Source organism: Micromonospora sp. NPDC048839 (genome assembly GCF_040649915.1).
In the GTDB taxonomy this organism is placed as follows: Bacteria; Actinomycetota; Actinomycetes; order Mycobacteriales; family Micromonosporaceae; genus Micromonospora.
On sequence record NZ_JBEZGL010000004.1, the window covers coordinates 518,219 to 571,881 of the forward strand.

The 53,663-nt window shown below is 71.8% G+C and carries 58 protein-coding genes and 1 pseudogene (1 of these 59 cut by a window edge); 32 read left to right on the forward strand and 27 right to left on the reverse strand.

What is annotated here, in order from left to right:
- Window positions 1-8, forward strand: the 3' end of a protein-coding gene (locus tag AB0C25_RS10955; RefSeq protein ID WP_357371862.1) for a hypothetical protein. Its footprint begins 1,030 nt before the window's first position; 8 of the gene's 1,038 nt are visible here — the last part of the coding sequence; its start codon lies off the left edge, out of view; it ends in the stop codon at window positions 6-8.
- Window positions 9-179: 171 nt separating this feature from the next.
- Here AB0C25_RS10955 and AB0C25_RS10960 read toward each other — a convergent pair whose 3' ends face one another.
- Complete coding sequence (locus tag AB0C25_RS10960; RefSeq protein WP_357371864.1) at window positions 180-533, reverse strand: TraR/DksA C4-type zinc finger protein; 354 nt, start codon at window positions 531-533, stop codon at window positions 180-182.
- Between the two features lie 110 nt (window positions 534-643).
- Here AB0C25_RS10960 and AB0C25_RS10965 point away from each other — a divergent pair, with 110 nt between their 5' ends.
- The gene (locus tag AB0C25_RS10965; RefSeq protein WP_357371866.1) at window positions 644-1,234 is read left to right on the forward strand and encodes a TetR/AcrR family transcriptional regulator; all 591 of its coding nucleotides are present in this window, start codon (window positions 644-646) and stop codon (window positions 1,232-1,234) included.
- Between the two features lie 125 nt (window positions 1,235-1,359).
- A complete protein-coding gene (locus tag AB0C25_RS10970; protein ID WP_357371868.1) occupies window positions 1,360-1,710 on the forward strand; it encodes a DUF1330 domain-containing protein in 351 nt (116 codons plus the stop codon).
- A 64-nt stretch (window positions 1,711-1,774) separates the two neighbouring features.
- Here AB0C25_RS10970 and AB0C25_RS10975 read toward each other — a convergent pair whose 3' ends face one another.
- From AB0C25_RS10975 to AB0C25_RS10995, 5 genes are all read right to left on the reverse strand, one after another.
- Window positions 1,775-2,992 carry a ferritin-like domain-containing protein gene (locus AB0C25_RS10975; protein ID WP_357371870.1) on the reverse strand — a complete coding sequence of 406 codons (1,218 nt, stop codon included), beginning with the start codon at window positions 2,990-2,992 and terminating at the stop codon, window positions 1,775-1,777.
- Entirely contained in the window at window positions 2,989-3,834 is an 846-nt protein-coding gene (locus AB0C25_RS10980; protein WP_357371872.1) for a PhnD/SsuA/transferrin family substrate-binding protein, read from the reverse strand. Before AB0C25_RS10980 ends, AB0C25_RS10975 begins: the two co-directional genes overlap by 4 nt.
- Window positions 3,834-5,003 (reverse strand): acyl-CoA dehydrogenase family protein, encoded by a 1,170-nt coding sequence (locus tag AB0C25_RS10985; protein WP_357371874.1) that lies wholly within the window; start codon window positions 5,001-5,003, stop codon window positions 3,834-3,836. The genes AB0C25_RS10980 and AB0C25_RS10985 overlap by 1 nt, the downstream gene beginning before the upstream one ends.
- 77 nt (window positions 5,004-5,080) lie before the next feature.
- A complete protein-coding gene (locus AB0C25_RS10990) occupies window positions 5,081-6,028 on the reverse strand; it encodes an ion transporter (protein ID WP_357371876.1) in 948 nt (315 codons plus the stop codon).
- A gap of 49 nt (window positions 6,029-6,077) precedes the next feature.
- Window positions 6,078-6,914: an alpha/beta hydrolase gene (locus tag AB0C25_RS10995; RefSeq protein ID WP_357371878.1), complete on the reverse strand. Its 837-nt coding sequence runs from the start codon at window positions 6,912-6,914 to the stop codon at window positions 6,078-6,080.
- A 62-nt stretch (window positions 6,915-6,976) separates the two neighbouring features.
- Here AB0C25_RS10995 and AB0C25_RS11000 point away from each other — a divergent pair, with 62 nt between their 5' ends.
- Together AB0C25_RS11000 and AB0C25_RS11005 are read left to right on the forward strand one after the other, a co-directional pair.
- Window positions 6,977-7,675, forward strand: a complete 699-nt coding sequence (locus tag AB0C25_RS11000; RefSeq protein ID WP_357371880.1) for a helix-turn-helix domain-containing protein — start codon at window positions 6,977-6,979, stop codon at window positions 7,673-7,675.
- 107 nt (window positions 7,676-7,782) lie between these two features.
- Complete coding sequence (locus tag AB0C25_RS11005) at window positions 7,783-8,142, forward strand: hypothetical protein (RefSeq protein WP_357371882.1); 360 nt, start codon at window positions 7,783-7,785, stop codon at window positions 8,140-8,142.
- A gap of 25 nt (window positions 8,143-8,167) precedes the next feature.
- Here the strand turns inward: AB0C25_RS11005 and AB0C25_RS11010 are convergent, their stop codons facing one another.
- Together AB0C25_RS11010 and AB0C25_RS11015 are read right to left on the reverse strand one after the other, a co-directional pair.
- Entirely contained in the window at window positions 8,168-8,827 is a 660-nt protein-coding gene (locus AB0C25_RS11010) for a DUF6624 domain-containing protein (protein WP_357371884.1), read from the reverse strand.
- Window positions 8,828-8,878: 51 nt separating this feature from the next.
- Complete coding sequence (locus AB0C25_RS11015) at window positions 8,879-9,841, reverse strand: AraC family transcriptional regulator (protein ID WP_357371886.1); 963 nt, start codon at window positions 9,839-9,841, stop codon at window positions 8,879-8,881.
- 429 nt (window positions 9,842-10,270) lie between these two features.
- Between AB0C25_RS11015 and AB0C25_RS11020 the strand changes: the two genes are divergently transcribed.
- The 3 genes from AB0C25_RS11020 (at window position 10,271) to AB0C25_RS11030 (ending at window position 14,755) form a co-directional block, all read left to right on the forward strand.
- Complete coding sequence (locus tag AB0C25_RS11020; protein ID WP_357371888.1) at window positions 10,271-10,933, forward strand: hypothetical protein; 663 nt, start codon at window positions 10,271-10,273, stop codon at window positions 10,931-10,933.
- 99 nt (window positions 10,934-11,032) lie between these two features.
- Entirely contained in the window at window positions 11,033-13,066 is a 2,034-nt protein-coding gene (locus tag AB0C25_RS11025; RefSeq protein WP_357371890.1) for a Xaa-Pro dipeptidyl-peptidase, read from the forward strand.
- Between the two features lie 180 nt (window positions 13,067-13,246).
- Entirely contained in the window at window positions 13,247-14,755 is a 1,509-nt protein-coding gene (locus tag AB0C25_RS11030) for a phosphoesterase (RefSeq protein ID WP_357371891.1), read from the forward strand.
- 107 nt (window positions 14,756-14,862) lie between these two features.
- Here the strand turns inward: AB0C25_RS11030 and AB0C25_RS11035 are convergent, their stop codons facing one another.
- Complete coding sequence (locus AB0C25_RS11035) at window positions 14,863-15,441, reverse strand: MarR family winged helix-turn-helix transcriptional regulator (RefSeq protein WP_357371893.1); 579 nt, start codon at window positions 15,439-15,441, stop codon at window positions 14,863-14,865.
- A gap of 113 nt (window positions 15,442-15,554) precedes the next feature.
- Here AB0C25_RS11035 and AB0C25_RS11040 point away from each other — a divergent pair, with 113 nt between their 5' ends.
- The 3 genes from AB0C25_RS11040 to AB0C25_RS11050 all read left to right on the forward strand — a co-directional run bounded on the left by AB0C25_RS11040 (window position 15,555) and on the right by AB0C25_RS11050 (window position 19,284).
- Entirely contained in the window at window positions 15,555-17,216 is a 1,662-nt protein-coding gene (locus AB0C25_RS11040) for an LLM class flavin-dependent oxidoreductase (protein ID WP_357371896.1), read from the forward strand.
- Between the two features lie 125 nt (window positions 17,217-17,341).
- Window positions 17,342-17,959, forward strand: coding sequence for a helix-turn-helix domain-containing protein (locus AB0C25_RS11045; RefSeq protein ID WP_357371898.1), 618 nt, complete (start codon window positions 17,342-17,344; stop codon window positions 17,957-17,959).
- Window positions 17,956-19,284, forward strand: a complete 1,329-nt coding sequence (locus AB0C25_RS11050; RefSeq protein ID WP_357371900.1) for an MFS transporter — start codon at window positions 17,956-17,958, stop codon at window positions 19,282-19,284. Before AB0C25_RS11045 ends, AB0C25_RS11050 begins: the two co-directional genes overlap by 4 nt.
- A gap of 69 nt (window positions 19,285-19,353) precedes the next feature.
- Here AB0C25_RS11050 and AB0C25_RS11055 read toward each other — a convergent pair whose 3' ends face one another.
- The 4 genes from AB0C25_RS11055 to AB0C25_RS11070 all read right to left on the reverse strand — a co-directional run bounded on the left by AB0C25_RS11055 (window position 19,354) and on the right by AB0C25_RS11070 (window position 21,704).
- On the reverse strand, window positions 19,354-20,049 hold the full coding sequence (locus tag AB0C25_RS11055; RefSeq protein WP_357371902.1) for an alpha/beta hydrolase: 696 nt from the start codon (window positions 20,047-20,049) through the stop codon (window positions 19,354-19,356).
- Between the two features lie 37 nt (window positions 20,050-20,086).
- A complete protein-coding gene (locus AB0C25_RS11060; RefSeq protein ID WP_357371904.1) occupies window positions 20,087-20,467 on the reverse strand; it encodes a VOC family protein in 381 nt (126 codons plus the stop codon).
- Window positions 20,468-20,545: 78 nt separating this feature from the next.
- The gene (locus AB0C25_RS11065; RefSeq protein ID WP_357371905.1) at window positions 20,546-21,145 is read right to left on the reverse strand and encodes a DUF4291 domain-containing protein; all 600 of its coding nucleotides are present in this window, start codon (window positions 21,143-21,145) and stop codon (window positions 20,546-20,548) included.
- A 136-nt stretch (window positions 21,146-21,281) separates the two neighbouring features.
- Complete coding sequence (locus AB0C25_RS11070; protein WP_357371907.1) at window positions 21,282-21,704, reverse strand: MmcQ/YjbR family DNA-binding protein; 423 nt, start codon at window positions 21,702-21,704, stop codon at window positions 21,282-21,284.
- A gap of 154 nt (window positions 21,705-21,858) precedes the next feature.
- Here AB0C25_RS11070 and AB0C25_RS11075 point away from each other — a divergent pair, with 154 nt between their 5' ends.
- Entirely contained in the window at window positions 21,859-23,661 is a 1,803-nt protein-coding gene (locus AB0C25_RS11075) for an acyl-CoA dehydrogenase (RefSeq protein ID WP_357371909.1), read from the forward strand.
- A 12-nt stretch (window positions 23,662-23,673) separates the two neighbouring features.
- Here the strand turns inward: AB0C25_RS11075 and AB0C25_RS11080 are convergent, their stop codons facing one another.
- Complete coding sequence (locus tag AB0C25_RS11080; RefSeq protein ID WP_238644885.1) at window positions 23,674-23,850, reverse strand: hypothetical protein; 177 nt, start codon at window positions 23,848-23,850, stop codon at window positions 23,674-23,676.
- A gap of 105 nt (window positions 23,851-23,955) precedes the next feature.
- Window positions 23,956-24,675 carry a spermidine synthase gene (locus AB0C25_RS11085; RefSeq protein ID WP_357371911.1) on the reverse strand — a complete coding sequence of 240 codons (720 nt, stop codon included), beginning with the start codon at window positions 24,673-24,675 and terminating at the stop codon, window positions 23,956-23,958.
- A gap of 126 nt (window positions 24,676-24,801) precedes the next feature.
- Between AB0C25_RS11085 and eccB the strand changes: the two genes are divergently transcribed.
- Window positions 24,802-26,178 carry a type VII secretion protein EccB gene (gene eccB, locus AB0C25_RS11090; RefSeq protein WP_357371913.1) on the forward strand — a complete coding sequence of 459 codons (1,377 nt, stop codon included), beginning with the start codon at window positions 24,802-24,804 and terminating at the stop codon, window positions 26,176-26,178.
- A gap of 31 nt (window positions 26,179-26,209) precedes the next feature.
- Here the strand turns inward: eccB and AB0C25_RS11095 are convergent, their stop codons facing one another.
- The 4 genes from AB0C25_RS11095 to AB0C25_RS11110 are packed head-to-tail and all read right to left on the reverse strand — an operon-like array spanning window position 26,210 to window position 30,086.
- Window positions 26,210-26,815 (reverse strand): class I SAM-dependent methyltransferase, encoded by a 606-nt coding sequence (locus tag AB0C25_RS11095; protein WP_357239555.1) that lies wholly within the window; start codon window positions 26,813-26,815, stop codon window positions 26,210-26,212.
- A gap of 54 nt (window positions 26,816-26,869) precedes the next feature.
- Window positions 26,870-27,736, reverse strand: coding sequence for a carbohydrate ABC transporter permease (locus AB0C25_RS11100; RefSeq protein ID WP_357371915.1), 867 nt, complete (start codon window positions 27,734-27,736; stop codon window positions 26,870-26,872).
- Complete coding sequence (locus tag AB0C25_RS11105; RefSeq protein WP_357371917.1) at window positions 27,736-28,695, reverse strand: sugar ABC transporter permease; 960 nt, start codon at window positions 28,693-28,695, stop codon at window positions 27,736-27,738. The genes AB0C25_RS11100 and AB0C25_RS11105 overlap by 1 nt, the downstream gene beginning before the upstream one ends.
- The gene (locus AB0C25_RS11110) at window positions 28,692-30,086 is read right to left on the reverse strand and encodes an extracellular solute-binding protein (RefSeq protein ID WP_357371920.1); all 1,395 of its coding nucleotides are present in this window, start codon (window positions 30,084-30,086) and stop codon (window positions 28,692-28,694) included. Before AB0C25_RS11110 ends, AB0C25_RS11105 begins: the two co-directional genes overlap by 4 nt.
- A 115-nt stretch (window positions 30,087-30,201) precedes the next feature.
- Here AB0C25_RS11110 and AB0C25_RS11115 point away from each other — a divergent pair, with 115 nt between their 5' ends.
- The 5 genes from AB0C25_RS11115 (at window position 30,202) to AB0C25_RS11135 (ending at window position 34,562) form a co-directional block, all read left to right on the forward strand.
- Window positions 30,202-31,242 carry a zinc-binding dehydrogenase gene (locus AB0C25_RS11115; RefSeq protein WP_357371922.1) on the forward strand — a complete coding sequence of 347 codons (1,041 nt, stop codon included), beginning with the start codon at window positions 30,202-30,204 and terminating at the stop codon, window positions 31,240-31,242.
- Complete coding sequence (locus AB0C25_RS11120; protein ID WP_357371924.1) at window positions 31,239-32,060, forward strand: sugar phosphate isomerase/epimerase family protein; 822 nt, start codon at window positions 31,239-31,241, stop codon at window positions 32,058-32,060. Before AB0C25_RS11115 ends, AB0C25_RS11120 begins: the two co-directional genes overlap by 4 nt.
- Window positions 32,061-32,125: 65 nt before the next feature.
- Window positions 32,126-33,412, forward strand: a complete 1,287-nt coding sequence (locus AB0C25_RS11125; RefSeq protein ID WP_357372004.1) for a hypothetical protein — start codon at window positions 32,126-32,128, stop codon at window positions 33,410-33,412.
- A gap of 55 nt (window positions 33,413-33,467) precedes the next feature.
- Complete coding sequence (locus tag AB0C25_RS11130) at window positions 33,468-33,866, forward strand: NUDIX domain-containing protein (protein WP_357371926.1); 399 nt, start codon at window positions 33,468-33,470, stop codon at window positions 33,864-33,866.
- 42 nt (window positions 33,867-33,908) lie between these two features.
- Window positions 33,909-34,562: a DUF2267 domain-containing protein gene (locus AB0C25_RS11135; RefSeq protein ID WP_357371928.1), complete on the forward strand. Its 654-nt coding sequence runs from the start codon at window positions 33,909-33,911 to the stop codon at window positions 34,560-34,562.
- Window positions 34,563-34,784: 222 nt separating this feature from the next.
- Here the strand turns inward: AB0C25_RS11135 and AB0C25_RS11140 are convergent, their stop codons facing one another.
- Window positions 34,785-35,438 carry a helix-turn-helix domain-containing protein gene (locus tag AB0C25_RS11140; protein WP_357371930.1) on the reverse strand — a complete coding sequence of 218 codons (654 nt, stop codon included), beginning with the start codon at window positions 35,436-35,438 and terminating at the stop codon, window positions 34,785-34,787.
- Between the two features lie 68 nt (window positions 35,439-35,506).
- On the opposite strand from AB0C25_RS11140, the gene AB0C25_RS11145 reads away from it, so the two are divergent.
- Window positions 35,507-36,271 carry an SDR family oxidoreductase gene (locus AB0C25_RS11145; RefSeq protein WP_357371933.1) on the forward strand — a complete coding sequence of 255 codons (765 nt, stop codon included), beginning with the start codon at window positions 35,507-35,509 and terminating at the stop codon, window positions 36,269-36,271.
- A 10-nt stretch (window positions 36,272-36,281) separates the two neighbouring features.
- Here AB0C25_RS11145 and AB0C25_RS11150 read toward each other — a convergent pair whose 3' ends face one another.
- Both AB0C25_RS11150 and AB0C25_RS11155 read right to left on the reverse strand, forming a co-directional pair.
- Window positions 36,282-37,511, reverse strand: a complete 1,230-nt coding sequence (locus AB0C25_RS11150; protein WP_357371935.1) for a hypothetical protein — start codon at window positions 37,509-37,511, stop codon at window positions 36,282-36,284.
- Between the two features lie 26 nt (window positions 37,512-37,537).
- On the reverse strand, window positions 37,538-38,053 hold the full coding sequence (locus tag AB0C25_RS11155) for an NUDIX domain-containing protein (protein WP_357371937.1): 516 nt from the start codon (window positions 38,051-38,053) through the stop codon (window positions 37,538-37,540).
- Between the two features lie 65 nt (window positions 38,054-38,118).
- Here AB0C25_RS11155 and AB0C25_RS11160 point away from each other — a divergent pair, with 65 nt between their 5' ends.
- Window positions 38,119-38,610, forward strand: a complete 492-nt coding sequence (locus tag AB0C25_RS11160; protein ID WP_357371939.1) for a type II toxin-antitoxin system PemK/MazF family toxin — start codon at window positions 38,119-38,121, stop codon at window positions 38,608-38,610.
- A gap of 64 nt (window positions 38,611-38,674) precedes the next feature.
- Here AB0C25_RS11160 and AB0C25_RS11165 read toward each other — a convergent pair whose 3' ends face one another.
- Window positions 38,675-39,319 (reverse strand): NAD(P)H-dependent oxidoreductase, encoded by a 645-nt coding sequence (locus AB0C25_RS11165; RefSeq protein WP_357371941.1) that lies wholly within the window; start codon window positions 39,317-39,319, stop codon window positions 38,675-38,677.
- A gap of 151 nt (window positions 39,320-39,470) precedes the next feature.
- Here AB0C25_RS11165 and AB0C25_RS11170 point away from each other — a divergent pair, with 151 nt between their 5' ends.
- Window positions 39,471-39,815: a metalloregulator ArsR/SmtB family transcription factor gene (locus AB0C25_RS11170; RefSeq protein WP_357371943.1), complete on the forward strand. Its 345-nt coding sequence runs from the start codon at window positions 39,471-39,473 to the stop codon at window positions 39,813-39,815.
- 174 nt (window positions 39,816-39,989) lie between these two features.
- The gene (locus AB0C25_RS11175) at window positions 39,990-41,033 is read left to right on the forward strand and encodes a phosphotransferase (RefSeq protein ID WP_357371945.1); all 1,044 of its coding nucleotides are present in this window, start codon (window positions 39,990-39,992) and stop codon (window positions 41,031-41,033) included.
- Between the two features lie 6 nt (window positions 41,034-41,039).
- On the opposite strand, the pseudogene AB0C25_RS11180 reads toward AB0C25_RS11175, so the two are convergent.
- Window positions 41,040-41,672 (reverse strand): annotated as a pseudogene (locus AB0C25_RS11180) (GGDEF domain-containing protein); the annotation flags it as partial.
- Window positions 41,673-41,938: 266 nt separating this feature from the next.
- Here AB0C25_RS11180 and AB0C25_RS11185 point away from each other — a divergent pair.
- The 8 genes from AB0C25_RS11185 to AB0C25_RS11220 all read left to right on the forward strand — a co-directional run bounded on the left by AB0C25_RS11185 (window position 41,939) and on the right by AB0C25_RS11220 (window position 48,816).
- The gene (locus tag AB0C25_RS11185; RefSeq protein ID WP_355031495.1) at window positions 41,939-42,178 is read left to right on the forward strand and encodes a DUF397 domain-containing protein; all 240 of its coding nucleotides are present in this window, start codon (window positions 41,939-41,941) and stop codon (window positions 42,176-42,178) included.
- A 143-nt stretch (window positions 42,179-42,321) separates the two neighbouring features.
- Window positions 42,322-43,209 (forward strand): helix-turn-helix transcriptional regulator, encoded by an 888-nt coding sequence (locus AB0C25_RS11190; protein WP_357239501.1) that lies wholly within the window; start codon window positions 42,322-42,324, stop codon window positions 43,207-43,209.
- 86 nt (window positions 43,210-43,295) lie between these two features.
- A complete protein-coding gene (locus AB0C25_RS11195; RefSeq protein ID WP_357371947.1) occupies window positions 43,296-44,138 on the forward strand; it encodes an SAM-dependent methyltransferase in 843 nt (280 codons plus the stop codon).
- Window positions 44,139-44,339: 201 nt separating this feature from the next.
- The gene (locus tag AB0C25_RS11200; protein ID WP_357371949.1) at window positions 44,340-45,404 is read left to right on the forward strand and encodes a LacI family DNA-binding transcriptional regulator; all 1,065 of its coding nucleotides are present in this window, start codon (window positions 44,340-44,342) and stop codon (window positions 45,402-45,404) included.
- A 2-nt stretch (window positions 45,405-45,406) separates the two neighbouring features.
- The gene (locus AB0C25_RS11205; protein ID WP_357371951.1) at window positions 45,407-45,610 is read left to right on the forward strand and encodes a hypothetical protein; all 204 of its coding nucleotides are present in this window, start codon (window positions 45,407-45,409) and stop codon (window positions 45,608-45,610) included.
- Between the two features lie 98 nt (window positions 45,611-45,708).
- Window positions 45,709-47,160, forward strand: coding sequence for a serine/threonine-protein kinase (locus AB0C25_RS11210; RefSeq protein WP_357371953.1), 1,452 nt, complete (start codon window positions 45,709-45,711; stop codon window positions 47,158-47,160).
- Window positions 47,161-47,193: 33 nt separating this feature from the next.
- Window positions 47,194-47,835 (forward strand): histidine phosphatase family protein, encoded by a 642-nt coding sequence (locus AB0C25_RS11215; protein WP_357371955.1) that lies wholly within the window; start codon window positions 47,194-47,196, stop codon window positions 47,833-47,835.
- 105 nt (window positions 47,836-47,940) lie between these two features.
- The gene (locus AB0C25_RS11220; RefSeq protein WP_357371957.1) at window positions 47,941-48,816 is read left to right on the forward strand and encodes an alpha/beta hydrolase; all 876 of its coding nucleotides are present in this window, start codon (window positions 47,941-47,943) and stop codon (window positions 48,814-48,816) included.
- Between the two features lie 9 nt (window positions 48,817-48,825).
- Here AB0C25_RS11220 and AB0C25_RS11225 read toward each other — a convergent pair whose 3' ends face one another.
- From AB0C25_RS11225 to AB0C25_RS11235, 3 genes are all read right to left on the reverse strand, one after another.
- Window positions 48,826-49,326 (reverse strand): DinB family protein, encoded by a 501-nt coding sequence (locus AB0C25_RS11225; RefSeq protein WP_357371959.1) that lies wholly within the window; start codon window positions 49,324-49,326, stop codon window positions 48,826-48,828.
- Window positions 49,327-49,417: 91 nt separating this feature from the next.
- Window positions 49,418-50,221, reverse strand: coding sequence for an alpha/beta hydrolase (locus tag AB0C25_RS11230; protein WP_357371961.1), 804 nt, complete (start codon window positions 50,219-50,221; stop codon window positions 49,418-49,420).
- Between the two features lie 64 nt (window positions 50,222-50,285).
- Window positions 50,286-50,954 carry a carbon-nitrogen hydrolase family protein gene (locus AB0C25_RS11235; protein ID WP_357371963.1) on the reverse strand — a complete coding sequence of 223 codons (669 nt, stop codon included), beginning with the start codon at window positions 50,952-50,954 and terminating at the stop codon, window positions 50,286-50,288.
- Window positions 50,955-51,066: 112 nt separating this feature from the next.
- Here AB0C25_RS11235 and AB0C25_RS11240 point away from each other — a divergent pair, with 112 nt between their 5' ends.
- Complete coding sequence (locus AB0C25_RS11240) at window positions 51,067-51,861, forward strand: DedA family protein (protein WP_357371965.1); 795 nt, start codon at window positions 51,067-51,069, stop codon at window positions 51,859-51,861.
- Between the two features lie 555 nt (window positions 51,862-52,416).
- Window positions 52,417-52,977, forward strand: coding sequence for a hypothetical protein (locus AB0C25_RS11245; RefSeq protein WP_357371967.1), 561 nt, complete (start codon window positions 52,417-52,419; stop codon window positions 52,975-52,977).
- Window positions 52,978-53,663 lie beyond the last annotated feature (686 nt).

Below are 53,663 nucleotides of genomic sequence, written 5' to 3' on the forward strand. Positions count from 1 at the left end.
GGCGGTAGCGCGGCGAGGGCTTCGTGGGTCGCTGCCGGTGATCGGAGGGCCATCGTGGTGTGGCTCCCCGATCACCGCCGGCGGGGTCAGGCGGTGGGGCGCAGTTCGGCGAGGAATCGGCCCCGGATCTCGTCGCGGACTCCGCGGACGGCCTCGACGGTGTCGCCGGGGACCCCCCGTCACCGCCGGCTGGCACAGGCGACACACGTCCGCGCCGACGGGCGGGCGACGAGCCGTTCGGCGGGAATCGGCCGGGAGCACCGTTCGCAGATGCCGTAGCTGCCGTCGTCGATCCCCCGGAGCGCGACGTCCAACTCGGCCAGGCGTCGGCGGGCCGCGTCCAGGACGGCGGTGAGCTGCGCGCGTTCGAAGGCGATGGTGCTGCCCTCGGGGTCGTGTTCGTCGTCGGCGTTCGACGACCGGGACGCCTCGAAGAGGCTGCGCAGGTCGCCCTCCAGGGTGGCGGCCTGGGCATCGGTCTGCTCGCGCAGCCGCAGCAGAGCCTCGCGGATCGTGCTGGAGTCGCTGGTCATGGCCCTCGACGGTACTGCGGAATGACCGTGGTCACATGACTGGCATTCCGAGACGACCGGTCATATTGTGGTGGACGTCAGCCAGCACCCGAGCGAAGGAGCGTCCCGACATGCCCCGACCCAAGTCGCCGGCCTCCGCCGGGACCAGGCAGCGGTTGTCCGACGCCGCGTTGGATCTGTTCCATCTGCGTGGCTACAACGGGACGAGCGTTCAGGACATCGTCGCCGCCGCCGGGGCGCCCAAGGGCACCTTCTACAACCACTTCGCCAGCAAGGAGGATCTCGCCCTCGACTCGGTGGCGAGGTACTCGGCGGCGATGGGGCTGGAGATGCTGGACGAGAAGCGGGGCGGGACGCCGCGCGAGCGGATCGTCAACCACCTCCGTTACATCACCGGCCTCGGCGACACCATGGGGGATCGCGGCTGTCTGCTCGGCAACTTCGCCAGCGAGATCCCGGCGCACAGCGACGTTCTGCGCACCGCCGTCGACGCCGGCTTCGGCCGCTGGGTCGCCGCGCTCGCCGTGACGATCGAGCGGGCGCGCGCCGCTGGTGAGCTGCACGGTGACGAGCCCGCCGGTGACCTGGCCGGCTTCATCGTCTCCAGCTACGAGGGGGCGGCAGCGCGAGCGAAGGCCTCCGGTGACCTGACCGCCCTCCACGAGTTCCGCACGATCACCCTGACGCGGATCCTCGCCTGACCCGCTTCGGTCCCCACCCCCGCTGACGTGTGCGTCGGGCCATCTGCCGCGGCGTCCACCGATTCCAAGACGACCGGTCGTACTTCTTCGACCGGAAACCCATCACCCACGTTGAGGAGTGAGAGATGAGCACCTACCTGATCAACCACCTGCGTATCCCCGGCGGTGTGCCGACCGAGGAGTCCCTGCGTTACCTGGAGCAGGTGCAGGCCACCACCGAGCCGTACGGCGCCACGTGGCTCGTCCTGGACGCCGAGGTGCAGGTCCTCGAGGGCAGTTGGCCCGGCTCGGTCGTGCTGATCGAGTTCCCGGACGCGGACACCGCCAGGACCTGGTACAACTCGCCCGAATACCAGGCCATCCTGTCGCTGCGCGTCGCGCACACCATCAACGATCTGATCCTGGTGGACTCCGTCGGCCCGGACTTCACGGTGGCCGGCTACGCGGGTCAGATCCGGACCCTGCTCGGCCAGTGACCAGCGCTGCCTGACCTGCCGTCCAGCGATCCCCGCGCACGCCGTGGCCGTGCGCGGGGATCGGCTACATGAAGTTGCGGGTGTGCAGGGCGGAGAGGGCCGCCGCCTCGTCGGGCCGGAAGCCCAGCCGTACCAGCCGGCGTTGGCGGCCCTGATCCATCGCGTGTTGCAGAGCCTGCACCCGGTCGTGGCCGGCCGACACGTCGTCCGGGTGCCAGCCACCCGAGGCGAGCACCACGAGCGCGTCGAAGACGTCCGCGTTGAGGCCGGCGGTGTCGACGAGGGCGTCGTGGCGGCGGTGGATGGCCGCCCGCAACCGATCCCGCAGCAGCGGGTCGAGCTGTGCCTGATGCTCCAGGTGTGCCATGCCGAACAGCACGTGCCGGCGTTCGTCCTGCCGGGCGAGCCAACAGATCCGCCGCGTCACCGGGTCCGGGGCGTTCTCGTGCAGAAACGAGAGCAGATCGACGAAGCTGCCCTCGCCGAGCACGGAGAGCAGGAAGGACGCCAGGGCGAAGTCCGACTCCGCCACGAGCGTGAACAGCGACTGCCGACCGCCCGCGGATGACGTACCCAGGTCGGCGCCCCGCAGCAGTGCCCGCCGGCTGAAGACCTCCATGTGCCGGGCCTCATCGGCCATCTGCACGGCCAGAAGCTGCACCACCTCCCGGAAGTGCGGGTGGATGCGTCCCACGAACCGGGCCGGTACGACGAGCGCGGCCTGCTCGTTCTCCACCAGGTAGGTCATCACCTGCACCACCGCGGCCTCGACGTCGGCCGGCAGCACGAACGGGTCGTCCCACGGCACCGCGGCCTGCGGGTCCCACTGTCGGGCGGCGGCCTGCGCGTACAGGTGGGGGGCGATGTCGGCCCACACCAGGTCGCGGTCGTCCAGGTCGAACCGGGCCTCCGGACCACCGGCTTCGAGGAGGGCGCCCCGGGCGCCGAGCCCCCACCGCGCCGGTGGACGGCCGCTGAGCGCCGACGGGAGGGCCGGCCCGGCCCGCTCCGCGCCGAACCAGCGGTCGTCATCCGCCGATCCGCGGACCACCACCGCGACGAGGTCGCTCCGGTCACCCGGATCCGGCCACTCGACCCGGTGACCCCGGCCACGGCACCAGACCGGCAGGTGTACGCGCAGCGCCGGGTCACGGCCGCGCACCGCCACCCGGCCTCCCGGTGGCAGGCCGGCCAGAGCGCGTTGCACCAGCAGGTGCGCGCCCCGGCCGAAGCCCAGGTCGCCGAGGTGGACCTCGACATCGGCGGCCGTTGCTTCGCTCACGGCCGATAGTCCGTGGCCGTCACCCGCCCGTCGGGAGAGTAGAACCCGCTGACGTCGACCGCCCTGGCGAGCAGCGTGTATCCGTTGGTGCGGCCGTCCTTCCAGGCCGTCAGCCCCTCCAGGTCGAGCAGCGGGCGCACCTGTGGATCGGCGTACGACATGCCGAGCAGCAGCGTGCCGAAGAGCTGGACCCCGGCGGATTCAGGCACGCGGACCGTCATGTTGCAGTGGTCGTAGCGCGCCGTCTGCCCGACGATCCGGGTGCCCTCGGACGGCAGCGTGCCCTCCCGGACGAACGCCAGATGGTTGGCGTCGATCATGCAGGCGGCGTCGACCTCCCCGGCCACCAGGGCGCGGGCTGCGTCGCGCTCCCCGCCGATGTGGTCGCCGTGGAGGCCCACACCGACGTCGAACCGGCGCACGTCGACCTCGACGCCGACGCTCGCGAGGTGCTCCAGCGGAATCAGGGTCGCCTGTGGACTGTCCACCGCGCCGACAGCCACCCGTCTTCCGGCGAGGTCCTCGACCTGCCGCACCGGTGAGTCGGCGCGCACCACCACGACCGAGGTGAGGTCCTGGTCGGTGTCGCGCATGGTCAGCGCGTGGACGGCGGTGCCGGTGGCCGCCGCCAGGCGTTCGGCCCGCAACCAGGCCAGGGGTGAGTTCCAGGCCGCGTCGATCCGGCCGGCGACGAGATCCTCGACCTGCCGCTCGTAGTGCGAGTAGAGGACGAAGTCGAAGTCCAGGCCGCGCCCGCGCAGCCAGGCCCGGAATCCCTCCCAGATGGTCACCACCTTGGGGTCGTACGCGACCGCGCCCATCAGGACGGCCGGCGCCGGCATCAGCGGTTGGCCCCGTCGAAGAGGGGTAGCCCGGTGGCGACCCGGCCGACGAAGTCGAGCAGGGCGTCGGTGGTCGGTGCCATCACCCGGGCCGCGCGCGCATCGCGGAAACGGCGCTCGAGGCCCAACTCCCTGCGGAACGCGCTGCCGCCGCAGAGCTGCATCGCGCCATCGGTCACGTCGGCGACGGTCTCGCCGGCGAGCGCCTTGACCTGCAGCACCCGCAGCATGGCATCGTCGCGGCCGGTCTCCAGCGCGGAGAGGGTGTCGCCCAGGAAGGCACGTAGGGCGTCGGTGCGGATCATCAGTCGGGCGAGGTCGCGGCGGGTGACGGGCGCGTCGCGCAGGGCCGCGCCGGTGTGGGTGAGCGTCGTTGCGGTGAGATGCCGGCCAGCCTCGGCGACCGCGCTGTCGGCCAGACCGAGACAGAACGCGGCATTGAGCACCAGGAACCAGGGGAGGACCGCGCCCAGCGCGGCGTCCAGCCCCGCGCCGTCGGCTGCCAGCATCGCTGGCGACGGGACGCGGAGCCCCTCGGCGGTCATCGGCCGGGAGCCGTTGCCGCGTAGGCCGAGCCCGTCGAAATCGCCGGTCACGGTCAGGCCGGGACTGTCGGCGGTAACGAGCCAGAGCGTCATCGGGCCGGTGCCGGGGGCCACCGGGAGGCTTGACCAGACGTAGCTGTTGGCCTCGCCGGCCGAGGTGACCCAGCTCTTGCGGGCGTCGAGGCGGATCGTGCCGTCGTCGGTGGTGCGCGCAGTGCCGGTCGGCGACCAGAAGTGGCTGCGCGAGCCGTACTCGGAGAAGGCCAACGTGGCGAGATGACCGCCGGTGGCGATGGCCGCGCGGACCTCGCGCGGGCCGTGCGCCTCGATGACGGCGGTCGCCGCGTAGTGCATCAGCACCACCATCGCGGTGGACCCGCACTCGGTGGCCAGCCGCTCGACGACCTCGGCGACCACGCGCATGCCGTGACCGCCGCCGCCGACCTCGGTCGAGGAGGCCAGGCCGAGCAGGCCGGCCGCGGCGAGGGCGTCGACACCCGATCGGGGGAAGGCCCCCTCCCGGTCGACGATCGTCGCTTGCGGTCGGATCACGTCGTCGATGACGGTGCCGAGGGTGCTCGCGACAGCGGTGTTGGGATGGGCATTGTCGACAGTGGCCGTCATGCTGGCGCCCCTTCGGCCGAAGCGGTGGGACCGCCGTCGACACTATCCGAACGGGAGCACGCACCGCGAGCGTTGGATCACCGTCTGGTACGGGCGCCGTCCCGGTGCGGCCGGCCGTGCCCGTCGTCCCGATCGATCCGCAACTCGCGCTCCAATTCGGCGATGACCGCCCGCAGGTCGTCCAGCCGTTGGGTGAGCGCGATGCGGTCCACCTCGTCCGGTACGCCGTCGCCGTCCTCGTCGTAGTCGGGGGCCAGGCGTTCGGTCATCTCCAACCGGCGGGCCTCCTCCATCGAGTTGACGATGACGGCGATGAGGATGTTGAGCAGCAGGTTGACGGTGATGACCACGTAGCTGACGTAGTAGAGCAGCGTCCACGGCGAGATGGCCATGCCCTGCTCGATGAGGTCCGGCAGCGTCTCCAGCGACAACAGCACGAACAACGTCAGCAGCGACTTGCCGATGTCGCCGTACTCCTCCGGATAGCGGTTGCCGAAGATCAGCCAGCCGGCCATGCCGTAGACGTAGAGCGTCACGACGGCCAGGGCGAGGAAGCCGGTGACGCCCGGCAGGCTGCGCCACAGCGCGGAGACGATGGTCCGCAGGCCCGGCGAGAACCGCACCAGCCGAACCATCCGGGCGACCCGCACGACGCGCAGCAGCGCGGGGTCGCCGTGCAGGCCCGGTATGAAGATCGCCGCGATCACCACGAAGTCGAAGACGTTCCAGCCGTGTCGGAAGAAGTCCTGCGGACGCCTGCCGTACGCCGCCAGCCGGACGCCGATCTCGACGACGAAGACGGCCCGGAAGAGCAGCTCCAGCCAGTGCAGTGCGGTGCCCGCCGGAGTCAGGTCGTCGTACGTCTCCAGGCCGAGGACGATCCCGTTGGCGAGGATGACCACCACGATGATGATCTCGAAGGGGCGTGACCGGGCGATTCGGGAGCAGTGCGCGGACCAGGCTGATCGGTGCTGCTCGGGTGGACCCGGCTCACGCCGCTGGGCGGGCACAGGGCTGGCGGGCATGCCGCCAGCCTAGCCAAGATCAATGATCGCGGGCGACCGCGCGACCCCCTCAGGCGTGGCCCGTCTGCTCCGGCGTCACGCGGGCCGCGAAGAAGTCGGCGAGCGGGTCGACAATTCTGGGGTGTGCCCGGTTGACGGCGTCATGTCCGCTGCGCGCAATGGTCAACGTCCGGGCCCGCGGCAGCGCGCGGGCCAGCGCCGCGTTCAGGTCGCGGTAGTAGGGCGGGCCATCGGCGCCGTAGGTCAGCAGCACGTCGGCGGTCACCCCGGCCCACTGGCTGGCCGGGCCGTCGTGTGATCGGATCAGCGCCGATTCGTCAAGCGTCAACGGCAGCAGCTCGGCCATCGTCCGGCCGATCGGGGTGCGCATGAACGCGCGGATGATCGCGATCCGTACGCCGAGCGGGAGCTTCCCCGCCGCCATCTGTGGGTTGATGCCAGCGGCCGTGATGGCGAGGCCCCGGGCGACGTCACCAGCCCGCAGCGCCGCCTGCGCGGGTGCGAGCCACGCCGACGGGAATCCACCGTCGATGCAGACCGCGGCGTCGTAGAGGGCGAGTCGTTCGATCGGCAGCCGGAGCGCGGCCTCCAGTGCGATGAAACCGCCGGAGCTGTGCCCGATGACGTTGCCCGACCCGGTGTGCTCCAGCACCACGGCGAGGTCGTCGACCTCCTGCTCCAGGGTGTAGGGCGTCGGCCTGGGTGGTGCGTCGGCCCGTCCCCGTCGGTTGTAGAGGTGCACGCTGAACCGGTCGGCGAGCGCTGTGGCCAGCCGGCGGTAGACGTCGATGGTGACGCCGCCGCCGTGCACCACGACGATGCCGGGCCCGTCTCCCGTGGAGTGCAGCACGATGCTCGCGCCGTCCCGTGCGCTGATCCGCTCCATGATCGTCCACTCCTCCGTGGCGACAACAACTGCGAACGACGTTTGCAGTTTACAGTAGGTCAGTGAGTGACGCATCCCCGAGAGCCGACGACGGCGACTCGGCTCGGCAGCCGATCTGGAGCAGGCCCGAACGCGGCAGCCGTGGCCCCGCTCCTGCGCACAGCCGGGACGCCATCGTCGTGGCCGCCATCGCCCTGGCCGACAGCGAAGGGCTTGCCGCGGTGTCGATGCGCGCTGTCGCCGGCGCGCTCGGTACCGGCGCCGGATCCCTCTACCGCTACCTGTCGTCGCGCGACGATCTCCTGGACCTGATGACCGACCGGGTCGTGGGGGAGTTGCGGCCGTATCCGGAGGCCGAGGGAGACTGGCTGGACTCGATGCTGCTGCTGGGCCGCCGACAGTTGGCGCTGCACCGTACGCACCCGTGGCTGATCGAGGTGAGTCACCGGACGTCCGGTATCGGTCCGGCGAGCCTGGCCTGGTTCGACAACTGCATCCGGATCCTGGAGCCGGTGCCGGCCGCTGTCACCGCGAAGTTCGAGGCGATCGCGATGATGAACGGCGTGGTGACGCTCTTCGCCCGCAGCGAGGCCGCCTCCGGGGCGCTCAGCTTCGCCGGTGCCGACCTCGCGGCGTACCCGCACCTGGTCGCGGCGTTCCGTCAGCCCTCCGCTCCCGCGCCGCGAACCGACCTCTTCGAGCGATCCCTGCGCGGTCTGCTGGGCGGTCTGTTGATCGCCGAGGCGTCCGAGGCAGGCTGACGGGGCTGGCGCCCAGGTGGTGTCGGCCGTTCCGTCCTCCGGAGCGGCCCCAACTGGTCTAGGTTGTCGATGGCAGCGAGGCCGGCCGGTGAGGTGAGAGGTGCGGGATGGCAGATTCTGATCTTGCTGACCTGCGGCAACGAGCCGCGAACGGTGACCGGGACGCGGTTGACCAGATCGTCGAGCTTGCCGGCGAACGGGGTGACCTGGCGGAGCTGAGACAGCTCGCGGAGAGCGGCAACGCCGACGCGGCGGCACAACTCGTCGAGCTCGCCAGCGAACTCGGCGACATGGACGAGCTGCGGCGTCTCGCCGATCGGGGCGACCGGGACGCGGTCGACCAGCTCGTCGAGGTGGCGGCGGAGCGGGCCGACGTCGGCGAGCTTCGACGGCTCGCCGACGCGGGCAGTCGCGACGCCGCCGACGTGTTGGCCGAGCTCACCGACCAGGAGGACGAGGCAGAGTAGACGCCGTACGCCGGTGGGCGGCGCTCTAGTTGGCGTCCTGCGCACAGATCGTGGTCATCTCGCTCAGGTAGCTGGCCAGCGTGGGAAGTCCGGCGTCGGCCCGGCGCCGCTCGACGCCCGGCTCGTCCCGGATCGGAGTCGCCGGCACGGGACCGTCCGGACCGCAGCGGACCTGTGTCCCGTACACCTGGGGCTCGCCCTTGCCCGCCGCGACCCGGTCCTCCAGGTAGGCCAGGTTGCCCGGCGACGCCTGTCGGTCGGCCACCGCCGTGCGCAGCAGGTCCAGTGCCTGCTGCTGGAAGGCCGGATCCAGGTCGGAGTGCTGGGCGATCGCCCACGCGGCGTTGCCGCCGTCCTCGCCGACCAGCGCGAAGGTCGGCCAGCCGTGCGTACGGATGATGTCCTTCAAGCGGGCGGTGCGGGCCTGGTCCGACTCGCTCTGCGGCGTGCCCTCGCGGTCGGCCTGGTCGCGTTGCAGCATCGCGACCAACTCGTCGTGCAGCGCCCGGTCGTAGGCGACGGGGGAGCGGACGACGGGGGAGCGGACCGACGCGGACGGGGTCGCGGTGGGAGATGCCGACGGCGCGCTGCTCGGTGGGTCGCCGGCCGACCTGGGCGAGGTGCCGCAGGCCGCGAGGGTCAGCACCGCCACCAGCGGCACCGCGACCGGCGACGGGAGTTTCACGTCGCCGATTGTCGTCGCGTCGTGGTGGCTCCACAAGGGACGAGCCGGGCCTCAGGCGTGGAGCGTCTCGCGGGGCGGCACGCCGTAGCTGGCGTGGTAGCGGGCGGTGAACCTGCTGTGGCTGGCGAACCCCCATCGACTGGCGATGGCCGAGACGGTCTCCTGCCGGGGGTCGGCGCGCAGCAGGTCGCGGTGTGCCCGAGCGAGCCGGATCCGCCGCAGGTACGCCATCGGGGTGGTGCCGCGATGACGGCGGAAGGCCAGTTGCACCGCCCGCAGCGAGACGCCGGCGGCAGCGGCGATGTCGGCCGCGCTGATGTCCCGGTCGGCGAAGTCCTCCATGAAACTGATCGCCCGGCGCAACGTGGCGGTGCTGGCGTCGTGTCGGTCGGCGGCGGTCGGTTCGGTGAACGCGGTGTTCGGGAAGACCGCGAGCGCCGCCGCGGCGAGCATCCGCGCGGCGTTGCCGATCACCAGCGGTTGCGCGCTGACTGACGGATTGTTCAGTACCACGTCTCTGACGTAGCTGGTGGTGGTGCGCCACTGCCGGGCGAGGGCCTGGTCGGCGGGACCCAGGTCGGTGAATCGGATCCGACCGGGCCGGCGGGCCGGCGCGGTGGTGGCCACCTGCTCCAGAACCGCCAGATCCAACACGCAGAGCTCCACCTCGCCGGGATGCCACCGTACGGTGCAGGGCTCCTCCGGCTTGGTGACGAGGAAGACGTCGCCGGGGCCGAACCGGTTGACCGGTCCGTTGCAGACGCGGTCGACGCGGGCGGTGCGGGTGTGCCCGAGGACCAGCCCGTCGAGGGTGCTGGCGCCGATGTCGAGGTGCCCGGTCTGCCGCGTGGTCGCGATGGCGAAGGGGCCGGCGTCGACCCGGTGATGGGTGAGCCGGAACCGGTTCCTGCTGTCCAGGCGTAGCTTCGGGTCGTACGTCGCGGACAGGAACTCGTGGATGGCCACCGGGTCACGGCTGTCGAATTGTCGGGTCTGCACGGGTATTGACGTCATCCGCTGTCTCCGTCCGGTGGAGGTGCCGCCGAAAGGTGAACTGGTGCCGGAGGCCAGATCGAACGTGCCGAGGTGCTCGGGGTTGTCTCGGCACGGCGGTGGCCGCCGGTGCAGTGAGGTGGAACGTCGCGAGCGGGACGGCAGCGACACGTCGAGGTGGCGTCGTGAACTGGGCTGGTGGTGGAGAGATCGCGGTGCGCAATATCCGTCGATGGGAATGTCACCATACGACAATCGTCGTCGGTCGTCCTACCAATCACCGCAGTGTGTCGGCCTGTCGACTTCGCTTTCCGACTAACCCGCCGGCGGGTTCTGCGCCTGCTGTCCTAGCCATCGCCGCGGGCGACAGCGAAATCTTGTTCATGATTCCCCGGCGTCGCGGGCCGATCGGGCCGCTGCCGGGCGACCGGCCTACGAAAGGGGTGCGCCTTGGACATTACTGATCCCGACCGCGTCGTTCGACTGGCTGTGGCGGAGGCGCTGGCCCGGGTGACGGACGAGGACAGCCTGGGGCTGGGCGAGAGCGACGCGGTGCAGCGACTCGGGGCCGATCTGCGCGCGGTGCTGCGCCGCGCACTCGACAACCGGGTGCCGCTGACCACGCCGGACTTCGTCGACCTCTGCCGTGACCTCGGTCTGAGTCGTGAGGCGTTCGACCTGCTGGGGCACTACCTGATGACCGCGCTGCTGGCCCACCACGTCGGGCCGGACGCCCTGATCCGGGTAGGGGTGCTGCTCGGCACCGTGGGGCGTTACCTGCCGGCCGCCCGCCCGATCGCACCCCGCAACGGACGCCCGATGCCGCGCCGACACGACGTGCGCGCGGACAACAGCGTCGTCGGCCGGTACCGCCGCGCGAAGCTGCCGGAACACCTCCCCAGCCCCCCGAGCTGGACCTGCACCGGATGCGGTCGGGAGTGGCCCTGCGCCACGAAGCAGAGCCAGTTGCTCGCCGAGTTCGGCGGAGCACGCGCCGCCCTCGCGGTCTACCTGGGCTCCTGCCTGGTCGCCGCCGCCCAGGATCTGCCCACCGTGCCGCTGCCCCGGGTCCGGCTCCGATTCCTCGGTTGGCTGCCCCGCGCCCGGATCTGAGCAGTCCGTCAGGCCGTCCGCCCGCCGGAGGACTGTTTGTCCGGCACCCGGGTCACCGGCGGGCACTAGGCTGGACGAACATCGATTCGATGTAACTCGATGCGCGTGTTGATCCTCCGGGAGGACATCATGAGGTCCGCGCCGTTGTCCGTCGGCACCCGCGCACGGGCCGCCGCCGTCCTGGTCGGCCTTCTGGTGGCCGCGCTACCCGGGACTCCGATGGTCGCGTCTGCCCGCGCGGTAGCCCCGACGGCGGCCACGGCCACGGCGACGGCCCAGCCCCGCCCCCGTCCGCCGCACGTGGTGGGCGACCAGACTGTCCCCGCCTACTCGTACGCCGACGCGATCCGGGAGAGCGTCTGGGTCCAGACCCGCGCCGACAGCGATGGTGACGGGGTGCCCGACCGGGTTGCCGTGGACCTCGTCCGCCCCCGGGAGGCCGCCGTCGCCGGGGTACGCGTACCGGTCATCATGGACGCCTCGCCCTACTACCTCTGCTGTGGTCGGGGCAACGAGGGGGAGCTGAAGACGTACGACGCGGCCGGCGTGATCGCCAAGGTCCCGCTCTTCTACGACAACTACTTCGTCCCCCGCGGGTACGCCTTCGCCGCCGTGGACCTGGCGGGCACCGCCCGGTCGACCGGCTGCGAGGACGTCGGCGGTCCCGCCGAGGTGGGCAGCGCCACGGCGGTGATCGACTGGCTCAACGGGCGGGCTCGCGCGTACGACGCCGTCGGCCGGCCGGTCAGCGCCGCCTGGAGCACCGGGCAGGTCGGCATGATCGGCAAGTCGTGGGACGGTTCGGTCGCCAACGGGGTCGCCGCCACGGGTGTGGCGGGGTTGGCCACCATCGTCCCGATCTCGGCGATCTCCAGCTGGTACGACTACATGCGCTACCAGGGGGCGCTGGTCGCCACCGACTATCCCGGATACCTGCACTCCGTCGTCAGCGGCCGCCCGGAGGAGGCCTGTGCGCAGGTGTTGGCCCGGCTGCGGGCGGACAGCGCCGACGAGACCGGTGACTACAACGGGTTCTGGGCGCAGCGCGACTACCGGCCCTCGGCCGACCGGGTTCGGGCCAGCGTCTTCCTGGCACACGGCCTCAACGACCTGAACGTCACGACCAACCACGTCGCCCGTTGGTGGCAGGAGTTGGCCGAGCAGGATGTGCCTCGCAAGCTCTGGCTGCACCAGACCGGTCACCAGGATCCGTTCGACGTTCGCCGCGCCGAGTGGGTGGCCGCCCTGCACCGCTGGTTCGACTACTGGTTGCAGGGGCTGCCCAACGGAGTGATGGGCGAGCCGCGGGTCGACCTGGAGACCGCGCCGGGCACGTGGACGACCCAGCGCGACTGGCCCGCTCCCGGCACCCGGGACGTGCGGGTGGCCCTCGGCGTCGGCGACGGTGTGACCGGGACGCTCGGCGGTCGCGGTGCGCGGCCGGGTCAGGAGCGGGAGTACGTCGACGAGTCGTTGTTCGAGGACGAATTGGTCGCCGCGCCGAACACCGCGACCGCCGGCCGGTTGGTCTTCCTCTCCGGCGCGCTGCCCACCGCGCTGCGGATCTCCGGCAGCCCGTCGGTGCGGCTGCGGATCCGCGTGGATCGGCCGACCACCCAGCTGACCGCCCGGCTCGTCGACTACGGGACCGCCGAGCGGATTCTGCTCACCGGTGCGGGGGGAGTGCGGACACTGGACACCGAGTCCTGCTGGGGCGCCTCCACCGACGTCGACGACGCCTGTTACCGCGACACCGAGGAGGTCACCGCGGTCTCCGACCACGCCGTGCTGACCCGAGGGTGGCTCGACGCCGCGCATCACCGCTCACTGCGGTTCACCACGCCGCTGCGACCCGACCGCTGGTACACGGTGACCGTCCCGATGAACGCGTACGACGCGGTGGTGCCCGCCGGGCACGTGCTCGGGCTGGTGCTCGGCCAGAGCGACCCGCAGTTCACCGACACCGCCGACCGGGACGCCACCGTCCAGGTCGACCTCGGTCGCAGCGCGCTGCTCCTTCCGGTCACTGGTCGTGCCGGGCTGCCCGCCGTCGACGTCGCGCCGCCGGTGGTCACCGCGCCGACCGACCCGTCGGCCGCGCGAACGCCCCGGAACACCCGGCAGGTGCCCTGACCGGCCCGGCCGGGCACTACCTGCGGTCGAGGTGTGACCCGCTGCTGTCGTCAACAGGTCTTTTGGCAGGTCACGCCTCGGTGTTCATCGTGGACCCGCTCGCCGTACGACGGATGTTCACAACGTTCTTCAAGGCTCCTTGATCGAAAGAGCATTCGCTTGATCGAGGAGAGGCCCGCAGTGCGAGACAAGCAACCCGAAGAGACCGAACACGCGCAGCTGTCCCGGCGCAAGCTGGTCAAGTACGCGGGCGTCGGCGCGACGCTGGCCGCGGCCAGCCCGCTGGTCGGCGCCAGCGCGGCGTGGGCTGACGAGGATCGTCGGCCGGGCGACGACACGGGCGACCGCGGCAACTCCAAGAACCGCGTGTGGCGTGCTGGCGACCACCACATCCACTCCGAGTACAGCGGCGAGTTCGACACCACGAAGTCCCCGATCGTCTTCCACAAGGGCGCGGACGCGGTCTACCCGATCGTCACCAACGCCATCATGGCGAAGAACTTCGGTCTGACCTGGGCGATGTGCACCGACCACGGTGGACCGACCCACTCGAAGGTGAACATCGAGCAGGCGTACCCCGACCTGCTGCGATCCCGCAAGCTGGTCCCCGAGGTGCTCCAGTTCTGGGGCATGGAGTTCGACGCGCCCTCGCTGGACCACCACACGCTGATGATCCCGCGCCACGAGGACGAGGCGAAGCAGCTCTTCGAGCTGGAGAGCCGGTTCGCCAAGTACGACGCGTTCCCCACCGACCCGGCCCGGGACACCGAGGCCAAGATGGTGGAGTTCCTCAAGGTTGCCCGGGGCATGCCGCACAAGCCGCTGGTGATCGCCCACCACGCGTCCCGTTCGGCGCCCGGTCTCGGCGTCTACGGCCAGGACACCCCGCGCGAGTTCCGCAACGGCAACAACGCCGCGCCGGACGTCTACATCGGCTTCGAGGGCGCGCCCGGCCACCAGGCCGGTCCGCTCAACGGTGGCAAGCGGGGCGGGTACGGCAACCACCCCACCTACGGCGGCTTCGACCAGATGACCGCTCGGGTCGGTGGCCTGTGGGACTCACTGCTCGGCGAGGGCCGGCGCTGGTGGATCACCGCGACCTCCGACTCGCACGTGCACTGGACCCGCGGCGGCTCCGACTTCTGGCCGGGCGAGTACAGCAAGACCTACGTCCACGCCCGCCAGGACTACGGCGACATCATGGACGGTCTGCGCAACGGCCGGATCTGGGTCACCACCGGCGATCTGATCCGCAGTCTCGACGTCACCGCCAGGTCCCAGGGCAGGACCGCCGAGGTGGGCGAGACCATCACGGTCAGCCGTCGGAGCCGTACCGATGTCGAGATCGAGATCACGTTCCGTCCGTTGGGCGGCGTGAACGCGAACGGGGACCGTCCCGAGGTCCGTCGGGTCGACCTGATCGTCGGTCAGATCACCGGCCCGAGCGCCAACCTGGACGCCGACACCAACCCCACCACGAAGGTGGTGGCCCGGTTCGGCCCGCGCGACTGGCGTCGGAAGGGCGAGGACTACGTCATCCGGCACACGCTGCGCAACGTCGAGGCCGACACCTACGCACGGGTGCGGGGCACCAGCACCGACGAGGCCGAGCCGCTCGCCGACGGGCTGGAGAGTCCGTGGGACGACCTGTGGTTCTACTCGAACCCGGTGTTCGTGCACGTGCGCTGATCCCACCGCCAGCGGCACCACGGGCCTGTCCGGCTGCGCTCGACGTACCACGTCGGGGGAGCCGGGCGGGCCCGCGTCGCGTTTCCCCCCGGCGGCCGTCGTCGGGGTCAGTCGGTGCTGCGGCGCCGGCCCCGGGGGGCGGCGCCGCGCCCGCGGCCGGCCGGGGCCGCGGTCTGGTTCGGCGCGGGTTGCACCTGCGGCACCACCTCGCAGAGGTCACGCAGCGGGTCCGTCGCCTGGGCCGAGCAGGCGACCCGCTGCAGCAGTGCGCGCAGCGTCGCCGACTCGGTCGGCGTGAGCGCCCCCAACAGGTGCGACTCGACGTGTCGTAGCGCCAGACGCCGTTGCTCCCAGGCGCCGCGCCCGACGTCGGTGACGTCGACGAGCCGGTTACGCCGGTCCGCCGGGTCCGCCCGACGGGCGACGAACCCGGGCCGTTCCAGGTCGTCGATCAGGTACGTGAGGACGGTGCGGTCGATGCCGAGCTCCTCCGCGATCGCGCCCTGGTTTCGGGCCGGCCCGGTGATCGCCGCGGTGAGCACCTGGTAGCCGCGGGGACCGCCGGGGAAGTCGGTGAGCGCGTGCTCGGCCGCCCGGACGTAGCCACGGAAGACGATCCCGAGCATCCAGCCCAGGTCGTCGTCGAGCGGATCGGGCCGGTCCGGCCGGTGAGGGGCACCCGTCATCCCCCAACAATAGCGCAGTGACGAAGACCTTGTTGGCAGGAGATGTTCTGCGTGGCATAAGGTTGACGCACGACGCATCGTTCGAGGCGTCGCGTGAATCGGGAGGCTCGCAGATGAGCGACTACGGCCATGACCTGGTCTTCGGATCGTTCGTCACCCCCAGCGGTGACAACCCGGCCCGCACGGTCGACCTCGCCGTCCTGACCGAGCAGGTCGGGCTGGACCTGGTCACCTTCCAGGACCACCCGTACCAGCCCGCGTTCCTCGACACCTGGACCCTGCTGAGCTTCGTCGCGGCCCGGACCAGCCGCGTGCACGTGGCGGCGAACGTGACAAACCTGCCCCTGCGTCCACCTGCGGTACTCGCCCGCAGCGTGGCCAGCCTGGACCTGCTCAGTGGCGGCCGGGCCGGTCTGGGCCTCGGCGCGGGAGCGTTCTGGGACGCCATCGAGGCGATGGGCGGCCGACGCCTGACCCCCGGCCAGGGCGTACGCGCGTTGGAGGAGGCCATCGGGGTCATCCGCCAGGTCTGGGACGCCGAGGCGCGCGGCGGCGTCCGTGTCGATGGTGAGTTCTACCGGGTACGAGGCGCCAAGCGTGGACCGGCGCCGGCCCACGCGGTGCCGATCTGGTTGGGCGCGTACAAGCCCCGGATGCTCCAGCTCACCGGTCGCCGGGCCGACGGTTGGCTGCCGTCGCTGGCCTATCTTCAGCCGGGCGACCTGACCAAGGGCAACGCGACGATCGACGACGCCGCGCGGGAGGCCGGCCGGTCGCCGCAGGATGTACGCCGGCTGCTCAACGTCTCGGGGCAGTTCTCGGCCGTCGGGCGCGGAGCACTGAACGGACCCGCCGAGCAGTGGGCGCGGGAACTTGCCGAGTTGGCGCTGGGAGAGGGTGTCAGCACCTTCATCCTCGGCAGCGACGATCCCGACGACCTGCGCCGGTTCGCCGGCGAGGTCGCTCCGGCGGTTCGTGAACTGGTCGCGGCCGAGCGTGATCGCGGTGCGGCACCAGAGTCGGGGAGTGCGCCGGAGTCGGGGAGTGCGCCGGAGTCGGGGAGTGCGCCGGAGGTGGAGCGTGCGCCGGAGGTGGAGCGCGCGCCGGAGGTGGCGTCGGAGCGGGAGCGTGTGTCGGAGCCGTCGGTGCGGCCGAGTCGGGCGACCGTGACCGGGGGGGCGTTCGCCGTGGTGCCGACCCCTGACGACGGCGTGCGGCGCAGCGACCAGCAGGTCTGGGACGAGTCGACCCGGCCGACCGGTCCCGCGCCCGACCCGGACCGCACCTACACCCCGCACGAGCAGGCCACCGGGGCGCACCTGGTGCAGGTCCACGACGGCCTGCGTGCCGAGCTGGCCCAGATCCACGATCTGATCGAGCAGGTGGCGGCCGGTGAGATCGACGCCGGGGCGGCCCGCTCCCACATCAACACCATGACCATGCGCCAGAACCGCTGGACGCTCGGCGTTTACTGCGAGTCGTACTGCCGGATCGTCACCACCCATCACACCATCGAGGACCAGTCGTTGTTTCCTCGGTTGCGAGCGCGTGACCCCCGGCTCGGCCCGGTCGTCGACCGGCTGGAGCGGGAGCACCACGTCATCCACGACGTGTTGGAGGGCGTCGACCAAGCCCTGGTCGCGTACGTCGGGTCTCCGGACGGTCTCGCCGAGCTGCGGGCGGCGGTGGACCTGTTGACCGACGCCCTGCTGTCGCACCTGAGCTACGAGGAGCGGGAGCTGGTCGAGCCGTTGGCGCGGTTGGGCATCGCCTGATCGTCGCTGGTTCCGTGGCCGTGGCCGTGGCCCGCGTCTGTGGCCCGCGTTTGTGGCCCGTGTTTGTGGCCCGCGGCCCGTGGCCCGGGGTTGCCGGGTCCGACGTGAGAGACTACTTTCGAAACATGTCTCTCAAGAACCCGTACGGGGATTTCGAGATCACCGAGCCGCAGGCGTTGCGGGCACTCGCCCATCCGGTGCGGCTGGCGATCCTCGAACACCTTCAGCGGCACGGCCCGGCCACCGCGACCGGGCTGTCGCCGCACGTCGGCGCCACACCGTCGGTGGTCAGTTGGCACCTGCGGCACCTCGCGACGTTCGGGCTGGTCACCGACTGGGACGGCGCCACCAACAAACGGGAACGCTGGTGGCAGGCCGTCGCCCGGGGGTTCCGTTTCACCGTGCCCGACAGCCTCGAGGGGCAGTCCGCCAGTCACCAGCTGCGCGGCGAGATGTTCGCCCGCAACGCCGACGCGCCCCAGCAGTGGCTGCTGCGCGAGGAGGCCCGGCTGGACCCCGAGTGGCGCGCGCTGGCCGGCATCGCCGACACCCGGTTCGTGGCCACCGCCGACGAACTGCGCCAGCTTGAGGAGTCGATCGAAGAGCTGATCGCCCCCTACGTGCGGCGCAAGGAGGAGTCCGCCCCGGACGGCGCACGGATCGTCCGGATGCTGCGCTACCTCCTGCCCGAGGCCGGCGACAACGACTCGGCCCAGGCCGGCGACGACCCGGCCGCGTCGTGAACACCACCGGCGCGGACACCGAGCGTGCCGCCGGCGCGGACACCGAGCGCGCCGCCGGCGCGGGCACCGAGCGTGCCGCCGACGCGGTGTCCCCGCCGGTGCTGCATCGGGACCGGCGCTTCCGCACCTTCTGGATCGGTCAGACGATCTCCGACTTCGGTGATCGGATCAGCGAACTGGCCCTGCCACTGATCGCCGTCACCCTGCTCACCGCGACGCCCGTGCAGGTCAGCGTCCTCACCGCGTTGATCTGGCTGCCCAACCTGCTGGGTCTGTTCCTCGGCGCCTGGGTGGACCAGCGCACCCACAAGCGGCGACTCCTGATCATCGCGGACCTGATCCGTGGCGCCGTCCTGTTCAGCCTGCCGGTGGCCTACCTGTTCGGCGCGGTGACCCTCGCCCAGCTCTACCTGGTGGCACTGCTCACCGGTACCGGTGCGGTGCTGTTCGCCATGGCGCGTCAGGCGTTCTTCGTGGCCCTGGTGCCGCGATCGGCGTACGTGGACGCGAACAGCAAGCTGAGCATGAGCCGGTCACTCTCGTTTATCGCCGGTCCGGCCGTCGGCGGTGGACTGGTCCAGGCGCTGAGCGCACCGGCCGCGATCGTCGTCGACGCGGTCTCGTTCCTCGGCTCCGCGCTGCTGCTCAGCCGCATCCCGGTGACCGAGCCGCCTCCGCCGCCGCGTCGGACGTCCACTCTCGGCCTGGTCCGCGAAGGGCTCGTGCTGGTGTTGCGGCATCCGGTGCTGCGGGCCGCGCTGGGCTGCACCAGCACCGTCAACTTCTTCACCTTCATCTCCGCCGCGTTGCTGGTGCTCTACGCCAGCAACGAACTTCACCTGTCGGCCGGCGCGATCGGCGTCGCCCTCGGATTCGGGGCGGTCGGCGGCCTCGCGGGCGCGGCACTCGCGCCACGGATCTCCCGTGCCATCGGACTGGGGCGTACCGCCATGATCGGTGTGGTGCTCTTTCCCGCGCCGCTGGCGCTGACCGCGCTAGTGTCCGGCCCCATGTGGACGAAGGTGGCCATGCTGGCGGCCATCGAGCTGGTCTCCAGCGTCGGGGTGATGCTGATGGACGTCAACCTCAACGCCCTCCTCACCGCCGTGACGCCCGACGACGCGCGAGGACGCCGCGCCGGTGCGTACAGCGCGGTCAACTACGGCATCCGACCGCTCGGCGCGCTTGTCGGTGGTGCGTTGGGCACCACCATCGGGCTCCGACCGACCCTGGTCGTCGCGGGCCTGGGTGGTGTGCTCGCCGTGCTCTGGCTGCTCGCGTCGCCGGTGCGCCACATCAGGACACTCGACGAGCAGACGGCCTGACCGGCCCGGGTGGCTCGCCCGGACCGCCGTGGCCGTAATCGCTGCGGGGGCGGACCTCGGGCGCGCCGGTCAGCTGGTTTGTGCCAGCAACAGCTCGGCCAGCTCGGTGGGCTGGGAGATCATCGGCCAGTGACCGGTGGCCATCGTGGCGAGTCGCCACTGGTCGCTGGTCAGCAGCTTGGCCACGGTCTCGTTGGGCTCAGGCCCGTCGAGCAGGCACTTGATGTACGTCGCCGGAAGCTCGCCCAACGGCCGGGTCAGCACGGCCGGCTCGCTCAGCGTGGCGCCCGGGTGCGGCGTGGAGCCGTTGACCAGGCGGGTGACCTGCTCGTCGGTGAGCCCCTGACCGTCGAAGTCGGCCGCACCGAGCGGCGGCCAACACCCGCCGTTGTCGGCGAGCACCGACTCCAGCGCCGCCGGCCCCTGCCAAAACTCGGACATGAACGACGCGCCGTCGACCGGCACCTCCGAGTCGACGAAGACCACCCTGGTCAGCCGGTCGCCGATCCGCTCGGCGGCCTGACCAACCGGGATGCCCGAGTAGCTGTGCCCGACCAGCACCACGTCGCGCAGGTCGCGGCGCTCGACCTCGTCGACGATGTCGCGCACGTGGGTCTGCTGGCCAGCGGCCACACCCTGCCGCTCGGCGAGGCCGGAGAGAGTCAACGGGTAGGTGTCGTGCCCGGCCGCACGCAGTGGTGGCACCACCTCGTCCCATGCCCACGACCCCAGCCACGCCCCTGCCACCAACACGAAATCAGCCATGGCCGGGACCCTAACGTCGCCCTGTGACAGCCCGGCTTCAGGACCAGGTGCGGGACTCTGCCGCGAAGACCTCCGGTGGACTCGCCACCGGCAGCACGCACAGGAGATGCCCACCGGGTGCCCGCAGGACCCGACACTCAAGCCACTGCGACACCTCGGTGGCACCCAGACCGATCAACCGTGCGGTCTCGGCCGACACGTCGTCGGTCTCGATGTCGAGGTGAAAGCGCGGCGCGTCGTCCACCGCCTGCACGGCGGTGACCAGCCCCGGCAGCGCCTCGTGCAGGCCGACGAACTGCGGTTCCGCCGGATCGGACCGGGTGCTGACGCCGAGCGCCGCCGACCAGAACTCCGCTGCCTGGGTGGCCTCCGCCTCCGGGGCGTCGATCAGCAGCGCGTACACGCGGCTTCGATGCATGGCGGACAGGATATCGAGGACTCCCGCGTGCTGCGCGGCGCGGCACCTGGCACCCGACTGCCGGCGGCCACCGGGCGATCACCCGCTGGCACCAAGGTGGGCCGCGACCTGCGTCGGCAGTGGATAGCTGCGTTCGACCGGCAGGTGCTCTGTCGCCGCGCGGAGGTCAGCTGCCCGAACCAGGTCCCGTACGCGGTGGACGGTGGGGGTGATGTCGGTGACGCTGACCGTCCAGTCGTCGACGTAGCGGGCGACAGCTTCGCCGGAGAGTCCCACCTGCAACGACCGGTACGGCAACGCGCCCAGGTGCAGTGTGCGTTCCGGATCCCACTGCACGCGTACCGGACTGGTCCTGAGGTGTCGCGACCACGCCGCCCGGTCACCGTGCAGGCCCCGGTCGTAGTGACTCAGACAGGCCCGCGCCAGCGCCCACTCGAAGCCCTCTCGGGTGATGTCGATGGACAGCACGTGCTCCTGGCCGCGCTTGGTGGCCCAGCCGCACCGGTACATCATCCACCGGAAGGACGGCTTGATCCAGGTCATCCGCTCCCGCCTGAAGGGAGCCACGAGCCGACCGGCCGCCACCGCCGGCAGCGCGATCTCCGGCGGGTACGCCTGGTACACGGTGATCGTGTCGGCCGAGTAACGGGCGCGGATCTCGCGGACGGGAATGGACACACCGGGATCGTCGCCCCTCGGACCGCACAGGCTCCACCTGATTTCGTAGCCAGGCCGGGGAGCCGGTATGGCGGCAGCGCCTCGACCAGCCGGCCCGGCATCGGCGAGACCGCTGGCCACCGGGTGCTGTCGGCGCTCAGCCGACCGGCGGGACCGGGGGACCGACCTGGGCGGCGAGCCGCTTCGGGGCCATGATGCGGTAGCTCTCGGTGAGCAACTCGCCCACCTCCTCCCAGTCGGTGTCGTCGCCCAGGATGATGCCCATCACGTTCGGACTCCAGTCCGGTTTGTAGAAGGGGTGCCCGGTGCCGAGGAGCCCGGCGATCTCGTCGAGTGGCGACCGGAAGGTCAGCAGGCAGGCGGAATCGTCGAGTGCGGCGGCACGTGCGTGGACCGGCTGGCGATCGGGGTCGACGCTGCGCACGTGGGCGATGGTCCGCTTGCGGATCCGCCAGCGGATGCCCACCCAGGCAGGCTCCTCGTAGGTCTCCGGCAGCTCCAGGCAGATCGGCCGCAGCCGGTCGAGGACCTCGGGTGGGACGTCTCCGGGTGCGGTCACGGGCAACGACGCTAGGCGGTCGGTGTGACAAGTTCCGCTCGTGGAAGCCCACCCGGGCCGGTGGTGCGTGCCCGGTCGATCGGCCAGGATGGGCCGGGGCGACCGTGGGCCGTCGCCCCGGCTCGACCCGCCCCCGTGCCCGCTGAGGAGTGCCGTGCCGTCCACCCTGCTCTCCCGCCGAGACCTCGACTTCCTGCTGCACGAGTGGCTGCGGGTGTCCGAACTCGTGGAGCGTCCCCGCTACGCCGAGCACTCCCGGGAGACCTTCGACGACGCCCTGGACCTCGCCGAGCGGGTGGCCACCGAGCAGTTCGCCCCGCACAATCGCGCCGCCGACCTCACCGAGCCCAGCTTCGACGGGCAGCGGGTGCGGCTCATCCCGCAGGTGCGCGCGGCGCTTGACAGTTTCGCCGAGACGGGCCTGCTCACCGCCGGACTGGACGCCTCGGTCGGCGGCCTGCAACTGCCGCACGCCGTCGCGGCGGCCTGCTTCACCTGGTTCCAGGCGGCCAACGTGGCCACCTCCGCGTACCCGTTCCTCACCCTGGGCAACGCCAACCTGCTGCTGGCGCACGGCAGCGCCGAGCAGGTGGACACCTACGTCCGGCCCATGCTCGACGGCAGGTTCTTCGGCACCATGTGCCTGTCCGAGCCGCACGCCGGCAGCTCACTGGCCGACATCACCACCCGGGCGGAGCCCCAGGCGGACGGCACGTACCGAGTGTTCGGCACCAAGATGTGGATCTCCGGTGGCGATCACGAGCTGGCCGAGAACATCGTCCACCTGGTGCTGGCGCGGATCCCCGGCGGCCCGCCCGGCGTGAAGGGCATCTCGCTCTTCATCGTGCCCAAGGTGCTGGTCGGTGCGGACGGGTCGCTCGGCGACCGCAACGACGTCGTGTTGGCCGGCCTCAACCACAAGATGGGTTTCCGGGGCACCACGAACACGTTGCTCAACTTCGGCGACGGCGGGCACACCCCGGGCGGCCGCGCCGGTGCGGTGGGCCACCTGGTCGGTCCGCCGCACCAGGGGCTGGCCCAGATGTTCCACATGATGAACGAGGCCCGGATCGGGGTCGGGGCCGGTGCCACCGCGCTGGGTTACACCGGCTATCTCAAGAGCCTGGCGTACGCCAGGGAGCGACCGCAGGGCCGTCCGGTCGGCGCGAAGGACCCGGCCACGTCGCAGGTGCCGATCATCGACCACCCCGACGTACGACGGATGCTGCTGGCGCAGAAGAGCTACGTGGAGGGGGCTCTGGCGCTGGTGCTCTACTGCGCGCGGCTGCTCGACGAGCAGCACACCGCCCCCGCCGAGGCGGACCGTGAGCGCGCGCACCTGCTGCTGGACGTGCTCACCCCGATCACCAAGAGCTGGCCGTCGCAGTGGTGCCTGCACGCCAACGACCTGGCGATCCAGGTGCTCGGGGGCGCCGGGTACACCCGCGATCACGATGTGGAGCAGCACTACCGGGACAACCGGCTCAACCCGATCCACGAGGGCACCCACGGCATCCAGGCGTTGGATCTGCTGGGCCGCAAGATGACCATGCGCGGCGGCGCCGGCCTCGCCGAGCTGACCGCGACGATCGGCGATACCGTCGAGCGGGGCCGAAAGGTCGGCGGCGAGGCGGCCGATCTGGCGGACCGGCTGGCCGCCGCGGTGGACCGGACAACCGAGGTCACCCGTCGGCTGTGGGCCGACGGTGACCCGGTGTCCGCGCTGGCCAACGCCACCGCCTACCTGGAGGCGGTCGGGCACGTCGTGATCGCGTGGATGTGGTTGGAGCAGGTGCTGGCGTTGCCGCCGGAGGAGGCCGGCGACGCATTCCACGCCGGCAAGCGCCAGGCGGCGCGCTACTTCTTCCGGGTCGAGTTGCCCCGCACCGGTCCGCAGTTCGACCTGCTGGACAGCCGGGACCGCACCACCCTCGACATGCGCCCGGACTGGTTCTGACCGGGCCGGCTGTCAGCGTCGGCGGTTCTGGTGCTGCATCGCCTGCCGGCCCTTGACCACACCCAGGATGATCACGATCACCAGCGCGATCAGGCCGATGATGATCAGCCAGCGGACGGCCTCGAGGATCAGCCCGAGCAGGATCAGCACGCCGGCGACCACGCCGACGACCCAGAGCAGTGCACGCATGTCGACCTCCGGTAACCGGCCGCGCCTGGTGCGGCGGGCACGGTGTGACCTTTCCCGATCTGGCCGCCACCATGCCCGCGTGAGGGGTCGGCCTGCCCGGCCGGCTCAGCCCTTGGTGCGCGCCACGTAGACCGTGTTCGCGGACTCGCCGCCGGTCAGCGGGTTGGCGAACGGCACGACGTGCGCCCGCACGTCCACGAACACCTCGGCGAGCGCCGCGCTGAACTCGGCGTCCGGCGGGTCGTCCGACCAGAGCGCGAAGACCCCCTCGGGGCGCAGCAGGGCGGCCAGCCGACGCAGCCCGGCCGGCGGGTAGAACGCCGCGTGGCTCGGGTGCAGGACGTTGCGCGGGGAATGGTCGACGTCGAGCAGCACGGCGTCGAACCGCCGCCCGGGTGCCTCGGCGTCAAAGCCGGTGTCACCGGCCACCGCGGCGAAGAAGTCGGCCTGCACGAACCGGGTCCGGGGGTCCTCGGCGAGCCCTGCCGCGAACGGCAGCAGACCCCGATGGTGCCAGTCGATCACATCCTCGATCGCCTCCACCACCAGCAGCGAACGCACCCGTGGGTCGCCCAGCGCCGCGCAGGCGGTGTAGCCCAGCCCGAGACCACCGACCACCACGTCGAGCGAGTCGCCGGCCACCGCGGCGAGACCCAGCCGGGCCAGCTCGATCTCCGCGACCGGGAACAGGCTGGACATCAGGTACTCGTCGTCGAGTTTGACCTCGTACACCTCGACCTGGAGGGCCGGATCCCGGCGTCGGCGCAGGCTGATCGCGCCGATCGGGGTCTCCCGCCAGGCCAGCTCCTCGAAACGCGCGCCCACGGGTGCCCTCTCGCCGCCGGATTCGTCCCCGGATGGTACCGGTTGCCCCGCGCCGGACACGCAGGGTCCCGAGACATCGACGCACCGCATATTCTGTGCCCCGGCCGACCCACCGGAAGGGACCTCATGCCGTCGCGGCAGGATCAGCTGCACTCCTACCAGTTCAGCGTCCAGCGGGCGGTCGCCGCTCTGGTCATGCGCGAGACCGACCCCGCGCAGTCGCCGTTTCGGCGGCTGGCCGGCGCCGGCCTGGCCAGCGTCCTGGTCGCGGCGATCGGGCTCGGCGGCTTCGCGCTCTACGGCCTGTTCGCCGGGGGCGGCAAGGGCTGGCGCGACCCGGGTGCGGTGATCGTGGAGAAGGAGTCCGGCGCGCGGTTCGTCTATCGCGAGCAGAAGCTGCACCCGGTGCTCAACTACGCCTCGGCGCTGCTGATCGTCGGCGCGGACCAGTCCAAGACCGTGCTGGTCTCCCGACGCACGATCGACGGCGTGCCGCGCGGGCTGCCGCTGGGGATCGCCGACGCGCCGGATTCGCTGCCCGCTCCCGGTCGGCTGGCCACGGCGGCGTGGACCGTCTGCTCGACGGCCCCGGCGGGCGAGGCGCCCCGCTCCGCTCTGCTGATCGGCACCGAGCCCGACGGCGGCCGACTGCTGGGCGACGAGGCGTTGCTGCTGCGGCACCCCGACGGCGGGCTGCACCTGGTCTGGCACCAGCGGCGCTACTTCGTCCGCGATCCCAGCCGGGTGCTGGCGGCGCTCGCCACCACCCGCGCGCAGGCGGTGGCGGTGGCGCCCGCCCTGCTCAACTCCCTGCCCGCCGGCAGCGACCTCGCCCCCCTCGACCTGCCCGGGCTGGGCCAGCCCTCCACCCGGGTGCCGGACGCCGCGATCGGCACGGTCTACCTGGTGAGCAACTCCGGTGGCGGTCGGCAGTACGCGGTGGCCGTCGACGCCGGCCTGGCTGGCATCACCGAGTTGCAGGCCGGGCTGTTGCTGGCTCGCACCGGGCAGGGTGAGCCGGTGCCGATGACGTTGGGTCGTTTCGCCGCGCTGCCCACGGTGCCCGACCTCGCGCCGAGCGGCGCGTACGCCCCGCCGCCGACCCCGCCCCGGCTCGCGCCCGGCGACGGCGGGGACCTCTGCACCCGGGTCGCCGACGACGGCGGGGTCGCCGAGGTGCGCTGGGGCGTACCGCTGCGGGACCTGGCGGCCACGCCGCGGACCGCGCCCGCCGACGGCGCGGTGCTGGCCGACCACGTGGTGGTGGAGCCGGGTCGCGGCGCGGTGGTCGAGGCCGCCGCGGCCCCCGGCGCGTCCGGCGGCGCGGTGTCCGTGGTCACCGACCTGGGCCGACGGTACGTGCTGGCCGACCGGGAGGTGCTCCCGATGCTCGGCTACCGCGAGGTACGTCCGGTGCGGCTGCCCGCCGGGCTGGTCAGCCTGGTGCCCGCCGGCGCCACCCTGGACCCGGCCGCCGCTCGGGCCGTCGCCGCCCCCGACTGACGCCGCCCGACCGGGGCCGGGTCGGGCGGCGTCAGTCGGCCGGACGGCGCAGGATGCTGACCGCGAACGGCGCGTCGTCGCGCCACGGGCGCAGGTCCCAGGTGGCGAAGCGCTGCTCCACCCGTAGGCCGGCGGCCACCGCGTCGGCGTCGAAGGCGGTGAGGGGGTAGCCACGCTCGGTGCCGAAGCCGACGGTCAGCACGCCGTCGGGCCGCAGGTGCAGGGCGACCCGGCGCAGCACCTCCGGTTCGGTGCCGACGGCGACGAAGGCGAGGACGTTGCCGGCCAGCACCGCCGCGTCGAACGGCTCCGCCTCACCCATCGCCGGCAGGTCCAGCTCGGCCAGGTCGGCGACCAGCCACGTCGGGCCGGGATAGTCGGCGCGGGCGGCAGCCACCAGGGCGGGGTCGGCGTCCACCCCGACCACGGTGTGCCCGCGCTGGGCCAGCGCGGCACCGACCCGGCCTGTGCCGCTGCCGGCGTCGAGGATCCGGGAGCCGGGCGCGACGAGGGTGTCCACCAGTCGGGCCTCGCCGGCCAGGTCCGCGCCCTCGGCCGCGAGTTTCCGAAACCGATCGATGTACCACTGCGAGTGCTCGGGGCCGGTGTCGGTCGCCCAGCGGGTCGGGTTGGCCATGAGGCCACCGTATCCGGGCCGGTGGGGGCGCGGCCGGTGACCCGGGGGAGACGGTCATCCCTTCTCCGCGCCGCTGGTCAGGCCCTCGGTGAGCAGCCGCTCGCTGGCGAAGAAGAGGATCACGATGGGCAGGGTGAGGACGACCGACCCGGCCATCAGCACCGTCTTGGGCACCTCCACCCCGTCGGAGAGCAGGGACAGCCCCAGCGACACCGTCCACCGGTTGGGTTTGTCGATCAGGAACAGCAGGGCGAAGAGGAACTCGTTCCAGGCGATCATGAAGTCGTAGAGCGCGACCGCCATGATCGACGGCATCGCGAGGGGCAGGCTGACGCGGCGGATGATGCCGAGTCGACCGGCACCGTCGATGGCGGCGGACTCCTCCAGACTGACCGGGATGGTCTCGAAGTAGTTGCGCAGCATGTAGACCGACACCGGCAGCGTCTGCGAGATGTAGACCAGCACCAGGCCGAACAGCGAGCCGCGCAGGTCGACGAGGCTGAACGCCACGAACAGCGGGATCGCGATGACGATCGACGGGAACAGGTAGACCGCCAGGAACAGGAAGTCGACCTGCCGCCGGCCGAAGAACCGCAGCCGGGCCACCGCGTACGCGCCGGGGATCGCCACCAGCAGCGTGAGCACGGTCGCCGCGACCGCGACCAGTCCGCTGTTGCGGATGAAGGTGAGGAACCCCTGGCCCCCGTCGGCGGTGGACTTGAGGACCTCGGCGTACGTGGCCACGGTCAGCTCACCGAAGCCGACGAGCAGCGCGCCGGGGTCGAGCAGCAACTGCTCGATGGGGCGTACCGAGAGCACCAGCATGTAGTAGAAGGGGAAGACGGTGACCACCAGGAACACGGCGATCACCAGGCGGCGAAGCCAACGCAGGCTGACCGTCTCGACCATGTCCCGGTCCATCAACTCACCCTCCGTCCGAAGAAGCGCAGATAGATCACCACGAACACGATGAGCACCACGGCCAGCACGACCGCCTGTGCGGAGGCCGCGCCGATGTCGGTGCGAGCGGTGAGGAACTCGTACACCCGGACGCTGACCACCTCGGTGCCGGCGGCGCCACCGGTGAGCAGGTAGACGTCGTCGAACTTGTTGAACGTCATGATGAAACGCAGCACGCCCAGCAGGGCGATCACCGGCAGCAGTTGGGGCAGCAGGATGTGCCGGAACCGCTGGGTGGGGGTCGCGCCGTCGACCCGGGCGGCCTCCTCCAACTCACCGGGCACGGCCTGGAGCCGGGCCAGCAGGAACAGGAACGCGAACGGGAAGTACCGCCACGCCTCGAAGGCGATGACGGTGGTCAGGGCGGTCGACTCCTGGGACAGGAACGGCACCGGGGCGTCCCAGCCCAGCAGGCGTTGGCCCCACGCGTTGACGATGCCGAGCTGCGGGTCGAGCATCACCTGCCACACGAACGTCACCGCGACAACCGGTGCCACGTACGGCAGCAGCATGGATGCTCGGACCAGCGTGCGGCCCCGGAACGGTCGGCGGACGACCAGGGCGGCCACCAGTCCGAGCAGGATCGACCCGACGGTGCCGCCGACGCTGTAGATCAGCGTGACCCACAGCGTCTCGGCGAAGCCGGGGGTGTGCAGCACCCGGTCGAAGTTGTCCACGGTGAAGTCGCCGAACAGGCCGGTCTTGCGCAACGTGGCGAGCCGGACCCGCTGGAAGGCGAGCACCACGGTCCACACGATCGGGATGCCGATGACCGCGAGGGTGACGAGCAGTGTCGGTGCGACGAGCGCGAGCCCGGCACGGGATTCGCGGCGGCGCAGGGTCAGTGGGCGACGGCGGCCGGCCCGTCCCGGCCGCTCCCGGTTGGGGGAGCGGCCGGTCTCGGGCGCGGTGGTGGTCAATTGACGCCCGCCTTGATGGCTTCCACGTCCTTCTTGGCCCGGCCGGCGGCGGCCGCGGCGTCGGACTTGCCGGAGTAGACGTCGGTCAGCGCCTTGGGCACCGGTAGCTCACCGAGCATGGCGCCGACCAGCTTGCCCTGCCCCTGGGTGAGCCCCCACCGCTGGAAGGTGTCCGGACTGCGGCGCAGGGTGGTGAGCACCTCCTCACCGAACACGTCGGCGAGGGGCTTCTTCGCGTCCACACCGGCCTGGCTGGTGTTCCAGGCCGTCAGGTACGCCTCGGGCTCGGCCGTGGTGCCCTTGCGCACCGGGAAGCGGCCCTCGGGGGACATGCCGAACCATCGCGGGTAGCCGTCGCTGAGCATGTACTCCACGAAGGACTTCGCCGGGTCGGTCACCGCGCCGTCGAGCACCGCCCACGAGCTGATCTCGCCGTACTGTGCCGGCTCGGTGCCGTTCGGGCCCTTGATCGCGGTCACGAACCCGCTGTTCTTCGCGAGGAAAGCCGGGTCGGTCTGACACTGTGGGCAGGTCGGTTTGGCGTCGTTGCGCAGCCCGGCCAGCTCGTCGAGGATGAACGGCGACCAGATGACCATGGCCGCCTTACCGGCGAAGTAGGTGGCCCGGGTGGTGTCCACGTCCTGGGCGCCCTTCACCGAGCTGGTGCGGATCAGGTCGCCGTAGAAGCGGATCGCCTCCACGCACTGGGGGGAGTCGAGGGTGACCTTGCCGGAGTCGTCGGTGAGTTGGCAGCCGTTGGCCAGTGCCAGGTGCTCGAAGGTCTGCTGGGTGAACACGTCACTGGCGGAGGTTGCCGCGGTGATCCCGGCGACGCCACCGGTGTTGAGCTTCGCCGCGGCGTCGGTGATCCGCTCGTACGTGTCCGGGGCGGGCAGGCCGGCGGCGGCGAACAGGTCCTTGCGGTAGACGAGCAGCTGACCCCACCCGTCACTGGGGACGGAGAGCTGTTTGCCGTCGTCGGCGGTCAGCTCCAGCGCCCGGGGGGAGAACGTCTGCTTGCCCAGCTTGTCGACGACCTCCGCGTTCGCCGAGGCGTGCAGCAGCTCGTTGCCGGCGAGCGTACGGATGCCGGCCAGGGAGACCGAGCCGACCACGTCGGGCAGGTCGCCGGCGGCCGCGTTGGCGGCGATCAGGGAGGGGAACTGGTCCTCGTTGACGGTCACGAGGTCGACCTGGATCCCGGTCTTGGCGGTGAAATCGGCGATGATCGCCTTGGTGGCGGTGACCCGGTCGGCGACGTCTTCCAGGCTCCAGACGGTGATCTTTTTGCTGCTGCTGTCGGATCCGTCGTCGCCGCAGGCCAGCAGGGTGGACGCAGTCAGTGCCATGATCAGGGTGGTGGCGAGTATCCGCCTCGGAGGTGCTGACATCGGTGGCACTCCTCTCGAAGGGTACATGACTGATTCAACACGATCGATAGATTAATGACAAGACATATGGCGATTTTTTGCTATCCTGGAGCCCAGTGCAACCGGGATGTGACACATGGGCAACTGGGTCGTCTCACTCGCCGGGCCTCGACGGATCAGCCTCGAGCCCTGCCCACCAGATCCGCTCGGCCCCGGTCAGGTCCGGGTCCGCACCCGCTACTCGGGCATCTCCGCCGGCACCGAACTGACCCTCTACCGGGGCAGCAATCCCCGGCTCAGCAAGGACTGGGACGACACCGCCCGGATGTTCGTCCCCCGACAGACCCCGGTTCCCTACCCGCTGATCGGCTTCGGCTACGAAGAGGTCGGCGAGATCGTCGAGGTCGCCCCGGAGGTCACCGACCGCCGCCCGGGGCAACTCGTGTGGGGTATCTGGGGTCACCGGGCCGAGGCGGTGCTCGCCGCCGGAGCGGTCCGTCCACTCCCCACCGGGCTGGACCCGCTCGCCGCCGTCTTCGCCCGGCCCGGCGCCATCGCGCTGACCGCCGTACTCGCCGGTGACCTGCACCTCGGTGACTGGGTCGGCGTCTTCGGGCAGGGCGTCATCGGGCTGCTCGCCACCCGCCTCGCCGTGCTCTCCGGCGCCCGGGTGGTGGCCGTCGACCCGGTGCCCAGCCGGCTGACGCACGCCGCCGGCTACGGAGCGAGATCCACGGTGGACGCCCGGACCGAATCCGCGGCGGCAGTGCTACGTCTGGCCACCGACGGCCGGGGCGCGGACGTCTGCCTGGAGTTGTCCGGCGCGTACCCGGCGTTGCACGAGGCGATCCGGTCCACCGCGCACGCCGGCCGGGTGGTGGCGGCCGGCTTCTACCAGGGCCAGGCCGACGCGCTCGGCCTCGGCGAGGAGTTCCACCACAACCGCATCCAGTTGGTGGCCGCCCAGGTCTCCGGTCCCACCCCCGCGCCGAGCATGGCCGGCCGGTGGACCGGAGACCGGGTCGCGCAGACCTTCATGGATCTGGTGGCTGAGCACAGCCTCGACCCGATGCCGCTGGTCAGCCACATCGTCGACGCCAGCGCCGTCGCCGACGCCCTCGCGCTGCTCGACCGCGGCGCCGGTGACGTCCTCCAAGTGGTGCTGAGGTTCTCATGACCACCATCGCGCTGGCCTGTCAGGAACAACTCCTGCCGGGCACCGACCTGACCCACAAGTTCGCGCTCGCGACCGCCCTCGGTTACCAGGGCATCGAGCTACGCGGGCGCGGTGACCTCGCGTTCGCCCACCGGCTGCCGGAGTTGCGCCGGGCCTGCGCCGACGGGGTCGTGCTGCCCACCGTCTGCGTCGAGATGGATCACTTCATCGGCGACTTCGACCCGTCCCGGTCCGCCGACGCCGTCCGTAACCTGCGCTCGCAGCTCTCGGTGATCGCCGAGCTGGGCGGCGTCGGGGTGATGACCCCGGCGGCCTGGGGGATGTTCTCCCGACGGCTGCCACCGTTCGAGCCGCCGCGTCCGCCGGCCGGCGACCGGCAGGTCCTCCTCGACGCCCTCGGCGAGCTGGGCGAGCACGCCAGGGCCGAGGGGGTCACCCTCTTCCTCGAACCCCTCAACCGGTACGAGGACCACATGGTCAACCGCCTCGACGAGGCGGTCGCGCTCTGCGCCGCCGTCGGGATGCCCTCGGTCCGGGTGGTCGCCGACACCTTCCACATGAACATCGAGGAGGACGACATGCACCGCGCGTTGCGTGGCGCCGCGCCGTACCTCGGGCACGTGCAGGTCAGCGACTCGAACAGGTTCCAGCCTGGTGCCGGGCACCTGGACTGGCCGGCACTGGTGCGGACCCTGCTGGAGCTGGACTACCGGGGCTGGCTGGCGCTGGAGTGTCGGCTGCGCGGCGACCCGGTCCGGGCCCTGCAACAGGCTGCGACGGTCCTGCGACACGCGCTGCCCCGCGAGGCCGCCGCGTGACCGCCGGAGGTGTGACGGCCGACGCCGACCCCGCCCGCACCGGTGGGCCGGCCGACGTCGCCGGGCTGCGCCAACTCGCCGTCGACACCCTCGACGCCAACTGGGAACGGGACCACACCGTGCCCTCGCGCACCCTCTACCCGCACCAGTGGAGCTGGGACTCCGCGTTCATCGCGATCGGGCTGGCCCAGGTGCGCCCCGAGCGCGCCTGGCGGGAGCTGGCGACCCTCTTCCGGGCGCAGTGGGTCGACGGGAGGGTGCCGCACATCGTGTTCAACCCGGCGATGCGGGTCGGCACGTACTTCCCCGGCCCGGAGCTGTGGCGCTCGGCGAGTGTCCCGGGCACGCCCACCGTGGACACCTCCGGTCTGGTCCAGCCACCGGTGCACGCGCTCGCGGCGTGGCTGGCGTTCCAGCGGGCACCCGACCCCACCGGCCTGGCCGCGCTGCGCCGGCTCTATCCCGCGCTTGTCGCCCAGCAGCGTTACCTGGCGACGCGGCGGGACGTGGCCGGCGACGGGCTGGTCTGCATCGTGCACCCGTGGGAGTCCGGGTTGGACAACAGCCCGGCCTGGGACGAGCCGATGGCCGCGGTCGCGGCGGAGGCGGCAGTCATGCGCGCGTACCGTCGGCACGACACCGCGCACGCCGACGCCGCGCACCGCCCCACGGACCTGGACTACGCGCGCTACCTGGCGATCGTCGCGGCCTACCGGGACCACGGGTACTCCGACCGCCGGCTGGCCGACGACCACCCGTTCCTGGTGGAGTGCCCGCTGTTCAACGCGGCGTTCGGGTCCGCCGAGCATGCCCTCGCCGAGATCGCCGTGCTCGTCGGCGCCGACCCTGGGCCGCACCGGTCCCGCGCGGCCCAGATCACCGAGGCGCTGCTACGACGGCTCTACGACCACCGCACCGGGACGTTTCAGCCCCGTGACCTGCGCACCGACCGGTTGGTCAGCGCCCGTACGGTGCTCGGGTTGACGCCGCTGATCCTGCCGGACCTGCCCGCGCGGCAGGCCGAGACGCTGGTCGTCGAGGCCCGGTCGGCGCGGTTCGGGGTTGCCCAGCGGATGGACCGGCCGTTGCCCACCTACGACCGCACCGCGCGCGACTTCGAGCCCCTGCGCTACTGGCGCGGGCCGAGTTGGCTGAACATCGGCTGGCTGGTCCGGCGCGGGCTGCTCGCCCACGGGCGCCCGGAGTTGGCCGCCGGGCTGCGTCGTTCGATGATCGACCTGGTCGGCGGGGCGGGCTGCCACGAGTACTTCCACCCGGACACCGGCGCCGGGCTGGGCTCGCCGGCGTTCAGCTGGACCGCCGCGCTGCTGCTCGACCTGCTGGCCGAGTGATCGCACGGCGGCCACCTGCTGGTAGCGTGCCCGATCTTCGACCGGAAGGGGCGGCGTGCGCGAGATCGACAAGGTGGCCTGGATCCTCATCGAGGACGGGCGGGTGCTGAGCACCCGGTCGGCGGGCAAGGACGTCTGGTACCTGCCGGGCGGCAAGCGTGAACCGGGAGAGACCGACCTGGAGACCCTGCGCCGGGAGATCGACGAGGAGTTGAGCGTCGAGGTGGACGTGCGCCACGCGGTGCACCTGGGCACCTTCACCGCTCAGGCGCACGGGCACGCGGGTGGTGTCAGCGTGCGGATGACCTGCTACCGGGCCGGTTACCAGGGACAGCTGACGCCGGCCAGCGAGATCGCCGAGATGGCCTGGCTCGGCTACGCCGACCGGCACCGCACCTCGCCGGTCGACCACCTCATCTTCGACCACCTGCTGGCGGAGGGCCTCCTCCGCTGACGGCGCCGTTTGTCCCGGCCCGCCGGGGGTAACCGCCCGGACGTGACCGACCCCGACGGGTTCCCGTACTTCATCGACGCGGTGTCCCGCCGGTCCGGCCTGCCGCCCGAGCAGGCCGCCGCGCTCGCCCGCGCCGTACTCCAGACGTTGGCCGAGCGGGTGACCGGCGGCGCGACCGACGACCTCGTCGGGCACCTGCCGAACGAGGTCGACGGCTACCTGACCGGCCCGGCCCCGGACCGGGCGGGGACGGTCGGCCCTGTCCTGGATCCGGCCGGGGGCGTCGGAGCGGATGGTGGCGTGGACGGGTTGGACACCGGGGTGGACCTGGACGTGGGTGGGGCCGCTGCGGTTGCGCCGCCGGTGGATGCCGGCCCGGTTGCGCCGCCGGTGGATGCTGGCCCGGTTGCGCCGCCGGTGGATGCTGGCCCGGTTGCGCCGCCGGCGGATGCCGGCCCGGTTGCGCCGCCGGTGGATGCCGGCCCGGTTGCGCCGCCGGTGGATGCCGGCCCAGCGGAGTTCCTGCGCCGGGTGGGAGAGCGCGCCGGGGTCGATCCGGCCACCGCCCGAGCGGGCACCGGCGCCGTCTTCGGCACACTGCGATCGGCGATGACCGTACGGGAGTTCCGGCAACTGGTGGCGCGACTGCCACGCGGTGGTGAAGGCGGATTTCCGTCCGACCCCTACCGGCCCTGAACGGAACCGCCGCCCGGCCGGTCCGGTCCGGCGAGATCCACTCGTGTTCCTTGAAGTCGGGGTATCGCGGCGACCGGGACACCCCGGCTTCCGGTAACCCGAGTCGATCACGGCGCTGCCGCCAGTGACCTGCTGCGCGCCACCGGCTACGACCCGACCTCGGCCAACGACGAGGTACGCAGGGCAGCGGACGAAGGCGAAGAGTCGGTCAGCGCGGGTTGATCAGGGCCCTTGGCCCGATCTGGTCGTCGGGCCGTCCGTGCGATGGGTCGGCGCGCGCCCCCCGACGTCGTCGCCGAACGCGGCGGTGAGCGCCGTCGAGATCAGCGCGGGCAGATCGGTTCGTCCGTCGTCCTCGGCCCAGCGCACCACCGCCGTGTGCAGGGCGGCGAGACAGGCGCTCGCCGCCGCCTGGACCCGGAACGCCGAGTCGGGATCGGCGGCATCGTCCCCGACGGCCGCGACGATGGCCTGCTGCAGGGCGTACTGGTTGTCGAGGTGTTTCGCCCGCAGGGCCGGAGTGGAGATCATGAGGCGGAGGCGGGCCAGCAGGAAGTCCCGGTGGCTCCCACCGGTCAACGCCGCGGCCGATTCGATGAGGGCGCCGCCGATGCGCCGGACCAGAGGCTGGGCGGCCGGTGCCGCGGCGATCCGCTCGGCGACGAGTTGGCCGCGATCATCGAGGAGGACGAGGTCCTCCTTCGTGGGGAAGTGCCGGTAGACGGTCATCGGGGAGACCCCTGCGGCCTCGGCGACGTCGTGCACGGTCGTGGCGTCGTAGCCGCGCTCGCTGAACAGCCGTACCGCCTGCGCCTGGATCGCGCGCTGCGTGTCAGCTCGTCGTTGGTCTCGCAGTCTTGAACGTTGGTCCGGCACGTGTTAGACACTACCTTGGTGATAGTCACTACCAGATTGGTGGTGACTACCAGATCTGAGGTGGCGACATGGGTGATCTGACCGGCCGGACGGCTCTCGTGACCGGGGCATCGCGCGGCATCGGCCAGGCGATCGCGGCACTGCTGGCGGCGCGGGGGGCGATGGTCTTCGTGCACTTCGGCACCGACCAGGACGGTGCGACGGCGACGGTCGACGAGATCGGACGTGCCGGCGGCACCGCGCTCGCCGTCCGCGCGGAGTTGGGGGTGGACGACGACGTCGAGACGCTCTTCGCGGGGGTCGAGGCCGGTCTGGCCGGGCGACCACTCGACATCCTCGTCAACAACGCGGCGACCGCGCCGGCCGGTCCGCTCGGTGTCACCTCGCGGGCGGAGTTCGACCACCTCTTCGCGGTGAACGTGCGAGCGCCGTACTTCATCACCCAGCGGGCGCTGTCACTGCTGCGCGACGGCGGCCGCATCATCACGATCTCGTCCGTGGCGACCCGGATGGCCAACCCCGCCCAGACCTCCTTCGCCATGACGAAGGGCGCGGTCGAGACGATGAGCATGACGCTGGCCAACCAGGTCGGTGTCCGGGGTATCACGGTGAACGCCGTCGCTCCCGGCGCCACCCGGACGGCGACCAACGGGTCGGTCTTCGACACGCCGGGCCTGGCCGACCTCATCCGTGGGACGACCGCGCTCGACCGGCTCGGCGACCCCGACGACGTCGCCGAGGTGGTCGCGTTCCTCGCTTCCGACCGGGCGCGCTGGATCACCGGTCAGGTCATCGACGCGAGTGGCGGCCTGTTCCTCGGCCCGCGCGTCTGATCGCGGGGGCTCACGTCGCGGAGTCGGACAGCTCCTCCGGGTCGGTGATCCAGGCGGAGAACACCGGCACCCCGTGCCACGGCCCGGCGGTCCCGTCCGGCCGGGCGTCGCTGGCAACGGCCACCACGGCGTACGGGTGGCCGAAGCGTAACTCCGCGGTGCGGGCCACGCCCTCCGGCGGCAGGCTGACCACCCCGAACATCCCGGTCACCGCGGCTGCCTCGAACCCGTACCGGCCGTAGCGGGCCAGCGCCGTCTGTCGTGCCTCGAAGCCCCGCACCGGTTGGGCCAGCGCCTTCGCCAGCGCCACCGTGGCCGCCGGAAAGCCCAGCGCCGGAGCGGTCAGGTCGTGCTCGCTGCGGGCCGACCAGCAGGGGAGCAGCGCGGTGTGCCGCTCCTCGCGGCCGTGGCGGGCCCGGGTCCGGACCCGTTCCTCAGTCAGCGTCCAGAGTGGGGTCTCGCCCAGCGGCAGGTCGAACAGTGATCGGCTGCCGGCCGGTGACGTGCCGTCGGCCGCGCCGGCGCTGAGGTCGTACGCGACGGCCAGCACCTCGGCGGGCGACACCTGCGGTGCGGCGGCCACCGACAGGACGACCAGCCCCGCGCCGTCGCTGCTCGGGGCCGGTGCGGCGTGCACGATCACGTCACCGACCCGTGTGCCGGACACGATGGCGCACCGGTGGCCCTGGCTCGGGCTGCGCAGCACCTGGCGTAGCCGGCGCGCCCAGGCGCTGCCGGCGCCGAGCGCGCGGGCGTCGGCGCGGTCGAACGGGGTCGCCCAGGAGATGCGGGTGGCCAGCGCGCTGGCCAGGGCGAAGACCACGTCCGGGCCGACCTTCAGGGGGAACGTGTCGATCAGGCCGTCGGTGTGCTCGCGCGCCCAGGCATCCAACCCGGCCTGGTCGGGCAGCGCGCCGACCTCGGTCGTCGCGGGCAGCGCGGCCCGCCAACCAGGCGACCCGCCGCCGCTCTGGCCCGTCCGGTGCCAGAGCGCGGTGGCGGAGGCGACAAGCGGATGCGGCGCGTCCAGGAGCGTTCGGGCGACCTCCGCCGCGCTGGCCAGGTCGGTGCCCAGAGCACGGGCCAGGTCCTCGGCGGCCGGGTCGGAGTCGGCCGCGGTGGCGCAGACCGCGAGCAGCAGCCAAGCGCCGAGCGGGGAGGCGACGTGGTGCCGGTCGCCGATCGTGGCGTGCAACCGCGCGGCGTACGCGGCGAGTGGCCCGTGCAGATCGGTCGTCATGCCCCCACTCTGCCCGCCGGCCCGGCTCACGACCACAACTCGAACGGCTCGTCGATCTCCTCCCCGGCCAGGAAGGGCGTGATCAGCCGGGGGAGTTGCCCCGGGTAGAACCGCTCCGGGCTGGCCACCACCTCCGGCAGCGGCCACCAGCGGAAGTCGAAGTAGTCCTCGCGCTCGTAGTCGAGGCGAAGCGCCTCGTCCACGTCCGGGCCGGGGCCCGCGAGTCGTACCGTGACCACCACCTCGTCCTGGACGTGCCGCACCTGACGGTGCAGGAAGCTTGCCTGCCGATGCCAGATCGGCGCGCCCACCTGGTCGGCGGCGACCACGATGCCGGTCTCCTCGCGCAGCTCGCGTACCGCCGTGTCGCGGTAGGTCTCTCCGGGGTCCATGCCGCCGCCCGGCAGCTCCCACCATTTTCCCAGCCGGGGATGGTCCGGGTCGTGGGTGTGGAACAGCAACACCCGGTCGGCGTGGTCGACGACCACCACCCGTACCGCACGCCGTTCGAGGATCGGCAGGTCGTCGGGTATGGCACTCATCGGCCCAGTCTGCCGCAGCAACTCCCACGCCGGTGGTTGGCACGGCGGCGGGTAGGCTGCCCGCCGTGGCTGGTCTGTTGAGGAATGTCGCGGCTCGTATCTCCCGGGTGGGCGCGGTGCTCCCGTCGCCCCGACGTGCCGGGCCGGCACCCGCGCAGGTGGCCCGCCGCCGTCAGGTGAGCGCCCTGCAACGACGGGAGCTGACGTACGCCCCGGAGCGGGACGGTCAGGCCGATCCGGGCGAGATCGTCTGGACGTGGGTGCCGTACGAAGACGACCCCCGGCAGGGCAAGGACCGGCCGGTACTTGTCGTCGGTCGGCACAGCCGGACGCTGTTCGGGCTGATGCTGTCCAGTCAGAGCGAGCGGGACGGGCAGCGGCACTGGTTCGCGCTCGGGCCGGGTGAGTGGGACCGGGACAACCGGCCGAGCTGGGTCCGCCTGGACCGGGTGCTCACCATGCGCGAGGACAGCATCCGCCGCGAGGGTGCCGTGTTGGATCGGCCCCGGTTCGACCGGGTCGGGCAGGCGCTGCGCGCCGGCTACGGCTGGCGCTGACCGCGCGCCCGGCGGGGCCGCCCCTGTCGAGCGGCCCTGGGAGTGACGCACCTGGTGCTCATGCCTACTCGCGGCTCGGGCCGACCGCTGCGCCCCGCGCGTCCGGCGGCGGGTACGGCTGGTCGGCGAGCAGCCGTGCCAGGTGCGCGGTGTTGAGTGCCAGGGCCTTCGTGGTGCGGCCGGTCGTGTCGGGCTTGGGGCCGGCGTCGCGGTAGTCCACCTTGTGCAGCGCCTCGCCGACCCAGTAGGTCGCGGCGGCGGCGGGGAGGGTGAACCCGACCTCGTTGAGTGCCTGCTGCACCTCGCCGATGGTGTGGTGTGCGCCGTCCTCGTTGCCGACGACGGCGACGCCGGCCACCTTGCCGTAGGTGAGGAGCCGACCCTCGGCGTCGGTCTCGGACAGTTCGGCGTCCAGGCGTTCGAGGACCATCTTGCAGACGCTGGCCGGCTGACCGAGCCAGATCGGCGTGGCGATGATGAGCACCTGGGCCGCCAGCAGCTTGGCGCGGATCGCCGGCCAGCCGTCGCCGCTGCCCTCATCCGTGGACACCCCGAAGCGCACGCCGTGATCGACGACGCGGACCAGTTCGCCCTCGACGCCCTGTGCGGCCAACTCGGCGAGCACCTCCCGACCGAGTTGCTCGGAGCTCGACGGCGCTGGTGAGGGCTTGAGGGTGCAGTTGAGCACGAGGGCGCGAATGGTCGCCACGTCGGTTCCTCCGGCTGGTCGGCGGGGATGTGGCTGTCCCATACCCGGACAGTGGCCCCGACACTCACGAGGCGGCGAAGCCGTGGACGAGAGAGCGTTGGGCTGTATATTCAACCGGCAGGTTGATTAACTTTCTGGTGGAAAGCGACAGATGACAGCAGATCCTGTCGACGCCGTGTTCGCCGCGCTCGCCGACCCGACCCGCCGCGCCATCCTGGCCCGGCTGGCGACCGGTGCGGCCACGGTCAACGAACTGGCGGCACCGTTCCCGATCAGCGTCCAGGCGGTCTCCAAGCACCTCGCCGTGTTGGAGCGGGCGGGCCTGATCGTGCGGACCCGCGAGGCGCAGTGGCGTCGCTGCCGGCTGGACCCGGCGCCGCTGCGGACGCTCGCCGAGTGGCTCGACCAGTACCGCCGGCTCTGGGACGACCATTACGACACCCTGGACACCTACCTCCGCGACCTGAGGGAGACCCACCATGAGCACGCTCCCTGACCTGACGGTCCGTCCGGTACGACACCACGAAGGAGCGCGACGGCGAGGTCGACTCCGGCATGACGAGGGGCGCCGCCGAGTCGTACGCCGCGCTGGACCGGCACCTGGCCACGCTGCGCTGAACGTGGGCGGCCGGCACACCGGGTGGCCCGGCAGGGCTGGCATGCTGGCCGCATGACCGAGGACGTCCTGCGGCAGGTGGCCGAGCAGGTCCGGGCAGCCTTCGGCCTGCCACTGTCCACCATGGAGCGGGTGACCCACGGCGCGGACGAGCACGCCCGACTGTGGCTGGCGTCCACCGTCGACGGCGCTCGGTACGCGGTCAAGCTGAGCGGCGGCGGCACCGCGGCCGGTCTGGCCGTGACGGCGTACCTGGCCGGACAGGGGGTGCCGGGCATCGCCGCGCCGCTGCGGACCCACGACGGACAGCTGTCCGTCGACCACGACAGCCACCGCCTCTCGGTGGTGCCGTGGGTCTCCGACCAGCGGGCGCTCGACGGGGCGATGACCGACGCGCACTGGTACGCGTACGGCGAGGTGCTGGCGGCCGTGCACGCGGTGCCGGTGACCGACGAACTGAGCCGGCTGCTGCCTCCGGGCGGCGCGGCGTACCCCTCGATCGTCGCCGCGACCCGCGCGATGGCCGAGCGGCTGCGCGACCCGGACCGGTCCGACCCCGCCGGTCCGGTGCTCGCCGACCTCGCGGCGGTGTGGTCCACGGTGGCCGACCGGGTGCGCACACTGACCGGCGGAGTGGAGCGCATGGCCGCCGACCTGCGCGATCGCCCCGCGCCGGTCGTCTGTCACGGCGACCCGCACCTGGGCAACCTGTTGCTCGGGGCGGACGGGCAGGTGTGGTTGATCGACTGGGACGACGCCGTGCTCGCGCCGCCCGAGTGTGACCTGATGTTCGTCCGGGGTGGGGTGCTCGCCTTCGCGCCGGTCACCCCCGGGCAGCAGAGGGCCGTGCTCGCCGGCTACGGTCCGGCGGACATCGACCCGGCTCGCCTGGCGTGGTTCCTCGCGGTCCGCGCGCTCGACGACCTCAGTGACTGGACCCGCCAGGCGTTGGACCCGGGCGCCGACCCGGCCGAGCGGGATCGAGCCACGGCGATCGTGCGGGGGCTGGTGTCACCGGTCGGTCTGGTCACCCTCGCCGACGCGGCGATGCGTGACCTCGCGCCACCGCGCCGTACGCCGCGCCGGACCGACGCCTGACCACGCCGCGCTGTCGACCAGTTGCCGGGGAGACCGGGCGCCGCCGAGGCTCTTCGCCTGGTACATGAGCGCGTCGGCACGGCTGAGCGCGTCGGTGAGCTGGGCCGGACCGGTCACCGGGGCGAGCCCGACGGACGCGGTGACCCGGACGCTGCATCCGCTCAGCCGGATCGGCGCGGCGACTGTCTCACTGAGGCGGCGGGTGGCGTGCTCGATCCAGCGCCGGTCGACGGTGGGGGTGGAGAGCAGCCCGGCGAACTCGTCGCCGCCGAGGCGGGCGACGAGGTTGTCCCCGGCGAAACCGGCGAGCCGCTCCGCCACACTGATCAGCACCTGGTCGCCGGCGGCGTGCCCGTACTGGTCGTTGATCTGTTTGAAGTCGTTCAGGTCGAGGACCACGGCGATCAACGGCTCGCCGGCCGCGTCGGTGAGCAGGGTGGCCGCGAGGCGGTAGAAGGCGCGGCGATTGGGCAGCCCGGTGAGGGGGTCGTGACTCGCGGCGTGCCGTTCGGCGGCCAGCTCGGCGTGGAGGTGCCCGATCTCGGCCTCGGCGCGCAACGCCCGTCGGCGTAGTTGCCAGGAGGAGAGCAGCGCACCAGCGGCACAGATGCCGGACGCGACACTCATCGGATCGGGCACGATCCCTCCCATCGCCTCGACCGCCTCCAGCCTCGGTCGACGCGGCGTGCCGCGTCGGGGCCACGTTTTGCCTGATGGTTGCCCCTGTCGGGGTAACTCAAAGTGAACGGATGGCCACCGATCACGTGCGTTATCATGCTCGCCGTCCGGTGCAGATGCAATAGCAGATGCACGTGCATAACCGTCCACCGTCGATATGACACCCCTCTCGCCGTCACCGCTCCTCCCACGGCCACCGGCGGGCTCGTGAGCAGAAAGACGCCTTCATGCAGCAGCCACCCAATGGCGTACCGATCCACCAGTTGCCTCCGTTGAGCTGGCAGAAGAGCCGCCGCAGCAACCCCAGCGGCAACTGTGTCGAACTCGCCGAACTGCCCGAAGGGGCGGGCATCGCGGTCCGCAACTCACGGCATCCCGAGGGGCCGGCACTGATCTACACGGTGGACGAGATCACCGCCTTCGTGCTCGGCGCGCGCGACGGCGACTTCGACCACCTCATCAACTGACCGTTCGTCAGCGGGGGCGTCCCGGCGACGGGACCGAAAGACCGGTCCGGAGGAGTTCACCTCACTGTCGGTCCATGGCATGCTTACTCGTCGGCCGGGCTGGGGTGTCTGGCCATCACGGGTCGGTGTCCGGAGGTCCGCACGTGACGATGGTTCCTGCCGAGGGTGGCCCGACGACGGGGCCGACGGTGCTCCGGATGCTGCTCGGCGCCCAGTTGCGCCGCCTGCGGGAGTCCAGCGGGGTGACCCGGGAGGGTGCCGGCTGGGAGATCCGCTCCTCCGAATCCAAGATCAGCCGAATGGAGCTGGGCCGGGTCGGTTTCAAGGAGCGCGACGTCTCCGACCTGCTGACCCTGTACGGCGTCACGGAGGAACACGAGCGTGACGCCCTGCTCAAGCTCGCTCGGGACGCCAACAGCCCCGGCTGGTGGCACCGATACGGCGACGTGTTGCCGACCTGGTTCCAGTCGTACCTTGGCCTGGAGGCCGCGGCCGCACTGATCCGCAGCTACGAGGTGCAGTTCGTGCCCGGCCTCCTGCAGACCCGGGAGTACGCCAGGGCGGTCGTGCTGCTCGGACACGGCACGGCCGGGCCGGGCGAGATCGACCGACGCGTCGCCCTGCGGATGCAGCGTCAGCAGTTGCTGCACCGGGAGAGCCCGCCACAGTTCTGGGCCGTGGTGGACGAGGCGGCGCTGCGCCGACCGATCGGTGGCCCCGAGGTCATGCGCGCCCAGCTCACCGCCCTCATCGAGGCGACCAAGTCACCGAACATCCGGCTCCAGGTCATCCCGTTCGCCGCCGGGGGTCACGCCGCCGCCGGGGGCGCCTTCACCATCCTGCGTTTCGGTGACCAGGAGCTGCCCGACATCGTCTACATCGAACAACTCACCAGTGCCATCTACCTCGACAAGCGCGACGACCTGGACTACTACGCGGTGGCCATGGAACGGCTCTGTGTCGAGGCCGAGCCACCCGAGCGTACGGCGGAGATTCTCGGCCAGCTGCTGGACGACCTCTATCCCGCCTGATCGTCGAGCGGGGTCACGGGCACACCCGCCCTGGCACTACCATGGTCGACGAACGGCGACAGTGGACAGATCATGCGGGGGCTGCCTTGACCACAGATGCTGCGGGCACGACGGTCGGCTCACCGAGCGACCGGATCGACACCTCGGTGCCGCACCCGGCCCGCCGCTACAACTACTGGCTGGGCGGCAAGGACAACTTCCAGGCCGACCGGGAGTCCGGCGACGCGATAACCGCCGCCTTTCCGACCGTCCGCACCGCGGCCCTGGAAAACCGCCGCTTCCTGCAGCGGGCGGTGGGATACCTGGCCCGTGAGGCGGGCATCCGGCAGTTCCTCGACATCGGCACCGGCATCCCGACCGCCAACAACACCCACGAGGTCGCCCAGGCCATCGCTCCGGAAACCCGGGTGGTCTACGTGGACAACGACCCGATCGTGCTGGCCCACGCCCGCGCGCTGTTGAGCAGCTCGACAGCAGGTGCCACCGCCTACATCGACGCCGACCTGCGCGACCCGCAGCGGATCCTCGCGCACCCGGAGTTGATCCGCGCCATCGACCTGTCCCAGCCGGTCGCGCTCATGCTGGTCGCGGTCCTGCACTTCCTGCCCGACGAGGACGAGCCGTACGCGTTGGTGCGGCAGTTGCTCGACGCGCTGCCGGCCGGCAGTTACCTGGCCGCCTCGCACGGCACCCACGACCACCTTCCGCCGGCGGTCGCCGCGGACTTCCGGGCGAAGGCCCGACAAGGCGGCCCGCACGGGCTGATCAACCTACGCGGCCAAGACGAGTTCGCCCGCTTCTTCGCCGATCTCGACATGGTCGAGCCGGGCATCACCTCGGTCGCCGAGTGGCGGGCGGAGAGCGAACCGCCGCCACGTCCCTCGCCTGTCGAGGTGAGCGTGTACGGCGCGGTGGCCCGCCTGCCCTGACCCGCTGGCTCACTCCTGCGACCGGCCGGACGGCTGCCGCTTACCGATATGGCGGCGGCACGTCAGCGGCTGGCCGCCGAGGGTTGCGGCAGCCCTGAGAGGCATCGCCGAACTCCGAGTCGCATCCACGTATTGACCGACGCCGACTGGCCGAGCTAGTCTCTGTATCGATACAGACTGGATCGATACAGAGAGGTGCCGGTGAAGCCGACCCTGCAAGCCGTGGCCGACGCCGTGGGCGTCTCGCGCAGCACCGTGTCCAACGCCTACAGCCGCCCCGACCAGCTCTCCGCCGCCCTGCGCGAGCGGATCCTGGACGCCGCCCGACAACTCGGCTACCCCGGCCCCAACCCCACCGCGCGGTCCCTGCGCCGGGGCTTCGTCGGGTCGATCGGCGTGCTGTTCACCTCGCACCTGTCGTACGCCTTCACCGACCCGTTCGCGGTCCGCTTCCTCGCCGGGGTCGGCGTGGCCGCCGAGCGGCACGGCACCAGCATGCTGCTGGTGCCGCTGCCGCCGGCCGTGACCGACGCCCGACGGGCGGTGGAGAACGCCGCGGTCGACGGGTTCTGCGTCTACTGCGTCGCCGACGAGGAATGGGCGTTGGACGTGATTCGCGCCCGCGGACTGCCGTACGTCAGCACCGCCGCCCGCGACGACGCCGGCCCGGACGAGCGGTTCGTCGGCATCGACGAGCGCGCCGCGGCGCATGGCGTCGCCGCACACGTGGCCGGCCTCGGCCATCGCCGGGTGGCACTGCTCGCCGATTCCGTCGTCCCCGACGCCCCCGCCGGCCCGCTGCGCCTGTCCGGCGTGCACGAAGTGGGGCACCCCACCACCCGGGGCCGGCTCGCCGGATTCGCCGACGCGTTCGCCGAGGTCGGCGTCGAGTGGGCCGAGCTGACCCTGGTCAACGCCCCGGGCAACAGCCGCCCGGCGGCAGCCGCCGCCGTCGCCGGCCTGTTCGACTCACCGACGCCGCCGACCGCCGTGCTGGCCGGCTCGGACGTGCTTGCCCTCGGTGTGTTGGACGCCCTGGAGCAGCGGCCGGACGGCAGCCGCTCGGCCGTCTCGGTGACCGGTTTCGACGATGTCCCCGAGGCTGCCGCGGCTGGCCTCACCACGGTCCGGCAGCCCGCCGAGGAGAAGGGCCGGATCGCCGCCGAACTCCTGCTCGACCCGCCCGCGGACGCCGCGGCCGGCCATGTGTTGTTGCCCACCGCACTCGTCGTCCGGGCCTCCACCGGACCTGTCCCGAGGAGTTGACCATGGAACTTCCCACCGGATACGTCACCGCGCTCGACGCCATGAACCGGCACGTCAACTCGGCCCGACCGGACGCACCGGTCCAGGTCGAACGCGTCCGTCCGGCCGTGCTCGCCCCGACCAGGCAGGTCGTCGCCGTCGCCCTGCGTCGGCTCGCCGACCGCATCCAGCCGCGACCGCTGCCCGCCGCGCCGCGCTGCTCCTGACCCGACCGAAACTCATTCTGGTACGCATGGGACGAACAGTGTGGGTCCGGGCACGGAGGGTGGTCGAGTGAGGCTCGGCCAGGCAGACTGGTGAGGCCATGTCACCTTTCACGCCCACCCTCCGTCTCCACGACCGCTACGTGCTGCACGAGCGGATCGGGCTCGGTGGCATGTCCGAGGTGTGGCGGGCCGACGACGACGTGCTCGGCCGACCGGTCGCGATCAAGGTCCTCGCCGGGCAACTCGCCGCCGACCCGCAACTGCGGGCCACCATCCAACGCGAGGCCCGCGCGGCCGCCCGGCTGACCCACCCACACGTGACCCAGGTGTACGACTACGCCGAGGCGACACTGACCGGCGGCGTCGTGGTCCCGTACCTGGTGATGGAACTCGTCGACGGTCACAACCTGGCCGACCGCCTGCGCGGCGGGCCGCTGCCCTGGCCGGAGGCGGTCCGGGTGGCCGGGCAGATCGCCGCCGCGCTCGCCGCCGCGCACCGCATCGGCGTCGTGCACCGCGACGTCAAGCCGGGCAACGTGATGCTCACGGACACCGGGGCCAAGGTGCTCGACTTCGGTATCGCCGCGCTCGGCGGGCTCGACGGCCAGTCCGGCGAACCGTTGATGGGCACCCCCGCCTACTTCGCCCCGGAGCGGCTGACCGCCGGCCCGCCGGATCCGGCCAGCGACGTGTACGCCCTCGGCGCGCTGCTCTACCGCACCCTCACCGGCCAGGCGCCGCTGCCCGTGCAGAGCTGGGAGGACGCCCTTGAGGTGCACCGACGCGGCACTCCGGTGCCGCCGCTGCGGGTGTCCGGCCTGCCCGCCGACATCGCCGAGTTGACCCTCGCCTGCCTGGCCGCCAACCCCGCCGACCGGCCGAGTGCCGCGCACCTGGCGCGCCGCTTCGGCGCCGGCCAGCCGGTCGAGCCGCCCACCGAACTGCTGCGCGTCCGGCCGGTGGCGCACCCTCCCACCCTGATCGACCGCTCGGCGGCCCGCCCCGCCCCGGCGGCCGCCGCATCGCCCCGCCGCCGGTCGCGCCGGCCCCTCGTCGTGCTGGTCGCCGCCGGCCTCGCCGTGCTGGTCGGCGTCGGTGCTCTGCTCGCCGAGGGTCCGTGGGGCACACCGAGCGCGCCCACCTCGCCCCAGGCGGTCGCCCCGCCGTCGGCGTCCGCTCCGAAGCCCGCACCCACGACGCACTCGCCGTCACCGGCGGCACCCTCCTCGCCCCGACCCAGCGCCAGCACCGCGCCCCCGACGACCGGGCAGGTGCCGGTCAGCTTTCGGGAGGTGACAAGCGAGTTCGCCGCCGTCCTCGCCGGGGCGGTCGCCCGCGGCGACGTCGACCCCAGGACCGCCGACGATCTGCGCGACGACCTCGCCGACCTGAACCGACGCACCAGGGACCGGGCCAAGCGGGTCGCCGAACTGCGCGAACACCTCTCCGAGCTGGTGGAACGCGACCGGCTACCAGCGCAGACGGGCGCCCAGCTGGACGCTCTGCTGACCCGGGCCAGCAGCTTCTCCATGGGCCGTACGGACGACTGATATCGCTGTCGAACCCGCTGGCATGATGTGCCGATGCGGACACGTCTGATCTTCGTGCGGCACGGCGAGTCGCTTCACCAGGTCGAGGGAATCGTGGGCGGGCCGCGTGGCTGCCGGGGCCTCACCGCCCTCGGCCACGAGCAGGCACACGACCTCGCCAACAGGCTCACCCGTGACGTTGCTGCCGACGGGCCGGTCGCGGTCTACTCGTCCGTCCTGCGCCGAGCCGTCGAGACCGCGCAACCCATCGGCGCGGCGCTCGGCGTCCGACCGGTGGCCGACTGCGGTCTGTGCACCTGGCACACACCCCCGTACGCCGACGGTCTGCCGACCGCCCGCTTCCGCAGCGAACACGCGGTGGCCGGTGGGGGTGTGTTCCGGCCGTTCGAGGAGGGCAACGAGAGCTGGGCCGAACTGGTGGTCCGGGTCAGCCGTGCGATCATGGAGATCGCGCATCGGCACCGGGGCGGCACCGTGGTGCTGGTCGGCCACAGCGAGACCGTCGAGGGCGCTTTCCACGCGCTCGCCGCGCAGCCGATCTTCCGGGCGTTCGACCTGGACGTCGCCCCGGCCTCGATCACCGAATGGACCACCGATCACGACCCCGGCGGTTGGCCGCCGGCCCGGTGGACGCTGCGCCGCTTCGGTGACACCGGCGGGTGGGCCAAGGCGTGATCCAGTACCGCTGTGCCGAGCCGAGGTCGGTGTCCAGGATGCCCTCCGGGACGCGCCGGCCCGGCGTGTCGCCCAGCGGATTGCGCCGGCCGTAGTCTCACCGACATGACGACAACGCAGACACACACCCTCGCCGTGCCCGGCGTCGACCTGGTCTACGACGTCCGCGGTCCGCTGCCCCCGTCCGGCGGGCGTCCCGTGCTGCTCATGATCGGTCAACCGATGACGGCGGAGGGCTTCACCGCGCTCGCTCCGCACTTCACCGACCGTACCGTCGTCACCTACGACCCGCGCGGCCTCGGTCGCAGCGTCCGCACGGACGGCCGCACCGACCACACGCCGCAGCAGCAGGCGGCCGACCTGCACCACCTGATCGAGGTGCTCGGCGCCGGTCCGGTCGACCTGTTCGCCAGCAGTGGCGGTGCGGTGACGGCCCTCGAACTCGTCGCGGCCTACCCGGGTGACGTCGTCACACTGGTGGCGCACGAGCCGCCGATCAACGCGGTGCTCCCCGACGCCGGGGCTGCCGAACGCGCTCGGGCCGACTTCTACCAGGCGTACCGGACGAAGGGCGCCGGTGCGGGCATGGCCGCGTTCATCGCGATGACGTCGTGGCAGGGCGAGTTCACCGACGCCTACTTCGCCCGGCCCGCAGCCGACCCGGCGATGTTCGGACTGTCCACCGAGGACGACGGCAGCCGTGACGACCCGCTGCTGTCGGACCTGTCGTGGGCGATCAGCGACTATCGTCCCGACGCGAGCCGGCTCACCGCGGCGCCGACCCGGATCGTGGTCGCCGTCGGCGAGGAGTCGACGGGTACGTACACCGCGCGGACGGCCCTCGCCCTCGCGGCTCTACTCGGCCAGGAGGCCGTGGTGTTCCCGAGTCACCACGGCGGTTTCCTCGGCGGCGAGTTCGGCTACGCGGGCAAGCCCGAGGAGTTCGCGGCACGGTTGCGGGAGGTGTTGGACGCCGGCTGACCGCCCGTACTACTCCTCGGCCAGGAGTTGCTCGCGCAGGATTTCGGCGTGCCCGCAGTGCTGGGCCAGCTCGCGCAGCACGTGCAGGTACACCCAGCGCAGCGGCAGCGGGCCGCGTCGGTTGCCGCGCAGGACGTCGTCCAGGCCCAGCGGAGACGTCGCGCGGCGGGAGGCAACGCATGCCTCGCGGTGTGCGTGCTGGATCGACGCGATGGTGTCGTCGTCGTCGAGGATGAACGACTCGTCCGGTGTGGCGGGGATGCCGATCTCGGCGCGGGAGCGGCAGGTGATGGCCTCGTCGAACCAGACCTTCTCCACGACGGTGGCGTGCTTCACCAGACCCAGCAGCGTGGTCCGGGACGGCACCAACGAGCGGCGCGCCTGCTCCTCGGTCAGCCCGTCCAGACAGCCGTTGAGCGCTCGGCGATGCTCGTCGATGAACGTCTCGATCTGCGTCCGCGCCGGCTGGTCGATGACATCGTCGGCGAAGGTCCCCGGTAAGGAAGTCACCCGCGGAGCATTCCAAGGTCATGGTCGAGGCGCAAACCCAGCCGCTCAGCCAAAGGAGATCCTGCCCGAGGCGTACGACACCCGTCGTCGTTCAGTCGGCGCGGCCGGCGAAGTGCTCGGCAAGCACCGGCGCCAGTACCTCGTCCGACACGCCGTGCCACTCGCCCGGGAGCGTGCGGTGCCGCCCGGCGGGCAGCGTCTCGGCCACCCCTCGCGCCCAGCCGCGCAGCCGTGCGTCGCTCTGCTCACTGTCGAGCACCAACGTCGGGGTCGTGAGCGTGGTCAGTGCCTCGGCCGGCAGGGCCGTGAGCAGGGTGAGGTCGTAGACCAGAGTGTGTGCCAGGGCTTGCAGGGCCGGCCAACCCGGCCCGTCGCGCATGCCGTCGATCATCTCCGCCGGCACTCCGATGCTGCGTTGGAAGTGCAGCACCGCGTCGCCGCGCCGCCCGTCGGCTACCAACCTGATGATGTCCGCGGCCAGGTCCGGCTCGTCGGGCGACCGCTCCTGCTGCTCGAACGGCGGCTCCAGCACGGCCAGCCGGGTGACCGGCAGGCCACCGGTCGCGGCGAGCAACGCCAGCACCGCGCCGGAGGAGAAGCCGTACAGGGCGGCAGACCCGCCGACCGCGTCGTCGATCAGGGCCCGCAGATCCTCGACCTCCCGCTGCGGCGCGTACGGCGAGGTGTCGGTGCTCTGCCCCCGGCCCCGCCGGTCATAGGTCAGCACGGTGAACTCCTCGGCCAGGTGAGCGGCCAGTGACCTCATCGGACCCATCTCGCGGAATCCGCCCGCCGCGTCAACCAGGATCGCCGGCGGGCCGGTGCCGCTGCGCTCGTACGCGATGCTGGTGCCGTCCGCCGAGCGGACCGTGCCGGTCGTCGCGGCCTTGCCCATGGTGCCTCCTCGCGTCGGTGACGTGGCCCCACGCTAAGCGGTGGGTCCGACGTCGACGGCCCGTTCAACCGAGGCTGACGCCGACCGACTCTCCCGGCTCGGTGCCCGCGCGCGCGACGACCTTGCCCTCCGGCGTCCACACCCCGGACCGTCCGGCCGCCTCGGTGAAGCCACCGCCGGTCGAGCCGGCGAAACTCGCCACCGCCACCCAGACCCGGTGCGCGGTGGCGATCCGGTGCGCCCGCTGGTCCATCACGGCGGCGTCGCGTGCGGACTCCGCGACACCCGCCGCGTAGACGTCGATCCCGAGCGCCGCGGTCCGCTCCGCGTGCGCGGTGACGCCGGTGTCCTTGCAGACCGCCAACCCCACCCGCCAGCCGTCCACATCGAGCACGACCGGCGCGTCGCCCGGCCGGAACCGACGGGCCTCGGCGCCACCCAACCACATCTTCCGGTACGCCAGCGTCACCCCGGCGCCGGTCACCGCCAGCACCGCGATGTGGTCGCCGGCGACCGGGGCGCCGGCCAGGGCCAACGTGCCCGTCTCGGCGCACGCCTCGACCAAAGGCGCCAACCGCGGGTCGTCGACCGGCACGGGCGGCGCCTCCAACTCGTACCCGGTCAGGGACAGTTCGGGAAAGACCACCAGCCGGGCACCCGCCGCGCGGACCGCGGCGGCGTGCGTCCGCGCGTTCTCCGCGACATCCAGGGGTACGCACAGCGGCTGCGCCACCGCGAGCCGCAGAGGGGTGCGGTTTTCCCCACCTCCACGGGTGTGGTCGACTCGCGCGGCCGGGCGGTCAACCGCATGGTCGGCTCTCAGGTTTACTTCGTACGGTGGGCGCATGATTCGAACGTCCCACGCCTTGCTCGCCACCGGAACCCCCACCGCCGCAGCGGAACCACCGCAGGGCGGCCTCGTCGGTTACGTCAGTGACCTGGTGGAACGACTCGGTGGGCCGGGTGCCGGCCTGGCTGTGGCGCTGGAGAACCTGTTCCCGCCGATCCCCAGCGAGGTGATCCTGCCGCTGGCCGGTTTCGTCGCGGCGCAGGGCCGGATGAGTCTGGTCGGTGCGATCTTCTGGACCACGCTGGGCTCGGCGGTGGGCGCGCTGGCGCTCTACCTGGTCGGCGCATCGCTGGGTCGCGACCGGATGCGCGCCATCGTGGCCCGGCTGCCGCTGGTGAAGCTCAGCGACGTGGACCGGACCGAGGCGTGGTTCCTCCGGCACGGTGTGAAGGCGGTGTTCTTCGGCCGGATGATCCCGATCTTCCGGAGCCTGATCTCCATTCCGGCCGGGGTGGAGCGCATGCCGGTGGGCACGTTCCTGCTCTACACCACGCTGGGCAGCCTGATCTGGAACACCACGTTCGTCCTCGCCGGCTATCTGCTCGGTGACAACTGGCACCTCGTCGAGGGGTACGCGAGCACGCTCCAGAAAGTGGTGATCGTGGTCTGCGCGGCGGCGGCCGCCTGGTTCGTCGGGTCCCGCGTGCTGCGCGCCCGCCGTGCCGCCCGCAACCCCGAACCGGCGGTTCCCGGTGCCCCCGGGAGTGAGGAGGCGGTCCTCGGGGTGCCCGATCCGGGTGGACGCGGCACTCTCTACCGAAGCGGTTCGTGGACCTCGGACGCGCGCTGACCCGGCCCGCCGCGACCGGCGCTGTCGAGCTTGCCGTCCTGGTGGTCGCGGCCGTTGGGCTTGCTTATCCCTTGGCCGAGGTTTCGTTGATTCGTGGCTGATCATCGCTCGGTGGGGCATTCGAACCAGGTGTGCCGGGCACGCTTGGGTCGAATGTCCGGTTGTGGGTAGTGTTTGGCTGTGACCGGGCGCACCGGTGGCCCGGAATGCTGGCCGGGGTGGGGTCGTTACATACTCTGACGATCGCAGGACCACCGGCCCGCCGCCCCCGCCACGGGGGTGGGAATGCGGGATCGGGTCCGGTCGTTGCAGTCCCCGCGAACGATCGCCCCGCTACCGCCTTCGGGTGGAGGCGAGATGGATGGGCCGCCCCCGGAATGACCCCGGCCCGCCGGTCGTTACACCTGGACCCCGGCACCGCAAGCCCTCGCGCTTGCCGGTCGCCGACCCCAAAGACTTTCTCCTGTTTGTTTGTGCAGCGCCGGACGAGGTGCTCACACCCTGCCGCTTTCCCCCTGGCGGTTGAGGTGTCCTACCCCCGAAGGAGCTACCCCCATGAACACGATCATGCGTAAGAGTGTGTTGTCTGTTGCTGGTCTCGCGTTCGCCGGTGGCGTGTTCGCCGGTCCGATCGCCGCCCACGCCAACCCGGTCGATGCCAAGCCCGTCGCGGCCGCCGTGCAGACCACCGCCCCGAAGCCGCAGGGCGACCAGTCGCACATCGACCTCACCGGTGAGAAGACCGCCAACGTCAAGGCGATCATCGCCGCCACGAAGAAGGCCGGCCTGCCCGAGCGGGCCGCGGTGATCTCGATCGCGACGAGCCTGCAGGAGTCGAAGCTGGACAACCTGGGCCACCTCGGCGACATGAACGACCACGACTCGCTGGGCCTGTTCCAGCAGCGCCCGTCCAGTGGTTGGGGTACGCCGGAGCAGATCACCGACCCGGCGTACTCGACCACCGCGTTCCTCAAGGGCCTGAAGCAGGTCGACGGGTGGCAGGACATGCCGCTGACCGAGGCCGCGCAGACCGTGCAGGTGTCGGCGTACCCGGACGCGTACGCGCAGTGGGAGCAGCAGGCCACCGACCTGGTCGGCCAGTACTGGAACAGCTGACACCCGCACCACCGCACCAGCAGCACCCGCACGACACCGACCGCTGGCCGGCGCCCCGCAACTCCGGGGGTGCCGGCCAGCGGCGTATCCGCCGCCTGAGCGGGGCTGGCGGGCTGGGCGGTGAGGTGCCCGACGCACCCCTCGGGCGTGCCGGGGAGCTGATTGCCCCGGCCTGATCGGTGATTGTTCGTAGATCTTGGACAGTTTCCGTTACGCGAGAACGGAAACTGTCCAAGATCTCGCGGACACCGACAACTGACAACCGACCGCCGCTGCGCGACCGCCCACCGCGACCAAGATCGCGCTCGATCCTGGTGGTAGTCCCCGTGCTCAGCAACGGTGGCCACTACAACAAGGATCGAGCACGATCTTGCAAGGGCAAGGGCAAGGGCAAGGGCAAGGGCAAGGGCACCGGCACCGGCACCGGCGCGTCCGCGACTGCCTCCGCGCGCGCGATGCTGACCGCGCCGCCGGCCACCGTCGTGCGGCGGTTTGGCGGTAGGGGTGAGCGTGGGGAACAACGTGGGGGCCTGGCTGGTTGTGGAGGGTGTCGGTGTGACTCAGTGTCCCCGGGCCTCACCTAATATCGCCTTCGCGGAATACCGTTCGGCTGGAGCCGCGTCGCGCCACTCGCCGAGAGGCGACCTGCACACCGACACCAGCGCCGCCCCCGGTCCACAAGGCCG

Excerpts from the sequence above, each read along its gene's own strand:
- AB0C25_RS11080 (WP_238644885.1), bottom strand. The coding sequence starts at position 23,850 with ATGCGTGCACTGCTCTGGGTCGTCGGCGTGGTCGCCGGCGTGCTGATC.
- AB0C25_RS11230 (WP_357371961.1), bottom strand. The coding sequence starts at position 50,221 with ATGGGCAAGGCCGCGACGACCGGCACGGTCCGCTCGGCGGACGGCACC.
- AB0C25_RS10965 (WP_357371866.1), top strand. The coding sequence starts at position 644 with ATGCCCCGACCCAAGTCGCCGGCCTCCGCCGGGACCAGGCAGCGGTTG.
- AB0C25_RS11005 (WP_357371882.1), top strand. The coding sequence starts at position 7,783 with ATGGCAGATTCTGATCTTGCTGACCTGCGGCAACGAGCCGCGAACGGT.
- AB0C25_RS11245 (WP_357371967.1), top strand. The coding sequence starts at position 52,417 with ATGAACACGATCATGCGTAAGAGTGTGTTGTCTGTTGCTGGTCTCGCG.
- AB0C25_RS11220 (WP_357371957.1), top strand. The coding sequence starts at position 47,941 with ATGACGACAACGCAGACACACACCCTCGCCGTGCCCGGCGTCGACCTG.
- AB0C25_RS11015 (WP_357371886.1), bottom strand. The coding sequence starts at position 9,841 with ATGACGTCAATACCCGTGCAGACCCGACAATTCGACAGCCGTGACCCG.
- AB0C25_RS11215 (WP_357371955.1), top strand. The coding sequence starts at position 47,194 with ATGCGGACACGTCTGATCTTCGTGCGGCACGGCGAGTCGCTTCACCAG.
- AB0C25_RS10970 (WP_357371868.1), top strand. The coding sequence starts at position 1,360 with ATGAGCACCTACCTGATCAACCACCTGCGTATCCCCGGCGGTGTGCCG.
- AB0C25_RS11205 (WP_357371951.1), top strand. The coding sequence starts at position 45,407 with ATGGAACTTCCCACCGGATACGTCACCGCGCTCGACGCCATGAACCGG.
- AB0C25_RS11040 (WP_357371896.1), top strand. The coding sequence starts at position 15,555 with ATGAGCGACTACGGCCATGACCTGGTCTTCGGATCGTTCGTCACCCCC.
- AB0C25_RS11120 (WP_357371924.1), top strand. The coding sequence starts at position 31,239 with ATGACCACCATCGCGCTGGCCTGTCAGGAACAACTCCTGCCGGGCACC.
- AB0C25_RS10995 (WP_357371878.1), bottom strand. The coding sequence starts at position 6,914 with ATGGAGCGGATCAGCGCACGGGACGGCGCGAGCATCGTGCTGCACTCC.
- AB0C25_RS11150 (WP_357371935.1), bottom strand. The coding sequence starts at position 37,511 with ATGACGACCGATCTGCACGGGCCACTCGCCGCGTACGCCGCGCGGTTG.
- AB0C25_RS11055 (WP_357371902.1), bottom strand. The coding sequence starts at position 20,049 with ATGGCTGATTTCGTGTTGGTGGCAGGGGCGTGGCTGGGGTCGTGGGCA.
- AB0C25_RS10985 (WP_357371874.1), bottom strand. The coding sequence starts at position 5,003 with ATGACGGCCACTGTCGACAATGCCCATCCCAACACCGCTGTCGCGAGC.
- AB0C25_RS11210 (WP_357371953.1), top strand. The coding sequence starts at position 45,709 with ATGTCACCTTTCACGCCCACCCTCCGTCTCCACGACCGCTACGTGCTG.
- AB0C25_RS11145 (WP_357371933.1), top strand. The coding sequence starts at position 35,507 with ATGGGTGATCTGACCGGCCGGACGGCTCTCGTGACCGGGGCATCGCGC.
- eccB (WP_357371913.1), top strand. The coding sequence starts at position 24,802 with ATGCCGTCGCGGCAGGATCAGCTGCACTCCTACCAGTTCAGCGTCCAG.
- AB0C25_RS11110 (WP_357371920.1), bottom strand. The coding sequence starts at position 30,086 with ATGTCAGCACCTCCGAGGCGGATACTCGCCACCACCCTGATCATGGCA.
- AB0C25_RS11175 (WP_357371945.1), top strand. The coding sequence starts at position 39,990 with ATGACCGAGGACGTCCTGCGGCAGGTGGCCGAGCAGGTCCGGGCAGCC.
- AB0C25_RS11170 (WP_357371943.1), top strand. The coding sequence starts at position 39,471 with ATGACAGCAGATCCTGTCGACGCCGTGTTCGCCGCGCTCGCCGACCCG.
- AB0C25_RS10980 (WP_357371872.1), bottom strand. The coding sequence starts at position 3,834 with ATGCCGGCGCCGGCCGTCCTGATGGGCGCGGTCGCGTACGACCCCAAG.
- AB0C25_RS10960 (WP_357371864.1), bottom strand. The coding sequence starts at position 533 with ATGACCAGCGACTCCAGCACGATCCGCGAGGCTCTGCTGCGGCTGCGC.
- AB0C25_RS10990 (WP_357371876.1), bottom strand. The coding sequence starts at position 6,028 with ATGCCCGCCAGCCCTGTGCCCGCCCAGCGGCGTGAGCCGGGTCCACCC.
- AB0C25_RS11060 (WP_357371904.1), bottom strand. The coding sequence starts at position 20,467 with ATGCATCGAAGCCGCGTGTACGCGCTGCTGATCGACGCCCCGGAGGCG.
- AB0C25_RS11035 (WP_357371893.1), bottom strand. The coding sequence starts at position 15,441 with ATGACGGGTGCCCCTCACCGGCCGGACCGGCCCGATCCGCTCGACGAC.
- AB0C25_RS11100 (WP_357371915.1), bottom strand. The coding sequence starts at position 27,736 with ATGGACCGGGACATGGTCGAGACGGTCAGCCTGCGTTGGCTTCGCCGC.
- AB0C25_RS11095 (WP_357239555.1), bottom strand. The coding sequence starts at position 26,815 with ATGGCCAACCCGACCCGCTGGGCGACCGACACCGGCCCCGAGCACTCG.
- AB0C25_RS11155 (WP_357371937.1), bottom strand. The coding sequence starts at position 38,053 with ATGAGTGCCATACCCGACGACCTGCCGATCCTCGAACGGCGTGCGGTA.
- AB0C25_RS11240 (WP_357371965.1), top strand. The coding sequence starts at position 51,067 with ATGATTCGAACGTCCCACGCCTTGCTCGCCACCGGAACCCCCACCGCC.
- AB0C25_RS11045 (WP_357371898.1), top strand. The coding sequence starts at position 17,342 with ATGTCTCTCAAGAACCCGTACGGGGATTTCGAGATCACCGAGCCGCAG.
- AB0C25_RS11025 (WP_357371890.1), top strand. The coding sequence starts at position 11,033 with ATGCGCGTGTTGATCCTCCGGGAGGACATCATGAGGTCCGCGCCGTTG.
- AB0C25_RS11185 (WP_355031495.1), top strand. The coding sequence starts at position 41,939 with ATGCAGCAGCCACCCAATGGCGTACCGATCCACCAGTTGCCTCCGTTG.
- AB0C25_RS11115 (WP_357371922.1), top strand. The coding sequence starts at position 30,202 with ATGGGCAACTGGGTCGTCTCACTCGCCGGGCCTCGACGGATCAGCCTC.